We start from the raw sequence: 57,054 nt of genomic DNA, 5'->3' as shown, positions 1-57,054 counted from the left end.
GACGACGAGAGGTTCCTCAGGCAGCAGCCGCCGTCTGTCTTCACAAGAATTGAACCCAGCGAAGGGAGAGAGCCCGATATGTCGGTCTCCATCAAGCCACTCGAAGATCGGATCGTCATCCGTCAGGTCGAAGCAGAGCAGACCACCGCCAGCGGTCTGGTCATTCCCGACACTGCCAAGGAGAAGCCGCAGGAAGGCGAAGTCGTCGCAGTGGGCCCCGGCCGCGTTGCAGACAACGGCAACCGCGTTCCCGTCGACGTCGCCGTCGGCGACAAGGTCATCTACTCGAAGTACGGCGGCACCGAGGTCAAGTACGCCGGCGAAGAGTTCCTCGTGCTCTCGGCTCGCGACGTGCTCGCCGTCATCGGCTGAATCCCCTGAATCACTGACATACGACTGAGACAGGAGGACGAATGCCTAAGAATCTGGAATTCAACGACGAGGCCCGTCGTTCGCTCGAGAAGGGTGTCAACACCCTCGCCGACACCGTCAAGGTGACGCTCGGACCCCGCGGCCGCAACGTCGTTCTCGACAAGAAGTGGGGCGCCCCCACGATCACCAACGACGGCGTGACCATCGCCCGTGAGGTCGAGCTCGACGATCCCTACGAGAACCTCGGCGCTCAGCTGGCCAAGGAAGTCGCCACCAAGACCAACGACATCGCCGGTGACGGAACCACCACCGCGACCGTCCTGGCCCAGGCCTTCGTCAACGAAGGTCTGCGCAACGTCGCCGCAGGCGCCGCCCCCGGCGCGCTCAAGCGCGGCATCGAGACCGCCGTCGAGGCCGTCTCCGAGGAACTCGGCTCCATCTCCCGTGATGTGGCCGGCTCCGAGGAGATCGCGCACGTCGCCGGTCTGTCCGCCCAGTCGGAGGAGATCGGCTCGCTCATCGCCGACGCCTTCGACAAGGTCGGCAAGGACGGCGTCATCACCATCGACGAGTCCCAGGCTTCCGATGTGGAGCTGGAGATCACCGAGGGCATGCAGTTCGACAAGGGCTACCTGTCCCCGCACTTCGTCACGGATGCGGACCGCCAGGAGGCGATCCTCAATGACGCGCTGATCCTCATCAACCAGGGCAAGATCTCCAACATCCAGGAGCTCCTGCCCGTCCTCGAGAAGGTCCAGCAGGCCGGCAAGCCGCTGTTCATCATCGCCGAGGACATCGAGGGCGAAGCGCTGTCGACGCTGGTCGTCAACAAGCTGCGCGGCATCCTCAACGTCTGCGCCGTTAAGGCTCCCGGATTCGGTGACCGCCGCAAGGCCATCCTCGAGGACCTCGCCGTCCTCACCGGCGGGCAGGTCGTCACCCCGGACATGGGCATGAAGCTCGACCAGGTCACCCTGGACGAGCTCGGCAACGCCCGGACCATCACCGTCACCAAGGACACCACCACCATCGTCGATGGTGCCGGTGCCGATGACGCCGTGGCTGGTCGCGTCGCCCAGATCCGCTCCGAGATCGAGAACACCGACTCCGACTGGGACCGCGAGAAGCTGCAGGAGCGCTTGGCCAAGCTCTCCGGCGGTGTCGCCGTCATCAAGGTCGGCGCCGCCACCGAGGTGGAGCTCAAGGAGCGCAAGCACCGCGTCGAAGACGCTGTGTCCGCGACCCGTGCAGCCATCGAGGAAGGCGTCGTCGCCGGCGGCGGTTCGGCTCTCATCCACGCCGCCAAGGTGCTCGACGGCAAGGACTTCGGCCTCGACTACGACGGTGCCACCGGTGTGGAGATCGTCAAGCGCGGAATCGTCCAGCCCCTGCGCTGGATCGCCGAGAACGCCGGCCAGGACGGCTACGTCGTCGTGTCCAAGGTCCAGGACCTCGAGTCCGGCCAGGGATACAACGCCGCCACCGACTCCTACGGCGACCTCATCTCCGCAGGCATCATCGACCCGGTCAAGGTCACCCGTTCGGCTCTGCGCAACGCAGCGTCGATCGCGGCCCTCGTGCTCACCACGGAGACCCTGGTCGTGGAGAAGAAGGACGACGAGGACGAGGACTGACCTCCTCCCCTCACAGGCGGAGCAGTTCGCCTGAGGCCTGAATGAGCGGCCCGGACCATCAAGGTCCGGGCCGTTCGTCTTCCTTCGCCGAGGCGGTCGTGGAGTTCCGCAGGCTCCCGGCGGCGCGACGCGTATCCCACCCCGCCGAGGCGGTCGTGCCGTCGGGGTCCCCGCTCGGTGCCGTCATCAGGGCTGTTGCCGTCTGACGTGATGAGTGCCATACTCGTTGACTGTTGAAACCTGAATCATCTCTTCGAGGACGAGGACCAGTGGCCCATCGGGACAGCGCGCGAGCTCGCGCGAACACGGCGCAGCGGCGTGCGCGCATCGAATACGCCGCCCGCTTCGTCGTCGCCGACGGAGGCTTCGCCGCTGCCAGCATCAACGCCGTCGCCCGCGCCGCCGCGTGCAGTCCGCGGCACATCACGAGCTTCTTCGACAGCCGCGACGAGCTGCTGCGCACGGTCTTCGCCAATGCCGCCGGCCATGAGCTCGAGGTCGTCACCGAGGCGGTCGATGCATGCGGCACCCCCGACGAGGTCGTCGGCGCCGTCGTCGAGGTCTTCATCCGCCGTTCCGTCGCCGGCCGCGGCCTCGCCTACGCTCTGCTCATCGAGGATGTCCCCGACTCCGTCCAGCGCGAACGCCGTGCCCTGCGTCGGGGATACGTCACGGTGATCGCGGCAGCGCTCAAGCGCACCTTGGGGCTGGACTATCCGGCCGAGGTGTTCGCCCGCTCGCTCGTCGGCGCGATCGCCGAGAACCTCGTCGATCTCCTCGACCCTGCCCGGTCGAACCCGAGTGCCCTCGAAGTCGAATGGCACATCTCGACGATCGCGACCTATGCGCGGGCGGCCCTGACCGCGCTGCCGCGCGACAATGCCCCGATTGCGGTGGCCCCGGCCGCGGGCTGACATCTCCCTGTTCGAGCACCGCACCCCTGTTCGAGGACCGTATTCCACCGCTCGAAGTCCGCAGCCACGGCCGCGGCATCACGGTCGGCATCCTCGGCGCTCATGCCAGGACCGGCCCGTGATCCAGTCCGCCGCCCTCGTAGACTTGAGGGCATGCCGCGCAGTCCGTTACCGCCGAGAGAGGGCATCTCGGCGACCGTGCTCCGCGCTCCCGGGGGACTGGCGACTCACGCCAAGGCCCACCTGCCCGTGCCTGCGACGATCGGGGACTGGCTGTCTGCCGAGTTCCCGCACGCCGCCGAGGACGAGAGACGCGCGCTCACTGCGCAGACGCCTGCCGACGCGCACGATCTGCTCCCCGGCCAGATGTGCGACGCCGCGGGCACTTCGGTGTCCTGGGACGATCCTGTGATCCCCGGCGGCTTCTACTTCTTCCACCGCCCCGTGCCGCCGGAGGACCGGATCGCCTTCGAGGTGACGACGGTGTTCGAGGACGAGGACCTCCTCGTCGTCGACAAACCCCACTTCCTCGCGAGCACCCCCAATGGCCGCTTCGTCCGCGAAAGCGTCGTCACCCGCCTGCGCGTCGACCGCGACGAACCCGACCTCGTCGCCATCCACCGCCTCGACCGGATCACCGCGGGCCTCCTCATCCTCTCCCGACGCCTCTCAACCCGCGGCCGCTACCAGCGCCTCTTCCAGGACCGAGCGGTGACGAAGACCTACCGCGCCCTCGCCCCCAGCCCGCCGCCCGATCTCGAATTTCCGCTCACCCGACGCTCCCGCCTGCACAAACCCACTGGCGGTCGGCAGGTCCTCGAAGTGCCCGGGGAGGTCAACGCGATCAGCCGGATCGACCACCTCGGCGAGGTGGAGGGACGACCGGAGGTCAGCGCATACCGACTCGAACCCCTGACCGGGAAGACCCACCAGCTGCGCGTGCACATGAACGCACTCGGGCTGCCCCTCGTCGGCGACCCCGTCTACCCGCACGATCTCGGCCCCGACCCCTACGACTTCTCGTCCCCGCTGCAGCTGCTCGCGGCCACGATCGACTTCGCCGATCCGCTCACCGGGGCACCCCGGCACTTCGCGACGGGACTCGAGCTCAACCTCGGCGGGTGAATCAGCAGGGATCGTCCACGGCGGACACGGGCTCGACGGTGCCCGCCGAGGTGGCAGTGCGCTGGGAATGCGGCAGGCGTAGTGGGGCGGTCGCATCTCACGGAGGGAGACACGGTAGCCTGGTGGTATGAGCCCGAACGCACCCGGATGCACCTCAGAGGCGATCGTCGCCCTGGTCCGGACCCGAATCACCACCGGAGAGTACCCAGCAGGGTCTCCGGTGCGCGATGGTGCGCTGGCCAAGGAATTCAACGTCTCCCGCAACACCGCCCGCGAATCCCTCAGCCTGCTGCGCCACGCAGGTCTGCTCACCCAGGAGCCCAACCGCGGTTTCTTCGTCCGCACCTTCGGCATCGACGAACTCAAGGACCTCTACCGGGCCCGCCGGGTCTTCGAGATCCGTGCCGTCCAGGAGTCCCAGGACGCCACCGACGAGGCGATGGCCCGCGTCGAAGCCTCCGTCGTCCGGGCCGAGAACGCCCCGGAGAACGAAGGCTGGGCCGACGCGCAGGAGCACTCGGCGTCCTTCCACCGGGCGATCGTCGGGCTCCTCGGCTCGCCCCTGCTCGACGAGTTCTACCTCAACCTCATGGCCCGCCTGTCGACGACGTTCTCCCGCTCACCCGAGCCCGGGAAATACCACTCGCACTGGGCCAACCCGCACCGCGACATCCTCGAGAAGATCAAGTCCGGGGACCGGCAGGGCGCCGAAGGACTGCTGCGCATCCACCTCGACGACTCCGAGGCCTCGACGCTCGACCTGGCACGGTCGGTGGGCGCGGGACGCTGACCTCCACACCCTTCGTTCTGGGACTGTTCGACCGCGGAACCCAATGGTCGCCGGTGGCTGCGGACCGCCTCGGCGAGGTGTCCATTCTCACAGCCCGGGGTAGTTGAAACTGTAGAAGCCTCACAGTCCCCTTCGATACCATGGATCAACTGATCTTCCGCGTCGAAAGGCTGGACTCATGGGGAACTCCGAGCAGGAATCACAGACCGCACACGATCCGTTCGCACTCACCGGACTCACGTACGATGACGTTCTGCTCCTGCCCGGCGACACCGATGTCATACCCTCGGAAGCCTCGACGACGACGCGCCTGACCAAGGACATCGAGCTCAACATTCCGCTCGTCTCCGCCGCCATGGACACCGTCACCGAATCGCGGATGGCGATCGCCATGGCCCGCATCGGCGGACTCGGCATCATCCACCGCAACCTGTCGAAGGATGACCAGGCCGACCAGGTCGACTACGTCAAGCGCTCCGAATCGGGGATGATCAACGACCCGCTGACGATCACCCCGGAGAAGACGCTCGAAGAGCTCGACGAACTCTGCGGCCGCTACCGCATCTCCGGTCTGCCCGTCGTCGACGAGAACGACGTCCTCGTCGGCATCGTCACCAACCGCGACCTCCGCTTCGTCACCCGCAGCGAATTCCCCACCCGCACCGTCGCCGAGACGATGACCCCGATGCCGCTGATCACCGCCCCCGTCGGCGTCTCCCCGGAGAAGGCCTTCGAACTGCTCGCCGACAACAAGGTCGAGAAGCTGCCCCTGGTCGATGAGAACAACGTCATCCGCGGCCTCATCACCGTCAAGGACTTCGTCAAGACCGAGGAGTACCCGCTCGCGACGAAGGACTCCGAAGGCCGCCTGCGCGTCGGTGCCGCCGTCGGCTTCTACGGCGATGCGTACGAGCGTGCGGGCCTCCTCGCCGAGGCGGGCGTCGACGTCCTCGTCGTCGACACCGCGAACGGCCACGCCCGGGGCGTGACCGACATGATCAAGACGATCAAGGCCGACCCTGCGTTCTCCCACGTCCAGATCATCGGCGGCAACGTCGCGACGAAGGAGGGCGCACAGGCCCTCATCGACGCCGGTGTCGACGCCGTCAAGGTCGGCGTGGGCCCCGGTTCGATCTGCACGACCCGCGTCGTCGCCGGCGTCGGCGTCCCGCAGGTCACCGCCATCCACCTCGCCGCGCAGGCCGCCCGCGCCGCCGGCGTTCCCGTCATCGGCGACGGCGGCCTCCAGTACTCCGGTGACATCGGCAAGGCGCTCGTCGCCGGCGCCGACACCGTCATGCTCGGCTCCCTGCTCGCCGGCTGCAACGAGTCTCCGGGCGAGCTGATCTTCGTCAACGGCAAGCAGTACAAGGCCTACCGCGGCATGGGCTCGCTCGGCGCGATGGCTCCCCGGAAGGGCAAGTCGTACTCGAAGGACCGCTACTTCCAGGCCGACATCGCCACCGACACCGACCTCATCCCCGAGGGCATCGAAGGCCGCGTCGCCTACCGCGGCCACCTCAAGCAGGTCGCCCACCAGCTCACCGGCGGCCTGCGCCAGACGATGTTCTACGTCGGCGCGCGCACGATCGACGAACTCAAAGCCAAGGGCCGGTTCGTCCGCCTCACCACGGCCGGGCTCAAGGAGAGCCACCCGCACGACATCCAGATGACCGTCGAGGCCCCGAATTACGTCTCGAAGTGAGTCGCCGAGGCGGGCGGCTTCGCTGAGGCGACCTGTGCTTCGATCTCACACGACGCGGCCGCAGTCCCACCACGGGCTGCGGCCGCGCCGCGCATTCACCGACCCAGCCGACTCCACCGTTGCGACCGATTCCACCGAGCCAGGCGACCCCACCGACAGGGCCGATTCCACCACAACCACACCTGTCATGTGACGAGGATCACGTCACATATTTTCGGGCAGGCAGTGTTGCCCTTTCGGACCCTCTGACCCCCGCGAGACCGGGCGACGGCGGAGGCACATTGCCGGCAAGGGTACTTCTGTAGTGAGCCGTCCGTGACGATCGCTCAACATTTTCGCGCCGACTTAGGGTAGGTTTCCCTAATGCGATTGGGTCGACCCGATCCGCATACCGAAGGAGGCTGCCGAACACTCATGAACGAAACGCTCTCGGAGATCCACCCCACCCGCGACCGCGCGACTCGCGCAAACGCCACCCGCGACTCTGTCACCAGCGACAACACCCGCATCCACGACATCGTCGGCATCGGCATCGGGCCCTTCGGCCTCGGTCTGGCCGCCCTCGCCGACCCGCTGCCCGATGTCGACGCCGTCTTCCTCGACCAGCGACCGGAGTTCCGCTGGCACCCGGGCATGATGATCGAAGGAGCCACCGTGCAGGTGCCCTTCCTCGCCGACCTCGTCACCATGGCCGACCCCACTTCGCGCTTCTCGTTCCTCCAGTTCCTCAAGGACCGCGGCCGCCTCTACCCGTTCTACATCCGCGAATCCTTCTACCCCCTGCGCGCCGAATTCGACGAGTACTGCCGGTGGGTCGCCGCACAGCTGCACACGCTGCGCTGGAACCGGAGGGTCACCTCGGTGACCGTTGACGAGGGAATTCACACCGTGACCGCCGAGGTGACCGACCCCTCCGGCCGCGCCGTGGCCACGGAGACCTACCGCGCCCGCCACATCGTCCTCGGCGTCGGCACCGCACCCGTCTTGCCCGACGCGCTGAGCGACCTCGTCGCCGTCGACGGCGGGCCCGTCATCCACACTGCGGACTACCTGGACCACCGCGAGGCACTGCTCGAGAGCGGGTCCGTGACGATCGTCGGCAGCGGGCAGTCCGCGGCCGAGATTTACCGCGACCTCATCGAGGACGCCGAAGCCCGCGGGGTGCGCGTGGACTGGGTGACCCGCTCGCCGCGGTTCTTCCCGATGGAGTACACGAAGCTCACCCTCGAGATGACCTCGCCGGAGTACACCGACCATTTCCGCGCCCTGCCCGATGACCTGCGCCGACGCCTCGGTCGCGAACAGCGCACCCTCTACAAGGGCATCAGCGGCGACCTCATCGACGACATCCACGACACGCTCTACCGGCTCAGCCGCGGGGGACGCGCACTGCTGACGAACCTGTTCACCGACGCCGAGCTCATCGCGGCCGAACCCCTGCGGGGAGGCTGGACGCCGGGGGAGTACGCGCTCACCTTCCGCAACGCCCTCGTCGGCGAGACCTTCAACCGCCGCAGCGGTGCCGTCGTCGCCGCGACCGGCTACCGGTCATCCCTGCCGGGATTCCTCGCCCCGCTCGGCGAGGACATCCGCCTCGACGACGAGGGCCGCCTCGACGCCCGACGCGACTACACCGTCAACGACGCAGGCACGATCCACGTCCTCGGCGTCGAAGAGCACACCCACGGGGTCACCGCCCCCGACCTCGGCTTCGGACCGTGGCGCGCCTCGGTCGTGCTCGCCCATGTCACCGGCCGCGAACCCTATCCGATCGAGCGGACGATCGCGTTCCAGACCTTCGGGGTCCCGGAATCGGAGACCCCCGCCGAGGGGGTGTCAGGGGTGAGTGCGCACCGCGCCGTTCGATCCGCCGACGGTACCGATGAATCTGCCGAACGCGCCGTTCGATCCGCCGACAGTACCGATCGATCTGCCGAACGTGCCGATCGGATCGCCGACCATGACCGTCAAACGCCGAACCGCGCCCATCCGACCGACGCCCGCACCGAGGAGATGACCCACGTATGAGCACCAACACGATCACCAGCGGCCCGCAGACGACCGACCCACTCACCGCCCCCGGCGGGATGAACGCGTCCCCCGGCGAGACGACCGCGTCCCACGGTGGGAGGACAGCTTCCACCGGCGGGGCGACCGCCTCGGCGCCGGACATCACGATCCTTCCGCTGCGCCCCGACCGTCACTCCGCGGACGTCCACGCCTGGCTGAGCCACCCGCGGTCGCACTTCTGGCAGATGACGGAACTCGACGAGCCCGCCGTCCGCAGCTACCTCGAGGCGATCCGCATCTCCGCAGATGAGAACGGGTGGATCGGACTCGTCGACGGTGTCCCGCGGTTCTACGTCGAGACCTACACGCCGGCGATCCTCATCCCCGCCGAGGCGGTTCCCGAGCGGCCCGGTGACATCGGCATGCACCTCCTCGTCGCCCCGCCCGAAGGTCCCGGGATTCGCGGACTCACGGACGCCGTCATGGCCGCAGTCATCGACTTCTGCCTGCGTCCGCGCACACTCGGCGGTCGCGGCGGCCTGCGCGTCGTCGTCGAACCCGATGCCCGCAACGAGGCGATCCATGCCAAGAATGCCGCGGCCGGGTTCCGCGTGCTCGGGGAGGCCGAGGTGCCCATGGGAGATGGTACGAAGACGGCGCTCGTGAGCACGTGCACCCGCACCGACTTCGCCGCCAGCCGACTGGCCGGCCTCGTCGACACGGGCTGGATCGACAGCGTCGGGACGGACGGCGAAGTCGGGGATGGCGGCGCCGGGACGGGCGACCACCTCGGCGAGGGACAGCCCACCACGGCTCACCCCGGTGACGATGCCCACCGCCCCGATGACACGCACCTCGAGGTGGAGGACTACGCGCACCTCAACCCGGAGGCCTTCGCCGTCGTCAGCCGTCATCTCCTCGCCAAGGCGATCGCCGAATTCGCCCACGAACGGCTCATCGCCCCACGCCACACACCCGAACACGGGCCCGAGGCCTGGGTGCTCGCGATCCCGACCGCAGACCAGGGCGACGGCGAGAACGACTCCGGCCCCGAACCCACGCCGCTGATCTCCGTTCCCGTCGTCCACTACACCTTCGACGCCCGGGTGCTGCCGCTCGAACACTGGGCCATCGATGAGGCGAGCATCATGCGGTACCGCGACGGGCATCCGATCAACCTCGACGCCCAGGAGCTCGTCCTCGAACTCCAGGACGGACTCGGCCTGCCTGAGGACCTCGTCTCGACCTACCTCGAGGAGCTCGCCTCGACGCTCGCCGGAGGTGCTTTCAAGCTCACGGAGGCCCGGCAGGGGAGGCGACCGGACGTGGAGGGTCTCCTCGATGCCGACTTCCAGACGATCGAGGCGGCGATGACCGAGGGGCATCCGGGTTTCCTCGCCAACAACGGTCGCATCGGCTTCGCACTGAGCGACTACCGACGCTGGGCACCGGAGACCGGGCGGCTCAACCGCCTCGAGTGGGTGGCCGTGAACCGGGAGCACGCGCACCTGTCCGTCGGAGCCGGACTCGATGAGGCGAGCCACCTCGAGTGGGCACTCAGCGACGATGAGCGCACCCTCTTCGCCGACCGCCTCGGCGCGGCCGGACACCGTCTCGACGACGTCCACCTCATGCCGATCCACCCGTGGCAGGCCGACCACCGGCTGGCGATCACCTTCGCTGCCGACATCGCCCGGGGCGATCTCATCCCGCTCGGGTCCGGGCTCGATGAGCATCAGGCACAGCAGTCGCTGCGGACGTTCTTCAACCACTCGCGCGCCGGTGCCCCGTATGCGAAGGTCGCGCTCGCAGTGCAGAACATGGGCTTCCTCCGCGGACTCTCGCCGACGTACATGCGTGACACCCCGGCGATCAACGACTGGGTGGCCCACCTCGTCGCCGCGGATGCGACGTTCGCCGACCACGGTTTCCGGCTGCTGCGCGAACGCAGCGCGATCGGGTACACCGGCGACGTCTACCACCGCACCAGGCAGACCAATCCGCACCGGAAGATGCTCGCGGCCCTGTGGCGCGAGAACCCGCTGGCGCTGCTCGCAGGCGGGCAGCGGACGATGACGATGGCCGCTCTTCTCCACCGCGATCACCGCGGAGATGCCCTGGTCAGCGCGCTCATCCGCCGCTCAGGCACCAACGCCGAGGAGTGGGTGCGTTCGTACCTGCGGGCCTACCTCGAACCGCTCGTCCACGCGCTGCTGGCCCACGATCTCGTCTTCATGCCGCACGGGGAGAACCTCATCCTCGTCCTGGAGGACGACTTGGTCACCGGCGTGTTCATGAAGGACATCGGCGAGGAGGTCGCCTACCTCGGGCAGGGGAGTCTGCCGCCCGAGGTCGAGCGGATCCGCGCCGTCGTTCCCGGTGAGGAGAAGGCGCTGTCGATCTTCACCGACGTCTTCGACGGTCTGCTGCGCCATGTCGCGGGGATCCTCGAGGTCGACGGCGTCCTCGCCTCGGACCGGTTCTGGTCGCTCGTCGCCGAGGTGCTCGACCGTTACGAGTCCGCGCACCCGGACACGGCCTGCGGGCTCGCCGGGGACATCGACCTGCGCACCGGACGGTTCAAACACTCGTGCCTCAACCGCCTGCAGCTGCGCAATACGACGCAGATGGTCGACATCGGCAACCAGGCGGACTCGCTCATCTACGCGGGCACGATGCGCAACCCCGTCGGTCGCTGACGCGGAGAGTGCTTCGGGCTCACTTCGATCTCGAGAGCACAGTTCACGAACTGAGCCCTCCAGATCGAAGTGAGCTGGAGGTGAGTCCGAACTCCAGGCCGTCGGGCTATCATCGATCCCACGGTCGCCTGCCTCGAGGCGGCCGCCGGGGTCGGTGCCCCGGACTGTCCCGAAGGCGCACACATGGTCAAGCAGCACGACCGGCCGACCCTGGCCACGGTCGCCGAGCGCGCCGGTGTGAGCATCAAGACGGCCTCCCGGGTGCTCAACGGGGAGAAGCACGTCGCCAGCGCCACCGCTGCGAAGGTCGAGACCGCGGCGGCCGAACTCGGCTTCCGGCTCAACTCCGCGGCTCGCCGACTGCGTGAAGGCAGCCGTTCGCCCTACATCGGCGTCGTGCTCTCCGATATGGACGACCCCCTCCAGGTGCGGATCCTCGCTCGCCTCGAACGCGATCTCGCCGTCCACGGACTGCGCCCCGTCGTCACCGTGACCGGCGGGGATCCCGAGCTCGAACGCGCCTTCGTCGACGACTGCCGGGGCGGGGACATGTCCGGCATCTGCGTCGTGTGCTCCCAACCGGAATCCGCGGACATCTACGCCCAAGCCTCAGGCGGATCCTCCTCGGCGGGCACCGGCGAGGTCGCCGTCGTCTCCCTCGATCCGGCCGTCGCGGGGCCGGGCATCACGACGATCGCCGCCGACGACGTCGCCGCGGGACGTCGTGCCGCAGAACAGCTCGTCCGGCACGGTCACATCAGCATCGGCGTCATCGGCGACCGCGCGCTCATCGAATCCCAGGTCCGCCGGCTCGCCGGCATCCGCGAGGTCCTTGCCGACCGCAGGGACATCGGGTGGCGTGCCTACCTCGACGAAGGGGCCCACGACCAGTCGAGCGCGAAGAACGTCGTCGCAGCGCTCCTCGGGTCCCGCGCCGCCCCGACCGCGCTCATCACGCTCTCGGCCACGGTGACGATGGGCGCCATCGATGCCAGCCGCCGCCTCGACCAGTGGCCGGCCGTCGTCGGCATCGACGACTTCCCCGGAGCGGATCTCCTCGACGTCACCGTCGTCGACCCAGACGTCGATGCGATGTCCGCCGAGGCGGTCCGGGTCCTCTCCGGCGACCGTCGGCCCCTCCCCGGCGCCGGGTCGATACCCCTGCTGACCTCGCAGGACGGCCTGACCAGGGTGCGGCTCATCCGCCGCGGCAGCGGTGAGGAATCGCCTCGCCAGGCCACCGGGCGCTGAGAGAAGGCAGCGCGGAGAATTCCGCGCCGACAGTTGACAAACCTCCTCGGTGGGCGAAATATGTCTACCAGCCTGACAACGTTGTCAGAATGAGGAAAGGTTCCGAGAATGCGCACTTCTCACCCCCGTGGATCATCGTCGGCGACTGGGCCGAACAGGCTTCATCGCCGCCTCACCGTCGCCGGCGCCGCCGTTGCGATCTCCGCTCTCGCACTCACCGGCTGCGGCAATCAGAAGGGCCAGGGCAACGACGAAACCGGCTCCGGATCCGGCTCGGACGGCGACGTGACGATCGCCCTGCTCCTGCCCGAGTCGAAGACGACCCGGTACGAATCCCTCGACAAACCGAACTTCGAGAAGTACGTCGCCGAGGCCAACCCCGACGCCAAGGTCGAATACCGCAACGCCAACCAGGACGCCTCCCAACAGCAGCAGCAGTTCGAAGCGGCTGTCACCGAAGGCGTCGACGTCATCGTCCTCGACCCGGTCGACGCCTCGGCGGTCGCCTCCTCACTGGCGAAGGCCGAAGCGAAGCAGATCCCCGTCGTCTCCTACGACCGCTTCTTCGAGGGCGCTGATTACTACACCTCGTTCGACAACAAGAAGATCGGCAACCTCCAGGGCCAAGCGCTCCTCGACGGACTCAAGGCCAAGGGCGTCGACCCGAAGTCGGGACCCGTGTGGATGGTCAACGGCGACCCGAAGGACCCCAACGCCGCCGACTTCAAGGCCGGAGCCGAGGAGACGCTCAGATCAGCAGGTGTCGACATCGCCGCCGACCACGACACCCTCGACTGGAATCCCGACGACGCCCGACAGTGGGTCGAAGGTCAGCTCCAGGGCGGTGGTCAGAAGCCGATCGCCATCTACGCCGCCAACGACGGCACCGCCGGCGGAGTGCTCGCCGCGACGACGAAGGCGAAGCAGGACCCCGTCGTCACCGGCCAGGACGCCGAGGTCGACGGACTCCAGAACATCCTCAAGGGCGAGCAGTACGCGACGATCTACAAGTCGATCCCACCGCAAGCCGAGTTCGCCGCCAAGGCCGCGACCGCCCTGGCCGGAGGGGAGGAGCCGAAGGCCGCGACGACGTACAAGGACACCCCGACCGACTTCGTCGAGGCCAAGGTCGTCACGAAGGACACGATCAAGGACATCGTCGGCGACCAGATCAAGGCCTCGGACATCTGCAAGGGAATCGAGAAGAAGCTCTGCCAAGACGCCGGAATCGAATAGGCCCCGATGACTTCCCAGACGAATGACCCGACGCCCGCTTCCGGGCGGGCGTCGGGGGACCCAGTGCTCGAACTGCGCGGCATCGCCAAACGCTTCGGCGCCGTCCAGGCCCTCACCGACATCAACCTCACCATCGGCCGCGGCGAGGTCGTCGGCCTCGTCGGCGACAACGGCGCCGGCAAGTCGACGCTCATCAAGATCATCGCGGGCGTCCACGGCGCCGACGAAGGCGAGATCCGCATGGGCGGGCGCCCGCAGCGGTTCTCCTCACCGAAGGACGCCCAGAAGGCCGGGGTCGCCACGGTCTTCCAGGACCTCTCCCTGTGCGAGAACCTCGACGTCGTCGCCAACCTCTTCCTCGGCCATGAGGCCACCCGCGGCGGCGTCCTCGACGAAGTGACCATGGAGGCGAAGTCGTGGGAGCTCCTGCGCAGCCTCTCGGCGAAGATCCCGAGCGTGCGCGTGCCCATCGCCGCCCTCTCCGGGGGACAGAGGCAGACGGTCGCGATCGCCCGGTCCCTCCTCGGCGAACCCTCCATCGTCATGCTCGACGAACCGACCGCCGCCCTCGGAGTCGCCCAGACCGCCGAGGTGCTCAACCTCATCGAACGCCTCCGGGACCGTGATCTCGGGGTGCTGCTCGTCAGCCACAACATGGCCGACGTCCAAGCCGTCTGCGACCGCGTCCACGTGCTGCGCCTGGGCAGGGACGCCGGGGACTTCCCCGGTGACGAACGCACGGATGTGCTCATCGCCGCCATCACCGGCGCCAACGACAACGTCGTGACCCAGCGTGCGGCGAGGAGGGGTGAGCGCCGATGACCCGCAGCTCGTTCATCACCGACGAACGGATCTTCGACGAGGGGTTCGTGCGCACCTTCTTCCGGCGGATCAAGGAGGGCCAGCTCGGCTCGTTCCCCGTCATCCTCGCGCTCATCGTCATCGTCGTCGTCTTCCAGTCGGCGAACAGCAACTTCCTCTCCCCGGCCAACCTCGTCAACCTCTCCACGCAGGTCGCCTACCTGGCGATCCTCGCGCTCGGCATCAACCTCATCCTCCTCCTCGGCGAGATCGACCTCTCGCTCGCGCAGCTCGGCGGGCTCGCGGCCTCGGTGCTCGGTGTGCTCGTCGTCCGGCAGGACGTGCCGCCGGTCATCGCGCTGACGATCATCCTGCTCCTCGGCCTCGTCGTCGGGGCGATCCAGGGCTGGTTCTTCGCCGTCGTCGGCATCCCCGCCTTCGTCGTCACCCTCGCCGGCCTCCTCGCGTTCACGGGGCTCACCCTCACCGTGCTCGGCACCCAGAAGAACCTCTCGATGGCCGACACCTTCGCCTTCGACTTCGCCAGCTACTACTTCCCGGCGATCTGGGCGTACGTCTTCGGGGCGATCGCGGTCATCGGGTTCGGTGCGGGGCTCGTCTACTCGAAGCTGCGGCGCCATGCGCAGGGACTGGACAGTGCGAGCTGGCTGGCCGTCATCGTCCGCATCGTGCTGCTCACGGCGATCGTCTTCGGCTTCCTCATCCTCGTCAACCAGGACTTCGGTCTCGCCCTGCCGTTCTTCCTCATGATGGTCATCGCGATCGTCATCGACCTCGTGCTGCGCAAGACGCGCTACGGGCGTTCGATCTACGCCGTCGGCGGCAAGGTCGAGGCCGCGCGGCGGGCGGGCATCCCGGTGACATGGGTGCGCATCAGCGTCTTCATGACCGCCGGCGTCCTCGCCGCACTCTTCGGCTTCGTCAAGGCCGGAGTGACGACGAACGCCGGATCGACGCTCGTGGCGACCCAGGATCTGCTCAATGCGATCGCCGCGGCCGTCATCGGCGGCACCTCCCTCTTCGGCGGACGCGGCACGGCCTGGGCGGCGGTGCTCGGCGCGTTCGTCGTCGGCGCCATCAACAACGGCCTCTACCTCATCGGCTTCAACTCCGACGCGCAGCAGATCATCACCGCCCTCGTCCTCCTCACCGCCGTCGTCATCGACGCGGTCAGTCGGCGCGGCCAGCGTTACGTCGGCAGGGGATAGTCGCCGAAGCGGACGGACGGCAGCGTTCGAATTCACCGAGACCGCCTCTTCGCGTCGAGACCGCGCCTCCAGGCATTCGGTCTCGCTCATCTACGCGGGCACGATGCGCAATCCCGTGGGCCGCTGACGCGGAGAGCGCTTCGGGCTCACTTCGATCTCGAGGGCACAGTTCACGAACTGTGCCCTCGAGATCGAAGTGAGCTGGAGGACTGTGCAGGCGCCGAGGCGGTCCGGCAGCATCGCCCGCCGCGTGGCCCGCGCATGCGCTGCCCGCGTCGCCGCCGCCTCGGCGCTCCTGATACAGTCGAAGGCAATGACATGGGGTGCCCGGGGAATCGCGCCGGGCTGAGAGGACACCCATCGAACCTGATCTGGGCCATGCTAGCGAAGGGATCGTCATGACCGACCTCGATCTGTCGTCGGCGCACGCACGTCTGCGCGCGTCGAACCCGCTCATCCAATGCATCACGAACACCGTCGTGCAGCAGTTCAGTGCGAACGTGCTGCTCGCTGTCGGGGCGTCTCCGGCGATGCTCGACCACGACGCCGACGCCGCACAGTTCGCCCACCTCGCCGGCGGGCTGCTGATCAACTTCGGCACGGCGACGAACCAGCAGTTCCTCGCCGCCGACGCCGCGATCGAAGCCGTCACCGCCGATGCGAAACCCTGGGTCCTCGACCCGGTGAGCATCGGTGCCGCCGATTTCCGCACCACCCGGATCCGCCGGGCCGCTGCCGCCGGACCCACCGCGATCCGCGGCAACGCCTCGGAGATCGCGGCACTGGCCGGCGCCGGTGCCGGCGGGCGCGGAGTCGAATCCACCGACGAAGTCGACGCCGTGCTCCCCGCCGCCGCCGACCTCGCCCGCGCGACCGGCGCGATCGTCGCCGTCTCGGGTGCCCGTGACGCCGTCGTCGCCCACATCGACGGGGTCGACCATGTCGCCCGCATCGACGGCGGACACGCGTTCATGCCGCTCGTCATCGGCACCGGGTGCTCGCTCGGCGCCGTCACCACCGCCTACCTCGCCGCGGTCCCTCCGGCGGGGACGAGTTCGCAGGCCGGACCGGCAGGCGTGGGAGCGCTCGAGAGGTTCACCGCCGTCGTCGCCGCCCACGCGCATTTCGCCGTGGCCGGTGAGGCCGCCGCGACCGGGGCACTGGGTCCGGGCCGGTACGCCATGAACTTCCTCGACGCCCTCTTCACCACCGACGACGACCGCATCGCCCGCTCCCGCGTCGCGGTGACGGCGGCATGAGCGCGGCACTCGACCGCCTCGCCGGCATCGACACCCGCCTCTACCTCGTCACCGACTCCGCGCAGTGCGCCGAGGCCGGTCGGACGGTGGCCGAGACCGTGCGCTCCGCGGTCGCCGGCGGGGTCGGCATCGTCCAGGTCCGGGACAAGGACATCGACGACACCGAGTTCCTCGTCCTCACCCGTGAGGTCGTCGCCGCCGTCGCCGAGGCGGTGGCCGGCACCGACCGCCGGGTCCCCGTCTTCCTCAACGACCGGGTGGCCGTCGCCGGGCGTCTGCGCGAGGAGGGCACGGACGTCCACATCCACGTCGGCCAGTCCGACACCCCCGTCGCCGAGGTGCGCGCCCTCCTCGGCGACGCACCGCTCGTGGGTCTCTCGGCCGCCGAGGACGCCGAATTCGCCGCAGCCCGGGCCACCGGAGCGGTCGACCTCGTCGGCATCGGCCCCGTCTTCGACACGACGACGAAGGCCGACGCACCGGCCGGGATCGGCCCGGACCGCCTCGGCGAACTCGTCTCACAGGCAGGACTGCCCGCGGTGGCGATCGGCGGGATCGACGCGACACGCGTCCCGGACCTGCGCGGCCTGGGTCTCATCGGCGTCTGCGTCGTCTCGGCGATCTGCCGCGCCGCCGACCCCGAACTCGCCGCGGCCGAACTGCTCGCCGCCTACGGGGACGGGGGAGCGGTATGAGTGTGCGCCCGCCGATCGCGCTCTCGATCGCCGGCACCGACCCGAGCGGGGGAGCGGGCATCCACGCCGACCTCAAGACGTTCACCGCCCTCGGCGTGCTCGGGACCACGGCGGTCACCGCACTCGTCGCCCAGAACACGCACGGCGTCTCCCGGGTCTACCCGATCGACGAGGACTTCGTCACCGATGAGCTCGACAGCGTCCTCAATGACATGCCCGTCGATGCGACGAAGACCGGAATGCTCGGTTCGCGCTCGCTCGTCGACCTCGTCGTCGACCGGGCCTCGTCCTCGGATTTCGGGTTCTTCACCGTCGACCCGGTCATGGTCGCGACCTCCGGGCATCGGCTCCTCGAGGCCGAGGCCGTCGACTCCGTGCGCACCCGACTGCTCCCGGTCGCCGACCTCATCACCCCGAACCTCCCCGAGGCGGCTCTCCTCCTCGGCGACGACGTCGACGAAGCGCAGACTCCAGGGCAGATGCGCGAGCAGGCGCGGGAGCTCGTGGCCCGTGGAGCGCAGGCGGTGCTGCTCAAGGGCGGGCACGCGCGCGACGGAGAAGTGGCCGACATCCTCGTCACCTCGGACGGTGAGATCACCGAGTTCGCGCACCCCCGGATCACGACGGCGAACACGCACGGCACCGGCTGCACGCTCTCGGCGGCGATCACCGCCGAGGCGGCCGTGCTCCGGCAGGCGGATCCCGGCTCCCGGCTGAGCCCCGAACAGGTCCGCGGTGCCGTCGAACGGGGCCTGGACTTCCTCGCCCGGGCCCTCGCCTCGGCGGCGGACTGGCAGGTCAGCCTCGACCCCGCCGGTGCGCACGGACCCGTCGACCACCAGGTCGACATCACCAGGCGCTGAGATCGGCATCCCATCCACCCCGAACCGCCCGGAGAGCGCTGCCGCGTTGCGGCCCCTGCACCATTCTGCGACGATCACCAACGACCCGAGGAGACTCACTGATGACCACGAACTTCGCCGTCGGCCCGAACACCACCGAACTCTGGGAGCATGTGCGCCCGCTCGTCGAAGAGATCGAGGCGCTGCCGTTCCTCACCCAGCTCGCCGACGGCAGCCTCGACCCGGTGGCGTTCGCGAACTACATCAACCAGGACAGCATCTACCTCAGCGGGTATGCGAAGGCGATGTCCTTCCTCGCCGGGAAGACCACGGATCGGGACGAGTCCCGGTTCTGGTCCACCTCGGCGGCGGAGGCGATCACGGTCGAAGAGGACATGCACGCTCAGCTCCTCTCCGATGCCCGGCTCGGGCAGGCGCTGACCGACCTCGAGGCGAACGACCGGTTGGGAGCCTCGCCGACGACGCTCGGGTACGTGTCCTTCCTAGTCGCCACCTCGGCGACCCGGTCCTACGGGGAGGGTGTCGCCGGGGTGCTGCCGTGCTTCTGGGTGTACGCGCACATGGGCAAGGTGCTCATCGAACGCGCCGGGGCGATGAGCGAGGACCACCCGTACCGCACCTGGGTGCAGACCTACGACTCCCCGGAGTTCGACGAGTCGACCAGGAAGGCCGTGACGATCCTCGAACGGGAGCTCGAGCGGGCGCCCGAGGACGAGCTGACCCGGATGCGGGCCGCCTTCGAACGCGCCTGCGTCTACGAACTCCACTTCTGGGCCTCGGCGCACGCGATGCAGACCTGGGACGCCGCGGTCTTCGCGGTGTGAGGCCGGTCCCGACCCGCAGGGCGGGTGCCTGGCTCGGGAACCCTCCTACGCTGTCCCTTCGCGGCGATCGTCGACGATGCGGGTGAGCGGACCCAGCTGGCCGAGCGCCATCCACCCGCGGCACAGGGTGGTCCAGAGGATGACCCGGTCGACCTGGGTCAGGGGCACACGATCACGCGGCGGGCAGGCGATTCGTCCGACGAAGAAGACGACCGCAGCGAAGCCGACTCCCATGATGGTGACGATCAGCAGATCCATGACGAAAACCCCCTCGCAACCGCAGTGAAATCCTGGATTCCAGTGTCTCTCCGCATTGGCGCGGTGGAAAGGGGCCAATCGCACATCGGTGGCCTCTTCGCGCCCCGGGTGGGATGAGGAGGCGAGGTTCCGGAGCCTGGGGTGGGCACGGCCTCAGGAGAACGCGAGGCTTCAGGAGAACGCGAGGCTGAGGCGAGTCGCCGCCTCGACGACGGCCGCTGAGGCTGCCGCCCCCTGCTCGGCGGTGATCGACGCGGGAAAGGTGAAGCGCATACTCGTCTTCGCCACCTCGGCGTCGATGCCGAGCGCCAGCAGCACATGGGAGGGCTCATCCGACCCGACCGCGCACGCCGACCCGCTCGACGCCGTCACCCCGAGCCGCTCCAGCTCGAGCAGCACCGCCTCCCCGCTCGTACGGGAGAAGCAGAACGACGCATGATTCGGGTTCCGCGCACTCCCGGCGCCCGCCGGCTGGGCACCCGTGAGGATCACCCCAGGCACCTGGGCGAGCACCTCGGCGATGAAGTCATCCCTGATCAGGGCCACACGCTGGGTTGCGTCGACGCGTTCGGCCTCGGCGAGCTCGAGGGCGGTGGCGAACGCGACGGCCAGGGCGACGTTCTCCGTGCCCGACCGCCGACCCGACTCCTGCCCGCCCCCGTGGATGAGCGGTTCGACGGGGATCCGCGCGCGGATCGCCGCCGCCCCGATGCCCTTCGGCGCCCCGACCTTGTGCCCGGCCAGCGTGATCGCGTCGACGCCGAGCCCGGTCAGCGGCAGCCAGCCGGCGGCCTGCACGGCATCGGTGTGGACGTGGGCTCCGACAGTATGGGCGACTTCGGCGAGGGTCGAGATATCAGTGACCGTGCCGATCTCGTTGTTCGCATACCCGAGGCTGACGACCGCGGTGTCCTCCCGCAGCGCCGCCCGCAGCGCCTCGGGCGTCACCGTCCCATCGGATTCGACATCGACGAAGGAGACTGCGAAGCCGTGACGTCGGCGGAGGTATTCCGCCGAGGCGAGCACCGCTTCATGCTCGAGCGGGGAGGTGACGATATGACGGCGTTCGGAATCCGTCCCCGCCGATGCGGTGGCGTCGGGAAGCCCGCCGAGGGCCATGCCGTTGACCGCGAGATTCGCCGCCTCGGTGCCCCCGCCGGTGAAGACGATGTCCGTGCTCCGCATCCCGAGCACCCGCGCGACCCGCGCACGGGCATCCTCGAGGGCCTCGGCGGTGACGCGCCCGAACTCATGATGGCTCGACGGATTGCCGAAGGCGCCCGCGAGGTACGGCCATGCCGCCTCGAGTGCTTCGCGCCGCACGGGCGCGCTCGCCGCCGTGTCGAGGTAGAGCTGATCCATGTCAGTCCGCCGCCGCCCGAGACCAGCCATCAGTGAGGCCCTCAGGTGAGCCATCAGTCGTCCCGTCTGTCCTGCCCGCGGCTGAGCTGTCTGCCCGGCCCTCAGCTGAGCCATCCGACCGGCCGTCTGCCTCGCCCGCGGCACGGTCGAGCACGAGGTCGAGGCCCAGGTCGATCGCCCGCACACTGTGCGTGAGCGCACCCGAGGAGATGACGTCGACACCCGTGTCCGCGATCGCCGCGACCGTCTCGAGCGTGACGTTGCCGCTGGCCTCGACGATCGCCCGATCGCCGATGAGCGTGACCCCGCGCCTCAGATCCTCGAGCGAGAAGTTGTCGAGCATGACGATGTCCGCCCCGCCGTCGAGGACCGCGGGAATCTGGTCGAGCCGGTCGACCTCGACCTCGATCATCGTCGTGTGCCCCAACCGCTCCCGCGCCGCCATGAGCGCCGCCGTGACATCCGCGCCCGCACCGGCGAGCACGCCGAGGTGGTTGTCCTTGACCATGACCGCATCCGAGAGCCCGAACCGGTGACTGCTCCCGCCCCCGCAGACGACCGCGTGCTTCTCGAACGCCCGCAGCCCAGGCGTCGTCTTCCGGGTGTCGGCGATGCGCGTGCGACCATCGACGGCATCGACGAAAGCCCTGGTCAGGGTCGCGATCCCGCTCATCCGCTGAGTGAAATTGAGTGCGATCCGCTCCGCCCGCAGCACCCCACGAGCCGGCCCCGAGACCGTGGCGAGAACCTGGCCCGCAGCGAACGTCTCACCTTCGCCGAGGTGGACCGCGACCTCGATCCCCGGATCCGTGAGGGTGAACGCCCGCGCGAAGACCTCCCCGCCGGAGAGCACTCCGTCCTCGCGGGCCCGCAGCTGCGCGTCCGCGCGCGCTTCAGCGGGCACGAAGACCTCGCCGGTGATGTCACCCCACGGGGCATCCTCCTCGAGCGCTGCCCGCACCGCCGCATCGATCGTCGTGGTCGTCAGCATGTGGCCGCCTCCTCGTGATCCTTCGCCGGCACCCGATGACCGGCCCCTGACCGTGATGCCGCACGCAGCCGCGAATCCGCGTCGGTGCGCACATGCGCACCGACGCTGTCCGTGCGGGCCAGCGCGTGAGCGGCCATCGTGCGGGCGATGAGGGTGAGATTCGCCGTTTCGATCGCCTCGACCTCGCCGAGGCGACCGTCCGCGACCGCGCCTCTCGGGTCCGCGAGCCCACGGGAACCGGCGTCACCTGCGGGTCGCTCGGATCCGCGGCCGGCGTCGAGTGCTTCGAGGAGCGTCGTCAGACCCTCCTCGGTGCGTTCGAGGCCGAGGTGCTCCCAGGCCAGTGCCTGGAGTTCGGGGCGGGTAAGCGGGGCCGGTGCAGGCTGCGGGACTGAAACTGCCGACGGTGCGTCGATCAGCTGAGCGTCGAGCAGCGGTCCGTCGATCAGCCGAGCGTCATCGGACGAGGACGTGCGTTGCGACTCCGTGGACCCGGCCGCGATCGCGTTCGCTGCGCGCACCCCGAAGACCGCGCCCTCAAGCAGGGAGTTCGAGGCGAGCCGGTTCGCCCCATGGACGCCGGTGCACGCGACCTCGCCGACGGCGAAGAGGCCGTCGATCGAGGTGCGTCCGTGCAGATCCGTGACCACCCCGCCCATGAGGTAATGCGCGGCCGGGGTGACGGGAACGAGGTCCTCGGACAGGGAGAGCCCCTGCGCCCGCAGCGCCGCGGCGATCGTGGGGAACCGCTGACCGACTTCGGGCACGGCGCGGGCGTCGAGGTGGCAGGGCAGACCGTTCTGCCGGGCCATCCTCCGGTGGAGGCCGAGTGCGACGACATCACGCGCGGCGAGTTCCCCGCGCGGATCGATGCCCGGCATGAACCGGTCGCCGTGGGCGTCGAGGAGCAGGGCGCCGGCCCCGCGCACCGCCTCGGAGACGAGGAACCCGGATCCCGCGAGCGCCGTGGGATGGAACTGGACGAACTCGAGATCGCGGACCCGGGCACCGGCGCGGATCGCCGCGGCCAGGCCGTCCCCGGTCGCCCCGGCCGGATTCGTCGTGTGCGCGAAGACCTGCCCGGCACCGCCGGTGGCGAGCACGACCGCCTCGGCGGGGAGGACCTCGGTCCCGCCCCCGCAGCCGAGCACACTCACCCCGGCCACGGCACCGGCGTCGAGGACGAGATCGACGAGCATCGTCTCCGTCCGCAGGGCCACCCGGCCCGCTGTCGCCTCGTTAAGGAGCCGGGCGATGAGCGCATCGACGATCGCCCGGCCCGTCGCATCCCCACCCGAATGCCAGATCCGAGGTGCCGAATGCGCACCCTCCATCCCGCGCGCCCACCCGGACGGATCAAGGGGGTCGGGAGTCTCGCCGGTCCCCGCCTCGGCGGAATCGAAGACGACCCCCGCGGCGGCGAGGTCGCGGATCCTGTCGGGCCCGTCCGTGCAGAGCACCCGCACCGCCTCGGCGTCGCAGTGACCCGCCCCGGCGGTGAGGGTGTCGGCGATGTGGTCCTCGATGCTGTCGTCCGCGTCGAGGACCCCGGCGATCCCGCCCTGGGCGAGCGCGGTGTTCGACTCGCCGAGGCGGCCCTTCGTGACGACGGTGACTAAGTGGGTGCGGGCCAGGCGCAGGGCCGCGGTCAGCCCGGCGATGCCGCTGCCGACGACGATGACGCGGTCCATCAGATCCTCGGCTTCGCCGCGAGCATCCGGTCGAGCGCGACCCTCGCCGGGGCGGCCACCTCGGCGTCGACCGAGATCCGGTTGACGACCTCACCGGCGAGCAGGGCCTCGAGCACCCAGGCGATGTAGCCGGGGTGGATGCGGTACATCGTCGAACACGGGCACACGACGGGGTCGAGGCACGTGATCGTGTGCTGCGGGTGTTCGGCGGCCAGCCGCTTTACGAGGTTGATCTCGGTGCCGATCGCGAAGGAGGTCGGTTCGGCTGCGGACTCGATGGCCTTCGTGATGTAGGCCGTCGACCCGGACTCGTCGGCTGCCGCCACCGTCTCACGCGGGCATTCGGGGTGGACGATGACGCGGACCTCGGGGTTCTGCGCCCGGGCGGCGGCGATCTGGGCGGTAGTGAAGCGCTTGTGGACCGAGCAGAACCCCTGCCAGAGGATGACACGGGAGTCCTCGAGCGCCTCGGCGGTGTTGTTGCCCAGCGGCCGGCGGGGGTTCCACAGCGGCATCGCCTCCGGGTCGATGCCCATGTCGATCGCGGTGTTGCGGCCGAGGTGCTGGTCGGGGAAGAAGAGGACGCGATGCCCGCGCTCGAACGCCCAGCTGAGGACCACCTCGGCGTTCGAGGACGTGCACACGATTCCGCCGTTGCGGCCGCAGAACCCCTTGATCGCGGCCGAGGAATTCATGTACGTGACGGGGATGACGGGCACCTTGCCGGACGCGTCGGGCTCCGTGCCCCACAGCTGCGCCAGCTGCTCCCAGCAGTCCTCGACCTGGTCGATCGTCGCCATGTCCGCCATCGAGCAGCCCGCGGCGAGGTTGGGCAGGAGGACCGCCTGGTCGGGGGAGGAGAGGATGTCGGCGGTCTCGGCCATGAAGTGGACGCCGCAGAAGACGATCGCCTCGGCCTCGGGATGGTCGAGGGCGGCCTGGGCGAGCATGAACGAGTCGCCGATGTAGTCGGCGTGCTCGACGACCTCGACCCGCTGGTAGTGGTGGCCGAGCAGGACGACCCGCTCACCCAGCCGTGCCTTCGCGGCCACGATCCGCTCCCGCAGCTGCGCATCGGAGGCGTCGCGGTACTCCTGCGGGATCTCGCCCTGTCGCGGTGCGGCCGCCGGGATCGGGTCGGCCGTCGAGGCGCCGGGACCGTAGCCGGGGGAGGCGTCGACGTCCCACGGGGCGTCGACGAGGTCGGAGGAGCACATCGCTCCCTGAGTCCTGCCTGCGGAGATGTCCTTGAGGGTGAGCTCGATCGAAGCAGTCGTGGTCATCATCGTCCTTTCGGCGCACTTTTACGCACATTTGAGCTTAATCACGCTCGCCCGTAAAGTACAACCCGACCCACCCTGAGACGCGGCCCGACCGGACCGCCGACCGTGCGGATGTCCTACGCTGGTGGCAGGCTCGCGATCCGGGCCGACGCCATTCCGACCGGCCCGCGAGCGCCCGCACATCCCTGCGAGTGCTCGAGTCGCACAGCGGCTGCAGCAGGGCCGTACCCGTGCGAGAGCGCAGGCGTCCCGCAGGCATTCCCGCGGGGAAGCGAGGGGTGAGCGTACATGCCGAGAACCGCGAACCGATTGAGGATTCCCATGCCCGAGGCGGCAGAGAGCACAGAGTCAGAGACGACGCCCGTCTACGGGACCGGCGCATCCGGTACGTCCGGCGCCACGGCAGGCGGTGTGTCCGGTGCGTCCGGGACCGCGGGCGGCGCGTCCGGCGCGTCGGGGACCCCGGCTCCGCCTCGGCGGGTGCGCACCCTCGACCTCATCCGCGCGAAGGCCGAAGGCAGGCGCTGGGCGATGCTGACCAGCTACGACCAGTACACGGCCGCGCTCTTCGAGGAGTCCGGGGTAGAGGCCCTGCTCGTCGGCGATTCCGCGGCGAACAACGTCTACGGGCACGCCACGACCCTGCCGGTGACCGTCGACGAACTCATCCCGCTCGCCCGTGCGGTCGCATGGGCCACGTCACGGGCGCTCGTCGTCGCCGATCTGCCCTTCGGCAGCTACGAGATCTCCGACGAACAGGCCGTCGCGACGGCCGTGCGGTTCATGAAGGAGGCCGGGGTCCACGCCGTCAAACTCGAAGGCGGTACCCGGGTCGCCTCCCGGATCCGGGCGATCACCTCGGCGGGGATCCCCGTCATGGCCCACATCGGCTTCACCCCGCAGGCCGAGCACAACCTCGGCGGATACCGGGTCCAGGGTCGCGGGGAGGCCGAGGAGGCGCTGCTCGCCGATGCCCGCGCCGTCGCCGAGGCGGGGGCGTTCTCCGTGGTCATGGAGATGGTCCCGGCCCCGTTGGCCGCCAAGGTCACCGCGGAGCTCGCCATCCCCACCGTCGGCATCGGGGCCGGCGCCGACTGCGACGCCCAGGTCCTCGTGTGGCAGGACATGGCGGGCCTGCGTCCGGGCCGGTCGCCGCGCTTCGTCAAGCAGTACGCGGATCTGCGCTCCGTCCTCGCGGGCGCGGTCGAGACCTATGTCGCCGAGGTGGCGTCCGGGGAGTTCCCCGAACCCTCGAGGAGCTTCGAATGATCGAGATCGGCGGGATCCCCGCACTCCGGCAATGGCGGAAGGAGCGGGAGGGCACCGTTGCGCTCGTACCGACGATGGGCGCGCTGCATTCGGGGCATCGGGCGCTCATGGACCGGGCCCGGGAACTGGCCGACCACGTCGTCGTCAGTATCTTCGTCAACCCCCTCCAGTTCGGTCCCGGGGAGGACTTCACGCGGTACCCCAGGCCCTTCGCCGAGGACATCGCGATGTGCGCCGAGGCGGGCGCTGACTTCGTCTTCGCTCCCGCGTTCATCGAGATGTATCCGGCTGCCCCCGAGGTGAGGGTGACCGCGGGACGGATGGGCGCGGTGTTCGAAGGCGCCGACCGGCCCGGGCACTTTGACGGTGTGCTCACGGTCGTGACGAAGCTCTTCACCCTCTCCCAGCCCGACGTCACAGTGTTCGGGCTCAAGGACATCCAGCAGTTCACCCTCGTCAGGCGCCTCATCGCCGATCTCGACTTCGACATCGAACTCGTCGGGCTGCCGGTCGTCCGCGACCGTGACGGCCTGGCCGTCTCGAGCCGCAACGACTACCTCACCCCGGGGGAGAGGATCTCAGCACTCGCGATTCCCCGTGCCCTCGACGCCGGCGAGGCCGTCCTGCGCGGGGGCGCACTGGGTGGCGGTGCGCGGGGTGGCAGCGCACTGGCCGACGACGTCCTCGCCACGGCACGTGCGGTCGTGGCGGACTCCGAGCTGCGCGTTCACTACCTCAGCCTCGTCGATGCTTCGACGCTGCAGCCGGTGCGCGAGAATTTCAGGGGCGATGCGCTCCTCCTCATCGCCGCGAGTGCGGGCACCACGAGACTCATCGACAATCGGCCGCTGGAGTTCTGACAGCATTTCCGATGCGCGATTGTGATCGCCGGATGAACGCATTGTTAAGGCCCTGAAATATGCGCGTGAATGCGTCGTCCACTAATTCCGATTCGGTGCATGATTCGAGATGACGGGTGCTGAGACCTTGTCCTGAGTGTCCTGGAGGAATAGGCTCAGAAATAGCAAGTGACAAAGACGCCTTGTTAGTCGCAGCATCCGAAGGAGACTGAGGAAATGCAGGACATATGGCCGGTCCTCATCAATGTGGGCCTTGCAATCGTTATTCTCATCGTCACGTGGATCGTCGCCTCCATCGTCAAATGGGCGATCGCCAAACTCGTCGCCAAGGTTCCGGCTCTGCAGAGAGACGGGCACAACGGACAGCAGGTCGGCCGCTCGGTCGGGCAGATCGCGGGCCTCGTCATCTGGATCCTCGGTCTCATCGCCGTGCTCCAGCTCTTCGCCCTCGACCAGGTGCTCACCCCGCTGCAGGGTCTGGCGAACGGGATCTTCAGCTTCCTGCCGAACATCATCGGCGCGGGCTTCATCTTCCTCATCGGCTACGTCTTCGCGAAGATCGCCAAGCAGCTCGTCGTCACCGCGCTCGGCGCCGTCGACCTCAGCCGGATCACCTCGAAGTTCCGGTCCCTCGGTGACCGTGCCGTGAGCGTCGCCGACGCCGAGGGCGGCTTCCGTCGCCGCGAACCCGCAGGGCAGCCCACCGCCGCCTATGACCAGGTCCAGGGGCACCCGCAGCAGGGCGATCCGCAGCAGACCGGTCCGATCGGTCAGCCGGGTCAGCCGGGTCCGGGACAGCAGGGACAGCCCGGTCCGGGTCAGCCGATGCAGGGCCATCCTCAGCAGGGTGGACCCGTCGGTCAGGGCCAGCCGATGCAGGGGCACCCGCAGCAGGGCCACCCCGGGCAGCCGGGCATGCAGGGACAGCAGGGTCGGGGCCCGATGTCCGCTCAGGCCGAGGCGAACGCGCGTGTGTCCAACCTCGTCGGCAACGTCGTCTTCGGGATCATCATCATCGTCGTCTCGATCGCGGCCCTGCAGGTGCTCGGGATCGCCGCGATCTCCGATCCGGCGCAGCAGATGCTCGAGATGTTCCTCAACGCGATCCCGCTCATCGTCGCCGCCGGCATCCTGCTGGCCATCGGCCTGGCGATCGCGAAGTTCCTCGGCAACCTCCTCGAGGAGATCCTCCGCGGCATCGGTACCGACAGGGCGATCGAGTCGATCGGGATCGTTCCCGAGGGGACAAGCGCATCCTCGGTGATCACGAAGATCGTCCAGGTGGCGATCATGATCTTCTTCGCGATCATGGCCACCCGGATGCTCGGCTTCCCCGAGATCACGCGGATCCTCAACGAGATCCTCGCACTGGGCGGCAGCGTCCTCTTCGGCGCGGTCATCATCGCCGCCGGCTTCCTCATCGCGGCGATCATCGGGAAGTTCATCACCAACAGCATCGCGAGCAAGGTGCTGCGCTATTCGGCGATCGCCCTGTTCATCGCGATGGGCCTGCGCTACATGGGCATCGCCGATTCGATCATCAACCTCGCCTTCGGCGCCGTCGTCATCGGCGGAGCCGCCGCGGCGGCACTCGCGTTCGGCCTCGGCGGACGCAATGCTGCGGCGAGGCTGCTCGACAAGGTCGAGGACGAAGCCGCCGACGTCGTGGCCTCCTCGGTCGGTGACACGACGGAGGATCGTCCCGCCGGTGCGGCCGGTACTCCCGGCACCGGAACCACCCCCGGTACCGGCGCGCCCGGTGCCGGACCGGTCGGGGACGGACCTCTCGGGTCGGGACCCAGCCACGGCGACTGAGGACTGAGAGAAACGCGGAGGGCCGGCGATCATGGCGATCGCCGGCCCTCCGTCCGTCGAGGGTCGACCGCGCCGCGCCTATCATGACTGCATGGACAGGCCCTGGCCGAAGCAGCGCATCGACCCTTCGGGACCGCCGCTGCCCGGACGGGAGTGGATCGCGCAGGAATGGAACGAGGTCGTCTTCCTCCACTGGCGCGTCGATGCGGCCTTCGTCGACCCCCTGCTGCCGGCGGGCACCCGTGCCGACGTCCTTGACGACGGTGAGAGCACCTGGGTCGGGCTCGTCTGCTTCCGGTGCGCGAACACGCATTTCCCGCCCTTGGGTCGAGCGGGCCGGCTGGGCCCGATGGGCGACTTCATCGAGGTCAACGTCCGCGTCTACACCGTCGACGAGGTGGGCCGCCGCAGCGTGGTCTTCCTCTCGCTCGATGCGAGCAGGCTCCCACCGGTCATCGGCGCTCGTCTCTCGACTGGCCTTCCCTACTGGTGGTCCGCGGCCGCCCACCGAGTCGCGGGAGAGTCGGTGTCGTACACGATGACGAGACGGGGGACCGCGCTCGGCTCACGGGTGAGCATCGACTTAGGCGACCCGATCACCGAACCCGGCAGGCTCGAGGCTTTCCTCACCGCGCGGTGGGGGATGCACATCCGGCACGTGGGCGGGACGTACTTCATGCCGAACACCCACGAACCGTGGAGTCTGCGGGCCGCCTCGGTGACGGAGCTCGATGACGACCTCGTCACTGCGGCCGGGCTGCCGGACTGGGTGAGCACGCAGCCGCCCGACTCGGTCCTCTACTCGCCGGGAGTCACGGCTCGCTTCTCGCTCGGCCGGCGGCTCAGCCCGGTGCTCGGCAAGCTCCCGCGAGCGCGCCGGACGGTGTAGGGGACGTACGTCCTGGGCCCTCACATCGGCAGGGCGGCGACCGTGATGCCCATGACGACGAGGATGCCGGCGGAGACCGCCTCGATCCAGAAGTCGGTGCTGCGGCGCTGCAGGGCCGCAGCGGCCATGCCCGCGATGAACGCGAGCAGGATCTGGTAGGCCAGCAGCAGGCCGACGACGATCGTGACGAGGAGGACGTAGTCGGTGCCCGCCGGCGAGGCGGGCACGAGGGTCGGCATGACGGCGAGGAAGAAGAGACCCGCCTTCGGGTTGCTCAGCGAGGACAGGAGGCCGCGCCGGTAGGAGATGACCGATCGCAGCTGACCCCACGGGTGGGCGCCTGACGCCGGTGCGTCGGTGAGCGGGTTCTCGGCGACGATGTCGTCGCTGGCCGCCGCGATCTCACCGACGGGGCCGAGCGGGGCAGGACCGCGCAGTTCGGTGCGGATCCGCAGCGCCTGCCGGGCGGCGAGGACGCCGAGGAAGCAGAGGTAGGCGCCGCCGACGATCTTGAGCACGAGCAGCGCCGAAGGGTAGGCGGTGAGCAGGGCGGAGATGCCGGTCAGCGCTGCGACCATCCAGATCGTCATGCCGGTCGCCGAACCGAGGGAGTAGATCAGCCCTGCCTTGCGCCGCAGCGCCGAGAGCCTGACGGTGAGGATCGTCTCGGGCCCGGGCGTGACGGCGAGCACGGTGGCGGCGCCGGCGATGGTGATGAGCTCAGGACCGGTCATGGAACTCCTTGCGGGTGATGGTGCGGGCGGTGCGGCGGGGTGAGGGGGTGGTGCGGGACAGGCGGGGATGGGCGCGGTCGAGGATCGCACCGGATCCATTCTCATCCATCCCATGCATCAGGAAAAGCAATCATTGGCGAATGACCATCAGGTGAAAGCGAATGGTTCTCGGCTAGGCTGTGACCCATGTGGGATCTTCAGCGTCTGCGCGTGTGGCGCGCCGTCGTCGCGACGGGTTCGGTCGTCGCGGCCGCACGCAGCCTCAACTACACCCGGCCACCGTGAGCCAGCACATCACGACCCTGCAGAAGTCCGTCGGCGCTCCGCTCTATCGGCGTTCGGGCCGCGGCATCGAGGTCACCGAGCTCGGCCGTCGCCTCGCCGAGGAGTCCGCGGACGTCTTCACCGGTCTCGGCCGCCCCGACAGCCTCGTCGAGAGCTACCGCACGGTGTCGCGTCCGCGCATGCGCATCGCGGCGTTCACCTCCTTCAACGCCGAACTCCTGCCCGACATCATCGCCCCCGTCGCCGAGGCGCACGAGGACCTGCGCTTCGACATCCAGCTCAACGAGCCCGCGAAGGTCCGCCGCAGCCACTGCACGATCGAGATCCGCAACGAGGTCCCCCAGGATGACGAGGTGCACCTGCCGGGGATGTCGCGCACCGTGCTCTTCGATGACGACTACCGCGTCGTCGTCTCCGATCGTCACCCCTTCGCCCGCCGGGACTCCGTGCCCTTCTACGAGCTCGCCGCCGAACGCTGGGTCGACTACGACCTGTGGAGCGGGCCGACGAGCCGTGTGGTCGAACTCGCCTGCGCCGCGGCGGGATTCGAACCCGTGATGTTCGCCGCCTCCGAGGATGACTATGCGGCCCTCGCCCTCGTCGGCGCCAACCTCGCCGTCACCGTGCTGCCCCGCCTCTCGACCCTCCACCTGCCGTCCGGTCTCGTCGCCGTCGACCTCACCGACCCGGTGCCCATCCGCCGGGTCGTCATGCACATCCGGGACCGGGAGGCGCACCTGCCGCACGTGCGTGCCTTCGCCTCCGCCGCCGAGGCGATCGCCGCCGACCGTCTCCCAGCAGTCTGAGACCCGGCTGAGGCCCGGTGGGATAGGCTGTGCGCGTGAGTTCTGAAATCGAAATCGGCAAAGGCAAGCGCGGTCGTCGCGGGTACTCCCTCGACGACATCGCGATCATCCCCGCTCGTCGCACCCGCGACCCCGAGGACGTGTCCCTGTCGTGGCAGATCGACGCCTACCACTTCGAACTGCCGTTCATCGGCGCCCCCATGGACTCCGCGATGTCCCCGGACACCGCGATCGCGCTCGGCAAGCTCGGCGGCCTCGGCGTCCTCGACCTCGAAGGCCTGTGGACCCGCTACGAGGATCCCGCTCCGCTGCTCGCCGAGATCGCCCAACTGCCCTCGGACATGGCGACCGCGCGCATGCAGGAGCTCTACTCCGCCCCGATCCAGGCCGAACTCATCACCGCCCGCCTCGCTGAGATCCGCGAGGCCGGCGTCACCGTCGCCGGCGCCCTGACCCCGCAGCGGACCCAGCAGTTCTACAAGACCGTCGTCGACGCCGGCGTCGACATCTTCGTCATCCGCGGCACCACGGTCTCCGCCGAGCACGTCTCCTCCCAGGCCGAACCGCTCAACCTCAAGCAGTTCATCTACGAACTCGACGTCCCCGTCATCGTCGGCGGAGCCGCCACCTACACCGCCGCCCTCCACCTCATGCGCACCGGCGCCGCCGGCGTCCTCGTCGGCTTCGGCGGGGGAGCGGCCGCGACGACCCGCCGCACGCTGGGCATCCACGCCCCCATGGCCACCGCCATCGCCGACGTCCACGCGGCACGGCGGGACTACATGGACGAATCCGGCGGACGCTACGTCCACGTCATCGCCGACGGCGGCATGGGCACGAGCGGAGAGATCGTCAAGGCCTTCGGCGTCGGGGCCGACGCCGTCATGCTCGGCACCGCGCTCGCCCGCGCCACCGAGGCTCCCGGACGGGGCATGCACTGGGGCGCCGAGGCGCACCACCCCGAACTCCCACGCGGGCACCGCGTGGAGCTCGGCACCGTGGGCAGCCTCGAACAGGTCCTCTTCGGCCCCGGCCGCACCGCGATCGGCGAACTCAACCTCGCCGGCGCCCTGCGCCGGGCGCTCGCCACCACGGGATACGTCGACCTCAAGGAGTTCCAGCGCGTCGACGTCACCGTCTCGCCCTACCAGCCTGGATCGGTGGTCTGATCTGTTCCGTCTGGCCCTGACCCCCAAATGGCTGGGGTCCCTCCTCTTCGTCCTCGTCCTCGTCAGCTGCTTCGTCGGCCTCTCGGCCTGGCAGGTCGACCGGGCGCAGAACAAGAACGACGTCGTCGCGGCCGCCGACGTCGATGAGCTCAAACCGTTCAACGAGGTCATGGGCGCACAGGCGCCCATGCCCGGCATCCTCGCCGACCAGCGCGTGAGCCTCACCGGCCGCTGGCTGCCCGACGCCCAGGTCGTCATCCCCGGCCGCGTCCAGGACGGCAAGGACGGGTACTGGGTGGTCACGATGTTCGCCCCCGACGGCGCCCGCCTCGGCGAGGGAGCGGTCGCGGACACGAGCGGCAAGACGATCGCGATCCCCGTCGTCCGCGGATTCACCCCCGACGAGGCGACCGCGATGTCCTCGCGCGCCGCCGAGGGACCGGTGTCGATGGAGGCCCGGATCGGACCCATCGAAGGACCCGAACCCGGCAACGACCTGCCCGAGGGTCAGGTGAAGACGGTGTCGACCTCGCAGCTGATCAACCTCTTCCCCGACCTGCTCACGTACTCGGGATTCCTCATCCCCGAGTCGGCGACCGGGACGGGTGCCTCGGTGGGCACGGACGGACTCGCGCAGGTGCCCACGACGACGACGCGCGACCAGGGCGGATTCGACATCCAGTCCGCGGTCTACGCGATCGAATGGCTGATCTTCGCCGGCATGGCCCTCTACATGTGGTGGCAGCTGCTCCGGGACGCCTACCTGGGCCGCCGCCTCGGCGAGGACGGTCGGAAGCAGGACGACGGCGATGTCGAATACGTCGTCGTCAAGGCAGCCGGCCAGTCGACGATCGACCCCGAGGTGATGTCCGGGCTCACCGGACTGCCCGCGCACAAGCACGGCGGGAAGCGACCGCCCAAGGACAGACGAACCACCACCCCGACCGGAGGACCCGAAGCGTGAGCGACGACCCCAACCTCGATTCCCGCCCCGACGTCGACGGGGCCGATGTGTGGAGCGTCAAGCGCTTCACCTCGGCGCGCAATGCGCTGAAGTTCTACCGCGTCATGGCGATCATCACCGGCACCATGCTCATGATCCTCACGGTGGAGATGATCTACAAGTACCTCATCGCCGCCGACCCGAAGACCGCGCTGATGTTCGGCGACTTCAACCTCGCCGCGGCGATCGCGATCAGCCACGGCTGGTGCTACGTCGTCTACCTCATCGGCTGCTTCTGGCTCAACCAGCAGATGCGCTGGACCCTCGGACGCTACATCGTCCTCGCCCTGGCCGGCGTCGTGCCCGTGATGTCGTTCATCCTCGAACGCCGCATCAACCGGCAGGTCGAGGCCGAACTCGCCGCCGCGGTCGTCGTCGCCCCCAAGAGCTGAAGCCGCGCCGCCGGGTCGGGTGAGCGGGACGGCCCGCGTCTGCCGCGGGCTGAAGCCGCGTCTGCCTCGGTGCGACCGAGCGAACCCGCGGTTCTGGCGCGGCGGGTGCGGCGTTTAGAATTGGGCGCATGACGCAAACCCAGAGCACACAGGTGCCTCCTGTCCTCGTGGTCGACTTCGGCGCGCAGTACGCGCAGCTCATCGCCCGCCGGATCCGTGAGGCGGGACTGTATTCCGAGATCATCGCCCACGACGCCCCGGCGGCCGAGTTCGCGGCCAAGAACCCGGTGGCCATCGTGCTCTCCGGCGGACCCTCGAGCGTCAACGACGAGGCCGCCCCGCCCTTCGACACTGGCGTCTTCGACCTCGGCGTGCCGACGATGGGCATCTGCTACGGCTTCCAGCTGATGTCGACGAGCCTCGGCGGACGCGTCGCGAAGACGGACAAGCGCGAATACGGCTCGACCCCGGTCTCCGTCGCCGACCAGGGCGCCCTGCTCGCCGAGACCCCCGACGCCTACACGGTGTGGATGTCCCACGGGGATTCCGTCGCCGAGGCGCCTGCCGACTTCACCGTCCTCGCCTCGACGCCGGACACCCCGGTCGCAGCGTTCGAGCACGCGGAGCGCCGCTTCGCCGGCGTCCAGTGGCACCCTGAGGTCCTCCATTCGGAGAACGGGCAGAAGATCCTCGAGAACTTCCTCTACCGCGTCGCCGGCCTCGAAGCCGACTGGACGAACGAGTCCGTCATCGACGAACAGGTCGAACTCATCCGCAGCCGCGTCGGGGACAAGAAGGTCATCTGCGCGCTCTCGGGCGGAGTCGACTCCTCGGTCGCCGCGGCCCTCGTCCACAAGGCCATCGGCGACCAGCTCACGTGCGTCTTCGTCGACCACGGGCTCCTGCGCGAAGGCGAGAGGGAGCAGGTCGAGAACGACTACGTCGATTCGATCGGCGTCCGCCTCGTCACCGTCGACGCCCGCGAGCAGTTCCTCTCGCAGCTCGCCGGGGTCACCGACCCGGAGGAGAAGCGGAAGATCATCGGCCGCGAATTCATCCGCACCTTCGAGAAGGCGGCCGCCGAGCTCGTCCTCGAAGCCAAGGACGAAGGCGAGGAGATCGGCTTCCTCGTCCAGGGCACCCTCTACCCCGACGTCGTCGAGTCAGGCGGCGGTTCGGGAACGGCGAACATCAAGAGCCACCACAACGTCGGCGGCCTGCCCGAGGACATCCAGTTCCAGCTCATCGAGCCCCTGCGCACCCTGTTCAAGGACGAAGTGCGCTCGATCGGCCGCGAACTCGGCGTGCCCGAGGCGATCGTCGCCCGCCAGCCCTTCCCGGGACCGGGTCTGGGCATCCGCATCATCGGCGAGGTCACCGAGGACCGCCTGGCGATCCTCCGCCGTGCCGATGCGATCGCCCGTGAGGAGCTGACGAAGGCCGGCCTGGACAACGAGATCTGGCAGTGCCCCGTCGTCCTCCTCGCCGACGTCCGCTCGGTCGGCGTCCAGGGCGACGGCCGCACCTACGGTCACCCCGTCGTCCTCCGCCCGGTCTCGAGCGAGGACGCGATGACCGCCGACTGGACGCGGATCCCCTACGACACGCTCTCGGTCATCTCGAACCGGATCACCAATGAGGTCGACGACATCAACCGGGTCGTCCTCGACGTCACCTCGAAGCCTCCGGGCACGATCGAATGGGAGTGAGCACCGGCACGGAGTCCAAGGAGTCGGGCAGCGAACTGTGCCCCGCCGACAATTCCTGAACGGTGTTCAGTTAGGGTGGGGTCAGCCCGGGTGGGACCCGGGCCCGACCCGACCCACGGAGAACTCATGACACACGCATCGTCCACCCCCGCCTCGGCGGCGGCGTCCGCCTCGCTCAAGCCCGCCAGCCGAGCCGGGGACATCGCGCTCATCGCGGTCTTCGCCGCCCTCATCGCCGCGTTCGCGATGCTCCCGCCGATCCCCGTCGGACCGCTCGGGGTGCCGATCACCCTGCAGACGTTCGCGATCGCGCTCACCGGTCTCGTCCTCGGCCCGTGGCGGGCCGCCGCGGCGACCGGCCTCTACGTCGTTCTCGGCCTCATCGGCCTGCCGATCTTCTCCGGCATGCGCGGGGGCATCGCCGTGCTCGCCGGCCCGAGTGCCGGCTACATCCTCGCGTTCACCCTCTACGCGCTCGCCGCCGGATTCGCCGCCCGCTGGGCGCTGCGCCGGTTCAGCGGCGGCCGGCTGTGGGCGGCGATGTTCGCAGGAGCCCTGGCCGCGAGCCTGCTCATCGTCCATCCGCTCGGCATCCTCGGCATGTCGATCAACGGCGACCTCCCGCTCGGCGTCGCCGCCGCAGCCGACCTCATCTACTGGCCCGGCGACATCATCAAGACCGTGCTCTCCGTCTCCGTGGCCCTCCTCATCCACCGCGCGTTCCCCGACATCCTCCGCCGCCGAGGCGCTCGCCCCCAGGCCCCGGACGCACAGTGATCCTGCGGCGGAGTTCGACCACCGGTACCGCCGCGGGCGACCGGGACGCGGCGGATGGCGGGGAGCCGGCGACCGCCTCGGCGGGGGAGTCCTCACGCTCCTCAGCGGGGGACGCCGCGACCGCCTCGGCGGGGGAACCGGTCCGGGAGATCGCGCTGACCGGGGTGTCCGTCGGGGTCATCGACGACACTCCCGCAGGTGATGCCTACCGGTCGATCCTCTCCGACGTCGACCTGCGGCTGAGCGAGCCCTCGGTGGCCGTCATCGGCGCCAACGGCTCGGGCAAGTCGACGCTGCTGCAGCTGGTCCACGGGCTCGTCACCGCGAACGTCGGGCAGGTGCTCGTCGACGGCATCGACCCGGCCAGGCACCCCGCCGAGGTGCGCCGCCGTGTCGGCTTCGTCTTCACCGACCCCGCCGCGCAGCTCGTCATGCCCACTCCGCTCGAGGACATCGAGCTCTCCCTGCGCTCCCGGGTGCCCAGGCGGGAGAGGCGCGCGGCGGCCCTCGCGGTCCTCGACGAACTCGGGATCGCCGACCTCGCCGAGCGCAGCGTCTACGAACTCTCCGGCGGTCAGCGTCAGCTCGTCGCGCTCGCCGCGGTCCTCGCCGTCGACCCGCAGATCCTCGTCCTCGACGAGCCGACGACCCTGCTCGACCTCCGCAATCGGGAGCGACTGCGCGCGCGTCTGGCCGATCTCGTCGCCCGTCGCGGGGTCCGTATCGTCTTCTCGACCCATGACCTCGAGTTCGCCTCGATCGCCGATCGTGCCGTCGTCGTCGAGGACGGCCGCATCGCGTGGGACTCGACCCCCGCCGAGGCGGTCGCCGCCTACCGCGAGATCATCATGAGCGAATCCCATGAGTGAGCCGGGTCCGAACCGCACCATGCGGACGCTGAGGCGTCGGGCGGGCAGGCGCGCGGGCATCCGGCCGCGGCCCCAGCTCTTCGGGCGGGTCGTTCGCCGGCCGACGTGGCTCCACCGCGTGCCGACGGGGTGGAAGCTCGCGGTCATCGCCGTCATCGGACTCGTCGCTCTGATCTACCGTGACGGCATCGTCAACTGGTCGATCTTCGCAGTCCTCACGGTCCTCGGCTTCAGCGCGCGCCTGCCGCTGCGGCGCTTCCTCATCCCGTGGGCGTATGCGGCGGTCCTCGTCGCCATCGTCATGGGACTCCAATACCTCTTCGGCACGCTCGAGGCTGGGTTGACGGTCGCCGGCACGGTGTTCGCGTGCGTGCAGGCGGCGCTGCTGCTCACCCTGACGACGACGGTCGGCCAGCTCCTCGACGCCTTCGCGGTCATCGTCTCACCGCTTCGCCGCCTCGGCGTCGATCCGGAGATCATCGCACTCACCGCGAGCCTCATGGTCCGTGCGATCTCCCATCTCTCGGGTCTCCTCGCCGAGGCGGACCGCGCCGCCCGCGCCCGTGGACTCGATACGAGCCTCAAGGCCCGCGTGGTCCCGGCGATCCTCCGGTCGGTCAAGTACGCGCAGGACACCGGCCGCGCCCTCGACGCCCGCGGCATCGTCGACTGACGTTCGGGTCGTCTGAGTCCCTCGGCGACTGGGTCTGGGGCTCGGATCGGGCCGACCGCCTCGGCGGATGACGTCGTCCACGGATTCCGCTGTTCGCTCGGGGTTCGCTGCGGCGGAGTATCCTCAGGCGTGCAGGCCGCCTGACCTGCACGAGAGGAGCGAATCATGACCGAGGGCACCGTCCTGCTCGCAATGGATTTTCAGAACGGCATCGCCGGCCGCTTCGCCGAGACGGCGCTGATGGACCGCGTCCGCGAAGCCGTCGCCCACGCCCGGAACACCGGCATCCCGGTCGTCTGGGTGCATGTCGCCCTGCGGCCGGGCTACCCGGAACTGCCCGAGACCTCACCGTTCATGCGCATCGCCTCCCACGGCGATCTCGATGAGACGAGCGAGTCGACGCAGATCCTCGATGTGCTCGGCCGCCGCGAGGACGAACCGCTCGTGACGAAGCGTCGGGTCGGGGCGTTCTCCGGCAGCGATCTCGCCGCGGTGCTCAGCGGGCTCGGGGCGACGAACCTCGTGCTCGCCGGCGTCGCCACCCGCGGTGTCGTGCTTGCCACGTGGCGGCAGGCCGCCGACCTCGACTTCGGCGTCACGGTGCTCTCGGATGCGTGTGCCGACCCCGACGAGGAGGTCCACCGCGTGCTCACGGAGAAGGTCTTCTCCTGGCAGTCCGACGTCCTCACCGTCGCCGACTGGATCGCCCGCTGACCCGAAGCCCCCATCGAGACCGCCGCTTTGCGACGCGCGTTCATCGAGACCGCCACTTAGCGCCGAGACCGCCGCCTGTGCGCTGCAGTCTCGGCGCAAAGTGGCGGTCTCGGTGGTGTGAGGGTCTCGATGCGCTCGCCGGCGGAGGGGTGTGCGGGCAGAGCGGCGGTCTCGGCGCGAAGTGGCGGTCGCGGTGGTGGGGGCTCTCGCGCTGCTCAGCGGGGAGCGGCGGCGCCCTCCCATGCGAGGACGTTGAAGCTGCGGCCCATCACCTGCGGGGTGGGATTCTCGATCGCCCGCGAGTAGTGGCCCACCAGCTGCGAGCACACACTCTTCCACGACCGGCTGAGCACCTGCTCGCGGCCGGCGATGCCGAAGGCACGGCGTTTGGCATCGTCGCCGAGGAGGTCGACGACGTGCTCGCGCATCGCCGTGAGGTCCTTCGGCGCGTACAGCCACCCGGTGCGCGAGGAGTCGACGAGGTCGAGGGGACCTCCGCGGGCGGGCGCGATGACCGGCACCTGGGAGGCCATCGCCTCCTGGATCGTCTGGCAGAACGTCTCGAGCTCCCCGGGCGCGACCATGAGGTCGAAGCTCGCGACCGCCTGCGCGAGCGCGTCCCCGCCGAGGAAGCCCGCGAAGTGCGCGCCGGGCAAGGTGCGTTCGAGCTTCGAGCGCCACGGACCGTCGCCGACGATGACGAGCTTCGCTCCGGGGATGTCCGAGAGCACCGCGAGGTCCTCGACCTGCTTCTCCGCGGCGAGCCTGCCGACGAAGCCGATGATCCGCTCCCCGTTCGGGGCCACGGTCCGTCGCCACGCCGCGGAGCGGTGACCGGGGTCGAAGCGGGTCGAATCGACCCCACGGGCCCAGTGATCCACCTCGGCGACGCCGAGCCTGCGCAGCTGATCGATCGTGTACGAGGACGGGGCGAGGGTGAGGGAGGCGTGCTGGTGGAGGTTGCGGACATGCGTCCAGAGCATCGCCTCGATGCCGTGCATGCCGTAGCGGGCGGCGTAGGCGGGAACCTCGGTCTGGTAGATCGCCACTGTCGGCAGGCTCAGGCTCTGGGCGGCGAGCACCCCGCGCCAGCCGAGGACGAAGGGGCTGGCCAAGTGGACGACGTCGGGGGCGAAGCGTTCGAGGAGGCGGCGGATGCGGGTGACCCCGCCGGGGGCGACGCGGATGCGACGGTACTTCGGCAGGGCGATCGAGGGGACGCGGACGATCTTCGCGCCGGAGACCTCTTTGGGTCCGTCGCGGCGGGTGCCGGGGGCGATGACGAGGACTTCGTCGCCGCGATCGGCCAGATGGTCGAGGACCCGCAGCAGTGAGTGGGTGACCCCGTTCATGTTGGGGAGGAAGGATTCTGCAATGATCGCTACTCTCACACCACCCAGTGCACGCTCCGATGGTGAAGCGACGACGACTCAGAGGCTACGTGTCGGCGACGAGTTGCCGAAATCAGTTCATGCAGGCAGACGCCCGATGGCCGGTGTCCGACCCGTTCGCGACGGAGGTGAACCCTGCGTAAACTTGAAGGAGCCGCAGGCGGCACCGGACGACCGTGCGCCGGGCGGCTGAGTGCTGCGGGACAGAGACGAGAGGACAGCGCGTGATCTGGACCATCATCGCGGCAGGCGTGGCCTCTGTGCTCATCGTCGCCGCGGTCATGCTCATCATCCTTCGGTTCAATCAGCTGTCGATGGCCCGTTCGCTCTGCGATGAGGCCAAACGCCAGCTCGTCGTCGAACTCCGCGCCCGCCACGGACTCGTCCCCGCGTTCATCGGCACCATCGGGCAGGTGACGACCCGTGATCTCGGCAGCCTCGAACTCGCCCTCGCCTCCGCCGAACGTGCCCCCTTCGGGCCGCGCGGGGCGGCGGCGGAGAATGCGCTGACAGCAGCGATCGACGATGCCGCCCTCCTCCCCGGTCGCCGAGGCGGTGGCCCCGTCACAGCGCCGGCCGACGCGGCATCTGCGGCGGTGGCCACCACCTCGGCGCAGGCGGGCATGCGCGACGAACTCGACATGACCGTCCACCTCCTCCACGGCCAGCTCACCGTCCTCTCCGAGCGGATCGTCGCGGTGAGCCGGCTCTACAACGCCAACGTCGACCGCTACCACCGGCAGCGCGGACGGCTGCTCTCGCGCATCTTCGGGGGAGTCTTCCGGCCGCGCGACCATTTCACGGAAGTGCCGACCGCCGCGGTCGAGCCGTCGCCCGGACCCACGATGGCATCGACGGCATCGACGGCATCGACGGCATCGACGTCATCGACCGCACAGCCGTCCGCCCCCGCACCGTCGACCCCTGAGAACCGGTCCGACCGGTCCGGTCGCGGGGTGGTCGAGGCATGACGCGGTTCCGCATCGACCTCGGCTACCGGGGCACGGACTTCCACGGCTGGGCGAAGCAGCCGGGCCTGCGCACCGTCCAGGGCAAGCTCGAGGACGGCCTCGCCCGCGTCACCGGCACCGAGGTGCCCACCGTCGTCGCCGGCCGCACCGACGCCGGCGTCCACGCCCGCCGGCAGGTCGTCCACGTCGACCTGGGCGAGGAGGCGATCGGCAAGCTCGTCGGGCGCACCAATCGCACCGCTCAGACCGCGCTGCTCTCCCGTCTGCGCGGGGTCCTCACCGTCGACGGCTCCGATGACCTCGTCGTCCATGCCGTCACCGAGGCGCCCGAGGACTTCGACGCCCGCTTCTCCGCCCTGTGGCGGTCCTACCAGTACCGGCTCGCCGATCATCGGTCCTTCCTCGACCCCCTGCTCACCGAGGTGACCCCGCGTCACAAGGGCGAACTCGACGCCGAGGCGATGGCCGAGGCCGCGGCAGAGGCCCGCGGCCTCCACGACTTCCTCCCGTTCTGCAAGCCGCGGGAGGGGGCGACGACGATCCGCACCCTCCACGACCTCGATGTCGCCCGCGACGACGACGCCGTCATCACCATCGACCTGCGCGCCGATGCGTTCTGCCATCACATGGTCAGGGCGCTCGTCGGCGCCCTCATCCGGGTCGGGTCCGGTGCATGGCCGGTGACCCGACCGGCGGAGATGCTCGCCGAGGCGGATGCCGGGATCACTGCCGAGACCCCGATGTTCGTCACCCCGGCCCACGGCCTCGTCCTCACCGGAGTCGGCTATCCGCCCCCGGAGGACTACGCTGCGAGGGCCGCCCAGACGATGGCCCGCCGCGACCTCGACTGACGCCGAGCGGACAGTGCGGCTTGCGTTCCTGACCGCCCCCTGGGAGAACGATCCGTGTCGGTGGCCGAAGCCTTGACCGCCCACTGCAGGGGTGGTGGACTTGGTGGCCCGGCACCGGCGAGCCGAGCCTTCCCCGACCGCCACATCCCACCCACCGCCACATGCGAAGGACAGCGCAATGTCGGAAAAGAACATCATCCTCCTCACCTGGGACAACTCGAGCACCGCCTACGAAGCATTCAGCAAGTTCCGTGACCTCGACTCCGCGGCGATCACGATCGTCGCCTCGGCCGTCGTCGAACGCACCGGGAACGGCCAGCTGCGCGTCACCGACGGGCAGGACAACGAGATCGGACTCTCCACGCTCGGAGGTGGGGGCATTGGTGCCCTCATCGGCATCCTCGGCGGGCCCTTGGGCATGCTGCTGGGATTCGCCACCGGAGCCCTCATCGGATCGACCGTCGACGCCGAACGATCCTTCGACGCCGAGGACGCGCTCTCCGTCTTCAGCAGCGCCCTGCCCTCGGGCAGGACCGGCGTCATCGCCGAGGTGGACGAGACCGATCCCGCCGTCCTCGACGACTTCGCCGCCACGACCGGGGCGACCCTGCTGCGCCGTCCCGAGGACGAGGTCCTCGACGAGGTCGCCGCCGCCGAGGATGCCGCCCTGGCCGCCGCCGACGCCGCCCGGGAGAAGGCGCGGGAGGCGAAGAAGGCCGAACGCAAAGAGAAGCGTCAGGAGCGGATCGACAAGATCAAAGCGAAGTTCTGACCGTACACCGCCGCTGCGGCGTCCGACTCGCCCCCGGAGTCGGACGCCGCAGTCGCGTGCGCTCATTCCCACCGCCTGCCTTGCTGTCATTCACGACGAGTTTGTGAGGAATCCTCTTCCCAGATGTGAGAATCCTGTGTAGATTCACGTAAAGGTCACTCGTCGTTCGCTTCCCTGCGACACGATGAGTTCGCTCGATCCTCTTCTCTCTCCGCCCTCGACGCGGCGGACGTCATGACCAAAGGATGCGAATCTATGTCGAAGCTTCTCACCAAGGCGCTGGCAGCCGGTGCGGCCGTCTCGCTGCTGACCCTGCCGGGCATCGCCCCGACCCAGGCGGCCACGCTGGGCAGCTCCCCGGAGTCGGAGACCGCCCAGGAATCCGAGGTCGGATCCGGAAGCAACGCCCCGGAGACCGCTCCCGCCGAGGCTGAGCCCGGCACACCGGCGGCAGCGGAGTCGACGAGTGAACCCTCGGCGGCGCCGAGCGCCGACCCCAACGCCGCCCCCGCCGGTACGAAGGTCCAGCTCATGGGCATCACCGACTTCCACGGACGCATCGTCGAAGCGGGATCGCAGGTCGCCTCGGTCGTCGAAGAGGAGCGGGCCAAATTCGCCGGCGTCGAGGGTGCGGCCGGCACGGCCTTCCTCTCCGCCGGTGACAGCATCGGCGCCTCGACCTACGTCTCCTCCTCGCAGCAGGACTCGCCGACGATCGACGTCCTCAACGCGATCGGACTGCAGGGATCGGCGACGGGCAACCACGAATACGACAAGGGCATCGACGATCTCACCGGTCGGGTCGCCTCGGAGGCGGACTTCCCGTACCTCGCCGCGAACGTCTACGACAAGGGCACGACGAACGTCCCCGACGGTCTCGAGGAGTACACGACGATCGACGTCGGCGGCGTGAAGATCGCCGTCATCGGCGTCGTCACGAAGGACACGACCTCCCTCGTCTCACCCGACGGCATCGCCTCGGTCGACTTCGGCGACCCCACGGATGCGGTCAACCGGGTCGCCGACGAGCTCGACGCCCTGCCGGAGGACCAGCAGCCGGACATGACGGTCGTCGAGGCCCACCTCGGCGCCTCATCGACGGAGAGCCTCGCAGCGGCGGAGGCATCGAACGCGGAGTTCAAGAAGCTCGTCACCGAGGCGGACCCGTCGATCGACGCCCTCCTCACCGGGCACACGCACCTGCCCTCGAACTTCGACGCTCCCGTCCCCGGCGATCCCGACCGCACCCGCCCGGTCATCCAGGCCGGCAACTACGGGTCGGTCGTCGGGCAGCTCCAGCTCGAATCCGACGGTGCCGGCAACTGGACGACGACGAAGTCCGATCTCATCTCGACGAAGGACAAGGACTACTCCTCACCGGTCGTCGACAAGGTCAAGCAGATCGTCGCCGACGCCGACGAGAAGGCCAAGGGGCCGGGCTCGGTCGTTGCGGGCACGATCACCGAGGACATCACCCGCGCGACGAAGGACGGGGCCGAGGACCGGGGTGCCGAGTCCACGCTGGGCAACCTCGTCGCCGATGCGCTCAAGTCAGGCGTCGCGGACTCCCAGCTTGCGCCCGCCGACTTCGGCATCACCAACCCCGGCGGTCTGCGCACCGACCTCAAGTGCGATGACATCTACAACACGGAGAAGCGCTGCGAGGTCACGGCCGCCGAACTCAACGCGGTCCTGCCGTTCGCCAATGACCACGGAGTCGTGACGATGAAGGGCGCGGATGTCATCGGACTCTTCGAGGAGCAGTGGCAGCCCGAGGGCGCATCCCGCCCGTTCCTCCACCTCGGCATCTCGAAGGAGCTCGACGTCGTCTACGACTCGAGCGCCGAACGGGGCCAGCGCGTGAAGTCGGTCAAGGTCAACGGCAAGGAGATCGACCCGAACAAGGACTACCGGGTGGCGACCCTGAGCTTCCTCGCCGCCGGCGGCGACAACTTCTCCTCGTTCGCGAAGGGCACGTTCGAACTCTCCGGTCTCACCGACTACGAGACGTGGACGAAGTACTTCAACGAGAACTCCCCGGTGGCACCCGACAAGTCCGAACGTCAGGCCGATGCCGCGAAGGACGTCATCACCACCGGTGACCTGGCCGTCGACTTCACCGCGCCGGAAGCCGGGATCGCGGCGGGAGCCTCGGGGGACTTCCTGCTCACGACCGATGCGAAGACAGAGATCCCCGGACCCGTCGATGTCACCGTCGACCTGCCCGAGGGGTACACAGTCACCGCGCAGTCCGGTGCGGGTCGGTCGAGCGGCGCGCAGTCGGGCGGCGCGCAGTCGGGCGCGCCGTCGGCGAAGGTGAAGAAGGCGGCAGCGGGGCAGGCGACGATCACACTGACGTCGATCCCGGCGGGGAAGAGCGAGGTTGCGCTCACCGTCACAGCGCCGCAGGATGCCTCGGGTGAGGTCACGGCGAAGGCCACGCTCATCGCCGGTGACGCCCAGTGGTGGGACAACAACCCGCTGCCGTTGCCCCGCTCGTTCGAGGCGACCGCGAAGGTCACCGCCGATGGGGGCGCCGATGCCGGGGGTGGATCCTCCGACGCGGGTGGTTCGGCCGACGGCGGTGCCGCCGATGGCGGTGGCTCGGCTGACGGTGGTGCTGACGGTGCCGGGTCGAACGGCGGGTCCGATGCGACCGGGTCGTCGGATTCGGCCGGCGGCTCGAACGCCGCGGGCAGCTCGGATTCCTCGGGTGGTTCGGACGGCGGCTCCGAAGGCGCCGGGTCGAAGGACGGCGGGAACCTGCCGCGCACCGGCTTCGAAGCGATGAATCTCGTCGCCGCAGCGCTCGCGCTCATCATCGCCGGCGGCGCGGCCGTCACCGCGATCCGCAGGCGCAAGGCCGACGTCGAGGTCTGACCTCGGCAGGACGAGCCGCATTGCGCATAATGAGGGCCGGGGGTCACTCCCCGGCCCTCACGCGTGCGCAGACCCGTGTCCGTGGTCAACGCCCTCCGCACCTCGGCAAGGCGGACCCGACCTCACACCTCGGCGATGGTCTCGGTACTCGGCGGAGGGGAGGGGGTGGCCGTGGTCGGCGGGGCCGCCTCGGCGGGGGAGTCCGGAATCCTGAACGTCTCGAGGTGGGCGAGGACGGGGACGAGGAAGAGGATGCCGACGGCGGGGACGACGATGCCGGAGTCGTTGATGATCGTGCCCACGCCGAGGAGGATCGCGAGGCTGATCATGCCCGCGCGCAGCAGCGGGATGCGCGCGTAGAGGTCGACGAGGCCGCCCAGGGCGAAGCGCTGCGGCATGAGCGCGACCCAGAAGACGGCGATGATGATGAGCGGGAGGATCACTGTCATCCACGACTGGGTGAGGATGTCGATGTTCATGTCGATCTTGCGGGCGAGCACGCCGAGGGCCTCGCCGCTGATGAGCGAGTCGAAGAACCGCCCGAAGTGGGTGCGCTGGTCCGCGGGGCGCAGCCAGTCGAGGAAGAGGACGAGGAGCATGACGAAACCGGCGATGCCGACGGTGAGCCCGAGCCGTTTGAGGGAGAAGCGGATGCCCGCCGAGGCCAGCGCGAGGTAGGCGACGCCGATGATGAGGGTGGGCACCGACCCGAACTTCGTGCCCAGACCCGGTGCGGCGAGCAGCACACACGAGACGAGGACGGGGACGAGGACGATCGCGATGCGCACCAAGGGCCTCGTCGCCATCGAGGCGAAGCCGGCGACGGCGAGCAGCAGCGCACAGCAGTAGAGCGCGAGCGCGGAGTTGCCGATCCCGTAGAACCGGGAGGCGATGAGCAGAGGCTCGCCGAGCAGCGTCGACATCTGCAGCTGCGACCCGGTGATGACATCGTAGGCGAGGACGAGCACGGTGACGACGCTGACGAAGAGCACCGGACCCAACCGGTGCCTGCGCCACGGCCCGAGCAGCGCGAGCGCCCCGAGGACCAGGGCCCAGCCGACGAGCGCCCCGAGCATCGCGATGTCCGGGTTCGTCGCCCGCTCCCACGGCAGCACGTTGACGAGATACGTCGAGACCGGCAGGGCGGCGAAGACGATGCCGAGGCGGTAGGCCGTCGAGTGGACGAGTTCGGCGTTCCTGCGCCGCAGGAACCACGCGAGGGCGAGGAGCCCGGCCATGAGCGAGGCGACGACGGGGAAGAACCACGTCGAGATCTCCTTCTGCGTCTTCACCGCCACCTGCCGGTCGAGCACCGACTGGTAGCGCGACTCCCACGACCCTCCGGGATTCGATGACATCGGGGCCCCGGCGACGTTGCCCATCGGCTCCCCGCCGGAGAGCTGGACGAGTGTGGGCGCGATGTCGGGCACCTGGACGAGGCCGGGCTGCCTCGTCGACGAGGAGGTGAGGAGACCGGGATCCTCACCGGGCTTGAGCATCATCGTCGCCTGCATCGAGGAGCCGTCGTGCGTGCCGTCGGCGATCGAGGAGAAGATCACGGGGGTGGTACCCTCGCCGAGGCCGTCGGAGGCGTCCCCTGTCGCCCAGCCCGTTGCGGCGAGGATCGCACCGACCCGGCGGTCGAGGTCGCGCAGGGAATAGCCGTCGGCCTCGGTGTTGCCGAGGTCGACGATGGTGAGGTTCCCGGATTCCGACGCCGAGGCGGCCTGCGGTCCGATGTCGTCGCCGATCAGCGACCAGTCGTCGATGGCGCCGGTGGGGTCTGCGGCCGCGATCGCGGCCCCGGGTCCGAAAGCGGAGATCCGCGGCACCGCCTCGGCGAGCCCGCCGAGCGCGGCATCGTAGTTGTCACCGCGGGCGACCTGCGCGTAGACGTCCCAGTCGGCGACCCAGCCGTCGAGCGGGGGCTGGGGGACCCGGCACTGCCGGCGGGGTTCGTCGGCCGCGCGTCTGCCCGAGCCGACCGCGAGCCATCCGTCGACCGGGCAGCTGACCGACCGGACGCTGCGCGGGGTCATGGTCCCGATCTGCGCGGACTGCATCATCGCCCAGAGGTTCGGTGTCGTCTGCGGGTCGAGGTCTTCGAAGGTGAAGCCGGAGGTGCCGATGAGGATGGTGCCCCGTTCCGCGGGGGTCGGTGCGGTCTGGGCCGGTGGGGACTGAGCCGGTGCGGCTTGGGACGCCTGGGGGAGACCGACGACGAGCACGGCGACGGCGAGACAGAGCATGAAGGCGCGGACGAGCCGCGAATGCAGGAGCGCGCTCATCGTCTTGGCCGCCCGTTCGTGTCAGTGCCGTGCGTCACACTGGCGGCATCGAGGGTGGACCCGGCGGATCCACCAGGGCCGCAGTCGCCACTGACCGTGTCGCCACGGGCCGTGTCGTCGCGGGCGGTGTCGTTGCGATCGTCGCGGTCCTCGGCGCCGGTCTCCTCGAGGCGAGGGTCGGCGCACAAGGAGAGGAGGTAGGGAAGGAGGACCATCGCCCCGGTCGAGGGCACGGCGATGCCCGAGTCGGTGAGGATGAGCCCGACGGTGAGGCCGGTGACGGCGGCGAGGAACCCTGAGTGGAGGTCCTCGTCGGCGAAGAGAGCGGGCAGTCGGCCGCGCCAGTGCCCGAGGACGCGTGCGGTGCGGGTCCGGCCGCGGAAGCGCGGGAAGTGAAGGAGGTAGCGGAGGAAGACCAGGATCGCGATGATCGCGAGCGGTGTGACGATCGCAAGCGCCGGGTTGATCTGGATGATGTGGAGGTTCGCGCTGAGCTTGCGACCCACGACCTGGAGCGCCTCTCCTGTGACGAGCTGATCGAAGAAGTTGCCGAAGTGCGAGCGGCTGCCCGAGGGGCGCAGCCAGTCGAGGAAGGCGATGCCGATGAGCACGGCGAGGGACGCGATGCCGATGAGTCCGAGACGGACAATCGAGAGACGGATCCGGCTGACGAGTGAGAGGAGGACGAGGAGGCCGGCCAGCGTGGCGATGGTGCCGCCGAACTTCGCACCCCATGAGGGATTGCCCGAGACGAAGACTGCGAGGAGTCCGACGGCGGCAGGGACGAGGACCACCGCACGACGATGGCCGCTTGCCCGCAGGCGGGAGATGACGAGTCCGAGGAGGATGAAGAGACTGACGATGAAGATCGCCGCGCCCTGATTGCCCAGGCCGTAGAACCGCCCACCGACGATCGGGTTGTAGCCGAGCAGCGAGTTCGCCTGCAGCCGCGACCCGGTGGCGAGGTCGACGGCGATGACGACGACGGTCACCAGGCAGAGTGCTGCTACCCGGCCCCGCCACGTGCGACCCCACGGCGGCAGCAGGGCGATGACGAGCATCGCTGCCGCGCCGAGGAGCACGGACACGGTGAGTCCGAGCTCAGGAAGCGGGAATCGCGCCCACGGCAGGAGCCCGGCGAGGAACGCGCCCATCGGCACGGTCGCGAGCACGAGGCCGATCCACCCGAGCAGTCGATGGACCCCCATGCCGAGATCGGCCCGCCCGGAACCGGACCGTCCCCGGGAGAGACGCTGAGACACGAGGCGGGTGAGCCTCGGCGCCCACCGGTCGGCGAAGACCGCACTGAGCAGGAGCCCGCAGAGGACGAAGAGCACATAGAAGGCGATGTCGAGGGTGAGCGAGAACGTCGAGAGCTGCTCGTAGACCGTCTCGGCCTTCGTCGCCTCGGTCTCGAGGTCGAGGAGCCTGTCCTCGGCCGAGGCCGCCGACTCGTCGACGTCGAAGGCGATCCCGCTGGGGGACTCGATGCCGAGCAGTCCGAGGATCCCGGGTGCGAGATCGGTGAGCTGGAGGAGACCCGGGCTGCGCGTCGACGCCGAGGACACGGTGCCCGGAGCGAAACCGGGTCCGGCCCCGATGAACGCGCGCAGCCGCGGAGACCCGGAGCTGTCGCCGAGACCTGCGACGATGACCGTCGGGTCGTCGCCGGCGGTCTCGCTCAGCGCATCGAGTTTCGCACCGAGGCGGCGGTCCGCTTCGGCGACAGCGGTCTGCCGGTCGTAGTCGACGGGCACGGTGTAGGAGTAGTTGGGGATCGGATCGTAGAGCCACGAGCGGGACCCGATCGCCCCGAGATCGATGAGCGAGAGCCGACAGCCCGCGGCGATCGCGTCGTCGGTGTAGGTCTCCACGACCCCGTCGGCATCCGCGGCGGCATAGGCCGCACCGGGACCTTCGGCCGCCACGCACGCAGAAGCGTCCGACCCTGCCGGCGCGGCGTCGCGGACGAAGCGGGCGAGCATCCCGTAGTCGACGGTGTACCCGGTGCCCTCGTTCGGCTCCTTGACGGAGGCGAAATCGGGAATGCGGGCGCTCGCTTCACGACCGGTCGCCTCGGCGAGATCTTCGTCACCTGCCGACGCACTCGCTGCGGCATCGTCCGCCTCGGCTCCAGAGGCGGAGTCCGCGGCCTGCGCATCCGTCGTCGGGGCCATGAGGGCCGGGCAGCGGGCAGGATTGTCGACGTCGGGCTCATGCTGCGGACCCGCCTCGGCGCGGGCCCCGGAACCGAACGACAGCCAGCCGGAGGCCGGACAGGTCGCAGAACCGATCGTGCGGACGTTGAGGTTGGCCACCGCGCCGCGGGAGGCGAGGGCGAAGAGGTTCGGTGTGCGTTCGGGATCGATGTCGCCGATGGTCAGACCGGGTATGCCGATGACGACGGTGCGCTTCGACGTCCCCTCGCCCGCGACCTTCGCACCGGTTCCGTCGGTCGGCTGCGGTGACTGCTCGGTCGGCTGCGATGACTGCGCGGAGCCCGGGGTGCTCGGTGTCGACGCCGCCGCGGGAGCGGCTGTAGGGGAGACGAAGAGCGCCAGGAGCCCGACGACGATTCCCAGCACCAGGATTCGGGGAGCGGGAAGGCGAAAGGGCAGGAAGGAGTCAGGCGGCACAGGACAATGGTATCGGGTGCCGCATCTCACCCTGCTGGCATCGCCCTGGACGTTTGCTCCGCGGCCCGGCGGCCATGTATATTTGATTGTCGTTGTGTGCGCTCGTCGTCCTCCCTTGCATAGCCTCTTGCGTTGCAGGCCCGTAGGTGGGGAAGCGAACGACGGACGGACCCGATTGAAGACAGACAGCGCCTGAACGCATCAGCCTCACGACCCGATGAGTCAGCAGGCGCTGGACCCAGAGATACACAGATACGAAAAGAAGGCTACTTTTGCGTACGTACACCCCCAAGCCCGGCGATGTCGAGCGCCAGTGGCACGTCATCGACGCCACTGACGTTGTGCTCGGTCGTCTTGCCACCCAGGTTGCACGCCTGCTGCGCGGCAAGCACAAGACCACCTTCGCTCCGCACATCGATTCCGGTGACTTCGTCATCATCATCAACGCCGACAAGGTCGCGCTGACCGGTGCGAAGCTCGAGCAGAAGCGCGCTTACCACCACTCGGGTTACCCGGGCGGCCTCAAGAGCGTCAACTACGCCGAGCTCCTCGCCTCCAACCCCGAGCGCGCAGTCGAGAAGGCTGTCGCCGGTATGGTCCCGAAGACTCGTCTCGGACGTGCCCAGATGCGGAAACTCAAGGTCTACGCGGGTGGCGAGCACCCGCACGCCTCGCAGAACCCGCAGCCGTACGAACTCAGCCAGGTCGCGCAGTAAGCGCCCCTAGCTCTAGACCTACCGAGGAGAACCGTGGCTGACACCGCCAACGCGACCGAAGTCGAAGAACTGACCGAATACACCTCCGAGACCCCCGCAGAGGCCGGCCTGGGCGACCAGACCGCCGGTGGACGCGGACAGTCCCTCACCGCCCCCGGAAACGGAGTGGGCCGCCGCAAGCAGGCGATCGCCCGCGTCCGCCTCATCCCGGGCTCCGGCGAGTGGACCATCAACGGACGCACTCTCGAGGAGTACTTCCCGAACAAGCTGCACCAGCAGCTCGTCAACGAGCCCTTCCGCCTGCTCGACCTCGAAGGACGTTTCGACGTCGTCGTGCGCATCTCGGGTGGCGGACCCTCCGGACAGGCCGGCGCCGTCCGCCTGGGCATCGCTCGTTCGCTCAACCAGATCGACGCCGAGTCGAACCGCCCCGAACTGAAGAAGGCAGGCTTCCTGCGCCGCGACGCCCGCGTCAAGGAACGCAAGAAGGCCGGTCTCAAGAAGGCCCGCAAGGCCCCGCAGTTCTCGAAGCGCTGATCCGCTTCGACCGACCGCGCATGGTCTGCCACTGATGCGCGACCGGTTACGCAAGTGCGGCCCCGAACCCGTTCGCCCCCCCACTTCGTGCATTCACCGCCCGCAGCGCACCTCGCACCCATGACGCCTTCCCCGGACACGGGGGAGTGCACATCACCGGGACAGAGGGACAGCCGCCTCGGCGCGCCGATGACCATGCACTACGATCGAACAGAACTGTGAGAAAGGACCTGCCCATGGCACGACTCTTCGGAACCGACGGGGTGCGCGGCCTCGCCAACCGGGACATCACGGCGAAGCTGGCCCTCCAGCTCTCCGTCGCCGCCTCCCGAGTGCTCACTCAGACCTGGAACGGAGACCGACGCCCCTTCGCCGTCGTCGGCCGCGACACCCGCGTCTCCGGTGAGTTCCTCTCCGCCGCCACCAGCGCGGGGATCGCTTCGGCCGGAGTCGACGTCCTCGACGCCGGCATGCTCCCGACCCCGGGCATCGCCAGTGTCGTCCGCGACACCGGAGCCGCCTTCGGCGTCGTCATCTCCGCCTCCCACAACCCCATGCCCGACAACGGCATCAAGTTCTTCGCCGCCGGCGGCACGAAGCTCGACGACGCCGTCGAGGACGAGATCCTGGCGATCCTCGACCAGGAATGGGTCAGGCCCACCGGTGCAGACGTCGGACGGATCTCCCGCTACCCGGCCGCGGCCGATGAGTACACGGAGAAGCTCGTGCGCTCGATCGCCCCCGACGGGGTCAGGCCCCTGTCCGGGCTCAAGGTCGTCGTCGACTGCGCCCACGGTGCCGCATCGATCGTCGGACCCGCAGCCCTGCGTCAGGCCGGCGCCGAGGTGATCGTCTCCGCAGCCGAACCCGACGGATTCAACATCAACGACGGGGTCGGCTCGACCCACCTCGAACCGCTCCAGCGCCTCGTCGTCGAAACCCAGTCCGACCTCGGCGTGGCCTTCGACGGCGACGCCGACCGCTGCCTCGCCGTCGACTCCCTGGGCCGCGTCGTCAACGGCGACCAGCTCATGGGCATCCTCGCGATCGGGCTCAAGGAGCTCGGCGTCCTGGCTGGCAACACCCTGGTGACCACCGTGATGTCGAACCTCGGGCTGCGCCTGGCCATGGACCGCTACGACATCGCGACCGTGCAGACGGCCGTGGGCGACCGGTACGTGCTCGAGAAGATGCTCGCCGACGGTTACTCCCTCGGCGGCGAGCAGTCCGGTCACCTCCTCATGCTCGACCACGGCACAACCGGCGACGGCGTGCAGACGGCCCTGCACCTGATGAAGCGGATGGCCGACGCCAAGCGCACCCTGGCCGACCTCGCCGCAGAGATCCCGCAGCTCCCGCAGGCGCTCGTCAACGTCAAGGGCGTCGACAAGCACCGCGTCGACCACCCCCATGTCGCCGCCGAGGTGGCCGCCGTCGAATCCGAACTCGACGGCACCGGCCGGGTCCTCCTCCGCGCCTCAGGGACCGAGCCGCTCATCCGCGTCATGGTCGAAGCCGAGACCGAGGAGATCTCCCGCGCGCAGGCCGAGCGCCTCGCCGCCGTCGTCAAGGAGCACCTCGCGCTCTGAGGCACGCACTCTGAGACTCCGGTGAACCGCTTCGGCGGGGACGCAGACGGACAATGCAGGCCCGGGACGAATGATCGTCCCGGGCCTGCGTCGTGCCTGCACCGCGCACGCGGTCAGGTGCCGAAGCTCAGAGCGCGAGCTTCTTGCGCACCCCGGCGGAGAAGAGGTCGACGGCGATGATGAGCACGAGCACGATGAGGATGTACGTGAGCATCGAGTCGAACTGGAAGGACTTGATCGACTGGTTGATGAGCAGGCCGATGCCGCCGGCACCGACGAGCCCGAGCACCAGGGACGAGCGCACGTTGACGTCGAAGCGGTAGAGCAGGAGCCCGAAGAGCTGGGGGACGACCTGCGGGAACGTCGCGTTCGCGACGATCTGCGCCCGCTTCGCGCCGGCCGTGGTCAGCGCCTCCGAGGGGCCCGGGTCGATCTCCTCGATCGCCTCCGACCACAGCTTGCCCATGACGCCGGTGTTGTGGAAGATCAGCGCGAGCACGCCGGGGAAGGGTCCGAGGCCGACAGCGGTGACGAAGACGAGGGCGAAGACGATGTCGGGGACCGCGCGGAGGAAGGACATGATCGCGCGGGCGACCTGGTAGACGACCGGGTGCGGTGAGGTCGTGCGCGAACCGAGGACGGCCAGCAGCGCCGAGGTGGGGATCGACAGCGTGGTCCCGAGCAGTCCGATCCACAGGGTGATGCCGGTGGCCTGGATGCCCGGCCACACCGTCTCGGTCCAGTCGAGGTTGGGTGGGAACGCCTCGGCGAGGAAGTTCGCCATCCCCTGCCGGCCGTCGACGAGCGTGACGAGGGAGAAGTCCGTCTCCCGCAGGGCGACGACGTGGAGGAGGACGATGACGACGATCGCCGTCGCCAGCTGCCAGCCGCCGAAACGGCGGATCGGCGGCTGGAGCGCCGGCTGCGTGTTCGTCAGCGGCACGGTGCGCAGAGTGGTGCCGCGCGTGTCGGGAATCGTCTTCACTTGCTCTCCGAATTCGTCATGGGGGTGTAGAGGCCGGTGATCTCCTCAGGCGGCACTTCGCTCGCGCGCCCGCGGAGGACGATCTCACCCGAGCGCAGGCCGATGACGGTGTCGGCGAACTCGCGGGCGAGGTCCGGCTGGTGGAGGACCGCGGCGACCGCGAGGCCCTCATCGTGGGCGAGGTCGCGCAGCAGGCCCATGACCGTGCGTGCTGCCTCGGGGTCGAGGGCGGCGACGGGTTCGTCGGCGAGCAGGACTTCCGCACCCTGGCACAGGGCGCGGGCGATCGCGACCCGCTGCTGCTGTCCGCCCGAGAGCGTGCCCGCCCGCAGTGTGGCCTTCTCTGCCAGGCCGACCCGGTCGAGGGCGACCATCGCCTCCCGGCGGATCGCCGCCGGATAGAACCACGGGTGCAGCGAGGACGCCACCGGCATGCGGGAGAGCGCACCGGCACAGACGTTGTCGAGCACCGAACGGCGGGCGACGAGGTGGATCTTCTGGAACACCATCGCCGGACGCCCGTGCTCCCCGCCGATCTCGATCTGCCCGCCCTGATGCGGGGTGAGACCGGCGACGGCACGCAGCGTCGTCGACTTGCCCGAGCCGTTCGCACCGAGGAAGGCGAGCAGCTCGCCGGGAGCGACGGAGAAGCTGACGTCGTCGAGCACGGTCGTCGACCCGTACGCCACGGCGAGGCCGGAGACCTGCAGCAGCGGGGCCGCGGCAGCCTCGGACGCCGAGGCGGGCCCGGCGGTCGTCGCCGAGCCAGGGGCCGCCTCGGCGGGGGTGGTCTTCGCTGCCATCAGACGTCCTCTTCGGTGAGGTTCATCGTCTTCGCGAGGTCGAAGAGCGGCTGGTAGGTGGACTTGTCGACCTCGATGAGCTGTCCGGCGGGTTCGACGCCGAGGTAGCCTGCGACCTCGGCGATGTCGTCGGCCGGGAGGTTGAGCAGGGCGTCCTTGACGGCCTTCTTGAACTCGGGGTCGGCCGAGGCGGCGACGGTGATCGGGTCGTTCGGGATGGGCTCGGACTTCCAGATCTGGCGGAAGTCCTCCTGCTTGAACGTGCCCTCCTTGATCGCGGTGCCCATCGTCTGGGAGTTGATCTGGGCGGCGTCGACGGTCTTGTTGGTCAGGGCGAGGAGCGCCTCCGGGTGGCCGCCGGCGTAGTTGAGGTTGAGCTCGGATTCCTTGATCCCGGCCTGGGCGAGGGCGTAGCGGGGCAGGGCGTCGCCCGAGGTGGAGCCGACGCTGCCGAGCGCGAGGTCCTTGCCGCGCAGATCCTCGAGGCTCTGGATGTCGGAGTCCTTGGGCACCCAGATGCCGCCGGTGTAGGAGCTCAGCTCGCCCTCGGCGGTGCCGAAGGAGGCCAGCGGCTCGGCGCCGGCACGCTCGGAGGCGAAGACGTAGCCGAGGGGACCGAACTGGCCGATGTCGAGCTTGCCGTTCTGCATCGCGAGCACCTCGGCGGAGTAGTCCTCGAGGACCTGGACCTCGACGGGGCAGTCGAGCGACGTCGACAGCGATTCGGCGACGGCCTTGTAGGCGGGTTCGAGCTTCTTCGGGTCCTCGAAGGGTTCGATGCCGAAGGTGATCTGGCCGTTGGGGCAGGTGGCGGATTCGGCCTGCGCGGAGGTCGAGCAGCCGGAGAGGACGACGGGGGCGAGGATGACGGCGGCGGAGGCGAGGGCGATGTGGACGCGCTTCATGATGTTCCTTCGTGGTGTGAGTGGATCTGGTGAGTGTGTGAGCGTGGATCTGGTGTGCGGTCGTGGACGGTGGCGGTCAGGCGGATCTGGTGAACGGTCTGGAGGTCTGTGGTCGGGCGGGTCCGACCCGGTCGGGCAGGTCCGACCCGGTCAGGTGGCCAGGCGCTCAGGCGGTCAGGCGCAGCGATGGGCGGATGTCGGCGAGCGTGCGCTCGGCGAGTCCGAAGGCGATGGTCATGCCGATGCCCGTGGCCACGGTGGCCACGGTCGTGCGCTCGTCGACGGTCTCGACGAGCAGCGGACGTTTCGGGCTCGAGGCGTAGATGCCCTGCCAGCGCTGCCGGATCGAGAACCCGGTGGGCTGGTCGAGGACGGCTGCCGCCTCGGCGAGGAGGACCTCCGTCGTCGACTCCGGAATGAACGGGTCGACGCTGCGGCCGTACTCGTGGGAGTCGCCGATGATGATCGTTCCGTCCGGGCGGGGCCCGAACATGACGTTGGCGCCGACGGCGATGAGCTCGGGGGCGCTGCGGGCGACCTCGTCGCGGACCGCCTCGGCGGCGGGCATCGACGCGAACGCGTCGTAGCGCAGCAGGGAGGTGCGGGAGAGGACCGCGGCCTCGGTGCGGATGTGCTCTGGGGTCGCGGCCAGCGTCATCGACAGCGCGCATTCGACGAGCTCGGCCTCGGCGGCGAGCTCCGGGAAGAGCGCGGGCAGTTCGTGGCCGGTGCACACGATGACGTGATCGGCGGTGAACGCGCCCACCGAGGTCT

At 69.3% G+C, this 57,054-nt stretch carries 52 protein-coding genes and 1 riboswitch (1 of these 53 running past the window's edge); of the genes, 37 read left to right on the top strand and 15 right to left on the bottom strand.

Annotation, left to right across the window (positions count from 1 at the left end; translation table 11 throughout):
- Positions 1-78 precede the first annotated feature (78 nt).
- On the top strand, positions 79-372 hold the full coding sequence (groES, locus tag AAHA49_RS02800) for a co-chaperone GroES (RefSeq protein WP_339392084.1): 294 nt from the start codon (positions 79-81) through the stop codon (positions 370-372).
- 41 nt (positions 373-413) lie between these two features.
- Complete coding sequence (groL, locus tag AAHA49_RS02795) at positions 414-2,006, top strand: chaperonin GroEL (RefSeq protein WP_063249386.1); 1,593 nt, start codon at positions 414-416, stop codon at positions 2,004-2,006.
- Positions 2,007-2,064: 58 nt separating this feature from the next.
- Here the strand turns inward: groL and AAHA49_RS02790 are convergent, their stop codons facing one another.
- On the bottom strand, positions 2,065-2,193 hold the full coding sequence (locus AAHA49_RS02790; protein ID WP_339392085.1) for a hypothetical protein: 129 nt from the start codon (positions 2,191-2,193) through the stop codon (positions 2,065-2,067).
- Positions 2,194-2,275: 82 nt separating this feature from the next.
- Here AAHA49_RS02790 and AAHA49_RS02785 point away from each other — a divergent pair, with 82 nt between their 5' ends.
- The 14 genes from AAHA49_RS02785 (at position 2,276) to AAHA49_RS02720 (ending at position 19,407) form a co-directional block, all read left to right on the top strand.
- Positions 2,276-2,920, top strand: a complete 645-nt coding sequence (locus tag AAHA49_RS02785; protein ID WP_339392086.1) for a TetR family transcriptional regulator — start codon at positions 2,276-2,278, stop codon at positions 2,918-2,920.
- A 153-nt stretch (positions 2,921-3,073) separates the two neighbouring features.
- The gene (locus tag AAHA49_RS02780; RefSeq protein ID WP_339392087.1) at positions 3,074-4,045 is read left to right on the top strand and encodes a pseudouridine synthase; all 972 of its coding nucleotides are present in this window, start codon (positions 3,074-3,076) and stop codon (positions 4,043-4,045) included.
- Between the two features lie 127 nt (positions 4,046-4,172).
- A complete protein-coding gene (locus AAHA49_RS02775; protein WP_339392088.1) occupies positions 4,173-4,835 on the top strand; it encodes a GntR family transcriptional regulator in 663 nt (220 codons plus the stop codon).
- A 178-nt stretch (positions 4,836-5,013) separates the two neighbouring features.
- On the top strand, positions 5,014-6,540 hold the full coding sequence (gene guaB / locus AAHA49_RS02770; protein WP_342037129.1) for an IMP dehydrogenase: 1,527 nt from the start codon (positions 5,014-5,016) through the stop codon (positions 6,538-6,540).
- A 414-nt stretch (positions 6,541-6,954) separates the two neighbouring features.
- A complete protein-coding gene (locus AAHA49_RS02765) occupies positions 6,955-8,568 on the top strand; it encodes a lysine N(6)-hydroxylase/L-ornithine N(5)-oxygenase family protein (protein WP_342037128.1) in 1,614 nt (537 codons plus the stop codon).
- The gene (locus AAHA49_RS02760) at positions 8,565-11,249 is read left to right on the top strand and encodes a GNAT family N-acetyltransferase (protein ID WP_342037127.1); all 2,685 of its coding nucleotides are present in this window, start codon (positions 8,565-8,567) and stop codon (positions 11,247-11,249) included. Before AAHA49_RS02765 ends, AAHA49_RS02760 begins: the two co-directional genes overlap by 4 nt.
- A gap of 183 nt (positions 11,250-11,432) precedes the next feature.
- A complete protein-coding gene (locus tag AAHA49_RS02755; protein ID WP_342037126.1) occupies positions 11,433-12,500 on the top strand; it encodes a LacI family DNA-binding transcriptional regulator in 1,068 nt (355 codons plus the stop codon).
- Between the two features lie 108 nt (positions 12,501-12,608).
- On the top strand, positions 12,609-13,736 hold the full coding sequence (locus AAHA49_RS02750) for a substrate-binding domain-containing protein (protein ID WP_342037125.1): 1,128 nt from the start codon (positions 12,609-12,611) through the stop codon (positions 13,734-13,736).
- A 6-nt stretch (positions 13,737-13,742) separates the two neighbouring features.
- Positions 13,743-14,558 carry an ATP-binding cassette domain-containing protein gene (locus AAHA49_RS02745; protein ID WP_339392094.1) on the top strand — a complete coding sequence of 272 codons (816 nt, stop codon included), beginning with the start codon at positions 13,743-13,745 and terminating at the stop codon, positions 14,556-14,558.
- Complete coding sequence (locus AAHA49_RS02740) at positions 14,555-15,766, top strand: sugar ABC transporter permease (RefSeq protein ID WP_342037124.1); 1,212 nt, start codon at positions 14,555-14,557, stop codon at positions 15,764-15,766. The genes AAHA49_RS02745 and AAHA49_RS02740 overlap by 4 nt, the downstream gene beginning before the upstream one ends.
- Positions 15,767-16,075: 309 nt before the next feature.
- Positions 16,076-16,177: riboswitch (TPP riboswitch) on the top strand.
- Positions 16,165-17,025: a hydroxyethylthiazole kinase gene (thiM, locus tag AAHA49_RS02735; protein WP_339392096.1), complete on the top strand. Its 861-nt coding sequence runs from the start codon at positions 16,165-16,167 to the stop codon at positions 17,023-17,025. It overlaps the preceding riboswitch by 13 nt.
- Positions 17,022-17,720: a thiamine phosphate synthase gene (gene thiE, locus AAHA49_RS02730; RefSeq protein WP_339392097.1), complete on the top strand. Its 699-nt coding sequence runs from the start codon at positions 17,022-17,024 to the stop codon at positions 17,718-17,720. The genes thiM and thiE overlap by 4 nt, the downstream gene beginning before the upstream one ends.
- Positions 17,717-18,583 (top strand): bifunctional hydroxymethylpyrimidine kinase/phosphomethylpyrimidine kinase, encoded by an 867-nt coding sequence (thiD, locus tag AAHA49_RS02725; RefSeq protein WP_342037123.1) that lies wholly within the window; start codon positions 17,717-17,719, stop codon positions 18,581-18,583. Before thiE ends, thiD begins: the two co-directional genes overlap by 4 nt.
- A gap of 101 nt (positions 18,584-18,684) precedes the next feature.
- The gene (locus AAHA49_RS02720; RefSeq protein ID WP_342037122.1) at positions 18,685-19,407 is read left to right on the top strand and encodes a TenA family protein; all 723 of its coding nucleotides are present in this window, start codon (positions 18,685-18,687) and stop codon (positions 19,405-19,407) included.
- A gap of 45 nt (positions 19,408-19,452) precedes the next feature.
- Here the strand turns inward: AAHA49_RS02720 and AAHA49_RS02715 are convergent, their stop codons facing one another.
- The 5 genes from AAHA49_RS02715 to nadA all read right to left on the bottom strand — a co-directional run bounded on the left by AAHA49_RS02715 (position 19,453) and on the right by nadA (position 24,992).
- Complete coding sequence (locus AAHA49_RS02715; protein WP_339392100.1) at positions 19,453-19,665, bottom strand: hypothetical protein; 213 nt, start codon at positions 19,663-19,665, stop codon at positions 19,453-19,455.
- Between the two features lie 171 nt (positions 19,666-19,836).
- Positions 19,837-21,027 (bottom strand): cysteine desulfurase family protein, encoded by a 1,191-nt coding sequence (locus AAHA49_RS02710; RefSeq protein WP_342037121.1) that lies wholly within the window; start codon positions 21,025-21,027, stop codon positions 19,837-19,839.
- Position 21,028: 1 nt separating this feature from the next.
- Positions 21,029-22,018, bottom strand: coding sequence for a carboxylating nicotinate-nucleotide diphosphorylase (gene nadC / locus AAHA49_RS02705; RefSeq protein ID WP_342037120.1), 990 nt, complete (start codon positions 22,016-22,018; stop codon positions 21,029-21,031).
- Complete coding sequence (nadB, locus tag AAHA49_RS02700) at positions 22,012-23,709, bottom strand: L-aspartate oxidase (RefSeq protein ID WP_342037119.1); 1,698 nt, start codon at positions 23,707-23,709, stop codon at positions 22,012-22,014. Before nadB ends, nadC begins: the two co-directional genes overlap by 7 nt.
- On the bottom strand, positions 23,709-24,992 hold the full coding sequence (gene nadA, locus AAHA49_RS02695; RefSeq protein WP_342037118.1) for a quinolinate synthase NadA: 1,284 nt from the start codon (positions 24,990-24,992) through the stop codon (positions 23,709-23,711). Before nadA ends, nadB begins: the two co-directional genes overlap by 1 nt.
- A 321-nt stretch (positions 24,993-25,313) precedes the next feature.
- On the opposite strand from nadA, the gene panB reads away from it, so the two are divergent.
- The 4 genes from panB to AAHA49_RS02675 all read left to right on the top strand — a co-directional run bounded on the left by panB (position 25,314) and on the right by AAHA49_RS02675 (position 29,825).
- Positions 25,314-26,261 carry a 3-methyl-2-oxobutanoate hydroxymethyltransferase gene (panB, locus tag AAHA49_RS02690; protein WP_342037117.1) on the top strand — a complete coding sequence of 316 codons (948 nt, stop codon included), beginning with the start codon at positions 25,314-25,316 and terminating at the stop codon, positions 26,259-26,261.
- On the top strand, positions 26,258-27,121 hold the full coding sequence (gene panC / locus AAHA49_RS02685; RefSeq protein ID WP_342037116.1) for a pantoate--beta-alanine ligase: 864 nt from the start codon (positions 26,258-26,260) through the stop codon (positions 27,119-27,121). Before panB ends, panC begins: the two co-directional genes overlap by 4 nt.
- Before the next feature lie 216 nt (positions 27,122-27,337).
- A complete protein-coding gene (locus AAHA49_RS02680; RefSeq protein WP_342037115.1) occupies positions 27,338-28,936 on the top strand; it encodes a mechanosensitive ion channel in 1,599 nt (532 codons plus the stop codon).
- Positions 28,937-29,027: 91 nt separating this feature from the next.
- Positions 29,028-29,825, top strand: coding sequence for a YqjF family protein (locus tag AAHA49_RS02675; RefSeq protein WP_342037114.1), 798 nt, complete (start codon positions 29,028-29,030; stop codon positions 29,823-29,825).
- A 20-nt stretch (positions 29,826-29,845) separates the two neighbouring features.
- On the opposite strand, the gene AAHA49_RS02670 is transcribed toward AAHA49_RS02675, so the two are convergent.
- Together AAHA49_RS02670 and AAHA49_RS02665 are read right to left on the bottom strand one after the other, a co-directional pair.
- Complete coding sequence (locus tag AAHA49_RS02670; RefSeq protein WP_342037113.1) at positions 29,846-30,559, bottom strand: LysE family translocator; 714 nt, start codon at positions 30,557-30,559, stop codon at positions 29,846-29,848.
- Positions 30,546-30,668: a hypothetical protein gene (locus tag AAHA49_RS02665; protein ID WP_342037112.1), complete on the bottom strand. Its 123-nt coding sequence runs from the start codon at positions 30,666-30,668 to the stop codon at positions 30,546-30,548. Before AAHA49_RS02665 ends, AAHA49_RS02670 begins: the two co-directional genes overlap by 14 nt.
- A 77-nt stretch (positions 30,669-30,745) precedes the next feature.
- Between AAHA49_RS02665 and AAHA49_RS02660 the strand changes: the two genes are divergently transcribed.
- The 10 genes from AAHA49_RS02660 to AAHA49_RS02615 all read left to right on the top strand — a co-directional run bounded on the left by AAHA49_RS02660 (position 30,746) and on the right by AAHA49_RS02615 (position 38,956).
- The gene (locus AAHA49_RS02660) at positions 30,746-30,844 is read left to right on the top strand and encodes a LysR family transcriptional regulator (RefSeq protein ID WP_342037111.1); all 99 of its coding nucleotides are present in this window, start codon (positions 30,746-30,748) and stop codon (positions 30,842-30,844) included.
- Complete coding sequence (locus tag AAHA49_RS02655; RefSeq protein ID WP_342037110.1) at positions 30,841-31,650, top strand: LysR substrate-binding domain-containing protein; 810 nt, start codon at positions 30,841-30,843, stop codon at positions 31,648-31,650. The genes AAHA49_RS02660 and AAHA49_RS02655 overlap by 4 nt, the downstream gene beginning before the upstream one ends.
- Before the next feature lie 35 nt (positions 31,651-31,685).
- Positions 31,686-32,819, top strand: coding sequence for a GuaB3 family IMP dehydrogenase-related protein (locus AAHA49_RS02650; protein WP_339392111.1), 1,134 nt, complete (start codon positions 31,686-31,688; stop codon positions 32,817-32,819).
- Complete coding sequence (locus AAHA49_RS02645; protein WP_342037252.1) at positions 32,803-33,783, top strand: SURF1 family protein; 981 nt, start codon at positions 32,803-32,805, stop codon at positions 33,781-33,783. Before AAHA49_RS02650 ends, AAHA49_RS02645 begins: the two co-directional genes overlap by 17 nt.
- Complete coding sequence (locus tag AAHA49_RS02640; RefSeq protein WP_339392112.1) at positions 33,780-34,214, top strand: DUF3817 domain-containing protein; 435 nt, start codon at positions 33,780-33,782, stop codon at positions 34,212-34,214. Before AAHA49_RS02645 ends, AAHA49_RS02640 begins: the two co-directional genes overlap by 4 nt.
- A 128-nt stretch (positions 34,215-34,342) precedes the next feature.
- Complete coding sequence (guaA, locus tag AAHA49_RS02635; protein ID WP_342037109.1) at positions 34,343-35,923, top strand: glutamine-hydrolyzing GMP synthase; 1,581 nt, start codon at positions 34,343-34,345, stop codon at positions 35,921-35,923.
- Between the two features lie 126 nt (positions 35,924-36,049).
- A complete protein-coding gene (locus AAHA49_RS02630; protein WP_339392114.1) occupies positions 36,050-36,700 on the top strand; it encodes a biotin transporter BioY in 651 nt (216 codons plus the stop codon).
- Positions 36,697-37,569, top strand: a complete 873-nt coding sequence (locus AAHA49_RS02625) for an energy-coupling factor ABC transporter ATP-binding protein (RefSeq protein WP_422614408.1) — start codon at positions 36,697-36,699, stop codon at positions 37,567-37,569. The genes AAHA49_RS02630 and AAHA49_RS02625 overlap by 4 nt, the downstream gene beginning before the upstream one ends.
- Entirely contained in the window at positions 37,562-38,242 is a 681-nt protein-coding gene (locus AAHA49_RS02620) for a CbiQ family ECF transporter T component (protein ID WP_342037108.1), read from the top strand. Before AAHA49_RS02625 ends, AAHA49_RS02620 begins: the two co-directional genes overlap by 8 nt.
- Before the next feature lie 165 nt (positions 38,243-38,407).
- A complete protein-coding gene (locus AAHA49_RS02615) occupies positions 38,408-38,956 on the top strand; it encodes a cysteine hydrolase family protein (protein ID WP_339392116.1) in 549 nt (182 codons plus the stop codon).
- Positions 38,957-39,171: 215 nt separating this feature from the next.
- On the opposite strand, the gene AAHA49_RS02610 is transcribed toward AAHA49_RS02615, so the two are convergent.
- Positions 39,172-40,347 (bottom strand): glycosyltransferase family 4 protein, encoded by a 1,176-nt coding sequence (locus AAHA49_RS02610; protein WP_339392117.1) that lies wholly within the window; start codon positions 40,345-40,347, stop codon positions 39,172-39,174.
- 224 nt (positions 40,348-40,571) lie between these two features.
- Here AAHA49_RS02610 and AAHA49_RS02605 point away from each other — a divergent pair, with 224 nt between their 5' ends.
- The 4 genes from AAHA49_RS02605 to AAHA49_RS02590 all read left to right on the top strand — a co-directional run bounded on the left by AAHA49_RS02605 (position 40,572) and on the right by AAHA49_RS02590 (position 45,821).
- On the top strand, positions 40,572-41,318 hold the full coding sequence (locus AAHA49_RS02605) for a LemA family protein (protein WP_342037107.1): 747 nt from the start codon (positions 40,572-40,574) through the stop codon (positions 41,316-41,318).
- A complete protein-coding gene (truA, locus tag AAHA49_RS02600) occupies positions 41,315-42,169 on the top strand; it encodes a tRNA pseudouridine(38-40) synthase TruA (protein ID WP_342037106.1) in 855 nt (284 codons plus the stop codon). Before AAHA49_RS02605 ends, truA begins: the two co-directional genes overlap by 4 nt.
- 178 nt (positions 42,170-42,347) lie before the next feature.
- Positions 42,348-42,941 (top strand): DUF1269 domain-containing protein, encoded by a 594-nt coding sequence (locus AAHA49_RS02595; protein WP_342037105.1) that lies wholly within the window; start codon positions 42,348-42,350, stop codon positions 42,939-42,941.
- 255 nt (positions 42,942-43,196) lie between these two features.
- Positions 43,197-45,821, top strand: a complete 2,625-nt coding sequence (locus AAHA49_RS02590; protein ID WP_342037104.1) for a 5'-nucleotidase C-terminal domain-containing protein — start codon at positions 43,197-43,199, stop codon at positions 45,819-45,821.
- 122 nt (positions 45,822-45,943) lie between these two features.
- On the opposite strand, the gene AAHA49_RS02585 is transcribed toward AAHA49_RS02590, so the two are convergent.
- Together AAHA49_RS02585 and AAHA49_RS02580 are read right to left on the bottom strand one after the other, a co-directional pair.
- The gene (locus tag AAHA49_RS02585) at positions 45,944-48,109 is read right to left on the bottom strand and encodes a hypothetical protein (protein WP_342037103.1); all 2,166 of its coding nucleotides are present in this window, start codon (positions 48,107-48,109) and stop codon (positions 45,944-45,946) included.
- On the bottom strand, positions 48,106-50,745 hold the full coding sequence (locus AAHA49_RS02580; RefSeq protein ID WP_342037102.1) for a hypothetical protein: 2,640 nt from the start codon (positions 50,743-50,745) through the stop codon (positions 48,106-48,108). Before AAHA49_RS02580 ends, AAHA49_RS02585 begins: the two co-directional genes overlap by 4 nt.
- Positions 50,746-51,017: 272 nt before the next feature.
- On the opposite strand from AAHA49_RS02580, the gene rplM reads away from it, so the two are divergent.
- The 3 genes from rplM to glmM all read left to right on the top strand — a co-directional run bounded on the left by rplM (position 51,018) and on the right by glmM (position 53,587).
- The gene (gene rplM, locus AAHA49_RS02575) at positions 51,018-51,461 is read left to right on the top strand and encodes a 50S ribosomal protein L13 (protein WP_339392124.1); all 444 of its coding nucleotides are present in this window, start codon (positions 51,018-51,020) and stop codon (positions 51,459-51,461) included.
- A 33-nt stretch (positions 51,462-51,494) separates the two neighbouring features.
- Positions 51,495-51,998: a 30S ribosomal protein S9 gene (rpsI, locus tag AAHA49_RS02570; protein WP_339392125.1), complete on the top strand. Its 504-nt coding sequence runs from the start codon at positions 51,495-51,497 to the stop codon at positions 51,996-51,998.
- 236 nt (positions 51,999-52,234) lie between these two features.
- Positions 52,235-53,587 carry a phosphoglucosamine mutase gene (gene glmM, locus AAHA49_RS02565; RefSeq protein ID WP_342037101.1) on the top strand — a complete coding sequence of 451 codons (1,353 nt, stop codon included), beginning with the start codon at positions 52,235-52,237 and terminating at the stop codon, positions 53,585-53,587.
- A gap of 127 nt (positions 53,588-53,714) precedes the next feature.
- On the opposite strand, the gene phnE is transcribed toward glmM, so the two are convergent.
- The 4 genes from phnE to AAHA49_RS02545 form a co-directional block, all read right to left on the bottom strand.
- On the bottom strand, positions 53,715-54,572 hold the full coding sequence (gene phnE / locus AAHA49_RS02560; RefSeq protein WP_342037100.1) for a phosphonate ABC transporter, permease protein PhnE: 858 nt from the start codon (positions 54,570-54,572) through the stop codon (positions 53,715-53,717).
- The gene (locus tag AAHA49_RS02555) at positions 54,569-55,375 is read right to left on the bottom strand and encodes a phosphonate ABC transporter ATP-binding protein (RefSeq protein ID WP_342037099.1); all 807 of its coding nucleotides are present in this window, start codon (positions 55,373-55,375) and stop codon (positions 54,569-54,571) included. The genes phnE and AAHA49_RS02555 overlap by 4 nt, the downstream gene beginning before the upstream one ends.
- Complete coding sequence (locus tag AAHA49_RS02550) at positions 55,375-56,280, bottom strand: phosphate/phosphite/phosphonate ABC transporter substrate-binding protein (RefSeq protein ID WP_342037098.1); 906 nt, start codon at positions 56,278-56,280, stop codon at positions 55,375-55,377. The genes AAHA49_RS02555 and AAHA49_RS02550 overlap by 1 nt, the downstream gene beginning before the upstream one ends.
- Positions 56,281-56,446: 166 nt before the next feature.
- A protein-coding gene (locus AAHA49_RS02545; protein WP_342037097.1) for a TIGR03364 family FAD-dependent oxidoreductase crosses the window boundary here: on the bottom strand, positions 56,447-57,054 show its 3' portion. The gene runs 541 nt beyond the window's last position; 608 of the gene's 1,149 nt are visible here — the last part of the coding sequence; its start codon lies off the right edge, out of view; its stop codon occupies positions 56,447-56,449.

It is taken from the genome of Brevibacterium ammoniilyticum (assembly GCF_038429965.1).
GTDB classification, from domain to species: domain Bacteria; phylum Actinomycetota; class Actinomycetes; order Actinomycetales; family Brevibacteriaceae; genus Brevibacterium; species Brevibacterium ammoniilyticum.
The sequence above is the reverse complement of the archived record's forward strand: the minus strand, read 5'-3'. Positions and strand labels throughout refer to the sequence as shown.

Coding starts and splice junctions, on each gene's coding strand:
- guaB (WP_342037129.1), top strand. CDS start 5,014: ATGGGGAACTCCGAGCAGGAATCACAGACCGCACACGATCCGTTCGCA.
- AAHA49_RS02715 (WP_339392100.1), bottom strand. CDS start 19,665: ATGGATCTGCTGATCGTCACCATCATGGGAGTCGGCTTCGCTGCGGTC.
- thiE (WP_339392097.1), top strand. CDS start 17,022: ATGAGCGCGGCACTCGACCGCCTCGCCGGCATCGACACCCGCCTCTAC.
- nadB (WP_342037119.1), bottom strand. CDS start 23,709: ATGGACCGCGTCATCGTCGTCGGCAGCGGCATCGCCGGGCTGACCGCG.
- nadC (WP_342037120.1), bottom strand. CDS start 22,018: ATGCTGACGACCACGACGATCGATGCGGCGGTGCGGGCAGCGCTCGAG.
- nadA (WP_342037118.1), bottom strand. CDS start 24,992: ATGACCACGACTGCTTCGATCGAGCTCACCCTCAAGGACATCTCCGCA.
- AAHA49_RS02595 (WP_342037105.1), top strand. CDS start 42,348: ATGTCGGAAAAGAACATCATCCTCCTCACCTGGGACAACTCGAGCACC.
- AAHA49_RS02750 (WP_342037125.1), top strand. CDS start 12,609: ATGCGCACTTCTCACCCCCGTGGATCATCGTCGGCGACTGGGCCGAAC.
- AAHA49_RS02620 (WP_342037108.1), top strand. CDS start 37,562: ATGAGTGAGCCGGGTCCGAACCGCACCATGCGGACGCTGAGGCGTCGG.
- AAHA49_RS02675 (WP_342037114.1), top strand. CDS start 29,028: ATGGACAGGCCCTGGCCGAAGCAGCGCATCGACCCTTCGGGACCGCCG.
- AAHA49_RS02760 (WP_342037127.1), top strand. CDS start 8,565: ATGAGCACCAACACGATCACCAGCGGCCCGCAGACGACCGACCCACTC.
- AAHA49_RS02780 (WP_339392087.1), top strand. CDS start 3,074: ATGCCGCGCAGTCCGTTACCGCCGAGAGAGGGCATCTCGGCGACCGTG.
- groES (WP_339392084.1), top strand. CDS start 79: ATGTCGGTCTCCATCAAGCCACTCGAAGATCGGATCGTCATCCGTCAG.
- AAHA49_RS02630 (WP_339392114.1), top strand. CDS start 36,050: ATGACACACGCATCGTCCACCCCCGCCTCGGCGGCGGCGTCCGCCTCG.
- groL (WP_063249386.1), top strand. CDS start 414: ATGCCTAAGAATCTGGAATTCAACGACGAGGCCCGTCGTTCGCTCGAG.
- guaA (WP_342037109.1), top strand. CDS start 34,343: ATGACGCAAACCCAGAGCACACAGGTGCCTCCTGTCCTCGTGGTCGAC.
- AAHA49_RS02755 (WP_342037126.1), top strand. CDS start 11,433: ATGGTCAAGCAGCACGACCGGCCGACCCTGGCCACGGTCGCCGAGCGC.
- panC (WP_342037116.1), top strand. CDS start 26,258: ATGATCGAGATCGGCGGGATCCCCGCACTCCGGCAATGGCGGAAGGAG.
- panB (WP_342037117.1), top strand. CDS start 25,314: ATGCCCGAGGCGGCAGAGAGCACAGAGTCAGAGACGACGCCCGTCTAC.
- AAHA49_RS02720 (WP_342037122.1), top strand. CDS start 18,685: ATGACCACGAACTTCGCCGTCGGCCCGAACACCACCGAACTCTGGGAG.
- AAHA49_RS02680 (WP_342037115.1), top strand. CDS start 27,338: ATGCAGGACATATGGCCGGTCCTCATCAATGTGGGCCTTGCAATCGTT.
- AAHA49_RS02740 (WP_342037124.1), top strand. CDS start 14,555: ATGACCCGCAGCTCGTTCATCACCGACGAACGGATCTTCGACGAGGGG.
- AAHA49_RS02660 (WP_342037111.1), top strand. CDS start 30,746: ATGTGGGATCTTCAGCGTCTGCGCGTGTGGCGCGCCGTCGTCGCGACG.
- AAHA49_RS02550 (WP_342037098.1), bottom strand. CDS start 56,280: ATGAAGCGCGTCCACATCGCCCTCGCCTCCGCCGCCGTCATCCTCGCC.
- AAHA49_RS02590 (WP_342037104.1), top strand. CDS start 43,197: ATGTCGAAGCTTCTCACCAAGGCGCTGGCAGCCGGTGCGGCCGTCTCG.
- thiD (WP_342037123.1), top strand. CDS start 17,717: ATGAGTGTGCGCCCGCCGATCGCGCTCTCGATCGCCGGCACCGACCCG.
- AAHA49_RS02790 (WP_339392085.1), bottom strand. CDS start 2,193: ATGACGGCACCGAGCGGGGACCCCGACGGCACGACCGCCTCGGCGGGG.
- AAHA49_RS02555 (WP_342037099.1), bottom strand. CDS start 55,375: ATGGCAGCGAAGACCACCCCCGCCGAGGCGGCCCCTGGCTCGGCGACG.
- thiM (WP_339392096.1), top strand. CDS start 16,165: ATGACCGACCTCGATCTGTCGTCGGCGCACGCACGTCTGCGCGCGTCG.
- glmM (WP_342037101.1), top strand. CDS start 52,235: ATGGCACGACTCTTCGGAACCGACGGGGTGCGCGGCCTCGCCAACCGG.
- AAHA49_RS02670 (WP_342037113.1), bottom strand. CDS start 30,559: ATGACCGGTCCTGAGCTCATCACCATCGCCGGCGCCGCCACCGTGCTC.
- AAHA49_RS02745 (WP_339392094.1), top strand. CDS start 13,743: ATGACTTCCCAGACGAATGACCCGACGCCCGCTTCCGGGCGGGCGTCG.
- AAHA49_RS02710 (WP_342037121.1), bottom strand. CDS start 21,027: ATGGATCAGCTCTACCTCGACACGGCGGCGAGCGCGCCCGTGCGGCGC.
- AAHA49_RS02665 (WP_342037112.1), bottom strand. CDS start 30,668: ATGGATGAGAATGGATCCGGTGCGATCCTCGACCGCGCCCATCCCCGC.
- truA (WP_342037106.1), top strand. CDS start 41,315: ATGACGCGGTTCCGCATCGACCTCGGCTACCGGGGCACGGACTTCCAC.
- AAHA49_RS02585 (WP_342037103.1), bottom strand. CDS start 48,109: ATGAGCGCGCTCCTGCATTCGCGGCTCGTCCGCGCCTTCATGCTCTGT.
- AAHA49_RS02765 (WP_342037128.1), top strand. CDS start 6,955: ATGAACGAAACGCTCTCGGAGATCCACCCCACCCGCGACCGCGCGACT.
- AAHA49_RS02615 (WP_339392116.1), top strand. CDS start 38,408: ATGACCGAGGGCACCGTCCTGCTCGCAATGGATTTTCAGAACGGCATC.
- AAHA49_RS02775 (WP_339392088.1), top strand. CDS start 4,173: ATGAGCCCGAACGCACCCGGATGCACCTCAGAGGCGATCGTCGCCCTG.